The organism is Rahnella ecdela (assembly GCF_019049625.1).
GTDB classification, from domain to species: Bacteria; Pseudomonadota; Gammaproteobacteria; order Enterobacterales; family Enterobacteriaceae; genus Rahnella; species Rahnella ecdela.
On the sequence record NZ_JAFMOY010000123.1, the window covers coordinates 1 to 57,671 of the forward strand.

52 protein-coding genes, 1 tRNA gene, 1 rRNA gene and 1 pseudogene (1 of these 55 running past the window's edge) are annotated in these 57,671 nt (G+C 52.8%); 21 read left to right on the plus strand and 34 right to left on the minus strand.

All coding sequences use genetic code 11. The features are described from left to right. Nucleotides 1-78: ribosomal RNA gene (gene rrf, locus J1784_RS26995) — 5S ribosomal RNA — on the plus strand; the annotation flags it as partial. Between the two features lie 135 nt (nt 79-213). Here the strand turns inward: rrf and J1784_RS10135 are convergent. The 5 genes from J1784_RS10135 to trxC all read right to left on the minus strand — a co-directional run bounded on the left by J1784_RS10135 (nt 214) and on the right by trxC (nt 6,068). Further along, entirely contained in the window at nt 214-561 is a 348-nt protein-coding gene (locus J1784_RS10135) for a YfiM family lipoprotein (protein ID WP_217149098.1), read from the minus strand. 61 nt (nt 562-622) lie between these two features. Beyond that, nucleotides 623-1,978, minus strand: coding sequence for a CDP-diacylglycerol--serine O-phosphatidyltransferase (gene pssA / locus J1784_RS10140; RefSeq protein WP_217149099.1), 1,356 nt, complete (start codon nt 1,976-1,978; stop codon nt 623-625). Nucleotides 1,979-2,122: 144 nt separating this feature from the next. After that, the gene (locus J1784_RS10150; RefSeq protein ID WP_217149100.1) at nt 2,123-4,783 is read right to left on the minus strand and encodes a bifunctional acetate--CoA ligase family protein/GNAT family N-acetyltransferase; all 2,661 of its coding nucleotides are present in this window, start codon (nt 4,781-4,783) and stop codon (nt 2,123-2,125) included. Between the two features lie 31 nt (nt 4,784-4,814). After that, the gene (locus tag J1784_RS10155; protein ID WP_217149101.1) at nt 4,815-5,519 is read right to left on the minus strand and encodes a tRNA-uridine aminocarboxypropyltransferase; all 705 of its coding nucleotides are present in this window, start codon (nt 5,517-5,519) and stop codon (nt 4,815-4,817) included. Nucleotides 5,520-5,648: 129 nt separating this feature from the next. Further along, nucleotides 5,649-6,068 (minus strand): thioredoxin TrxC, encoded by a 420-nt coding sequence (gene trxC / locus J1784_RS10160; RefSeq protein WP_015695963.1) that lies wholly within the window; start codon nt 6,066-6,068, stop codon nt 5,649-5,651. Nucleotides 6,069-6,312: 244 nt separating this feature from the next. Between trxC and J1784_RS10165 the strand changes: the two genes are divergently transcribed. Continuing rightward, the gene (locus J1784_RS10165) at nt 6,313-7,416 is read left to right on the plus strand and encodes a tRNA/rRNA methyltransferase (protein ID WP_217149102.1); all 1,104 of its coding nucleotides are present in this window, start codon (nt 6,313-6,315) and stop codon (nt 7,414-7,416) included. A gap of 75 nt (nt 7,417-7,491) precedes the next feature. Here the strand turns inward: J1784_RS10165 and emrB are convergent, their stop codons facing one another. The 13 genes from emrB to J1784_RS10230 all read right to left on the minus strand — a co-directional run bounded on the left by emrB (nt 7,492) and on the right by J1784_RS10230 (nt 22,535). Further along, the gene (gene emrB / locus J1784_RS10170; RefSeq protein WP_217149103.1) at nt 7,492-9,027 is read right to left on the minus strand and encodes a multidrug efflux MFS transporter permease subunit EmrB; all 1,536 of its coding nucleotides are present in this window, start codon (nt 9,025-9,027) and stop codon (nt 7,492-7,494) included. A gap of 17 nt (nt 9,028-9,044) precedes the next feature. Then, entirely contained in the window at nt 9,045-10,220 is a 1,176-nt protein-coding gene (gene emrA, locus J1784_RS10175; protein WP_217149104.1) for a multidrug efflux MFS transporter periplasmic adaptor subunit EmrA, read from the minus strand. 25 nt (nt 10,221-10,245) lie between these two features. After that, nucleotides 10,246-11,700 (minus strand): efflux transporter outer membrane subunit, encoded by a 1,455-nt coding sequence (locus tag J1784_RS10180; protein ID WP_217149105.1) that lies wholly within the window; start codon nt 11,698-11,700, stop codon nt 10,246-10,248. A gap of 23 nt (nt 11,701-11,723) precedes the next feature. Further along, entirely contained in the window at nt 11,724-12,245 is a 522-nt protein-coding gene (mprA, locus tag J1784_RS10185) for a transcriptional repressor MprA (protein ID WP_104924515.1), read from the minus strand. A gap of 175 nt (nt 12,246-12,420) precedes the next feature. After that, on the minus strand, nt 12,421-12,762 hold the full coding sequence (ygaH, locus tag J1784_RS10190; protein ID WP_217149106.1) for an L-valine transporter subunit YgaH: 342 nt from the start codon (nt 12,760-12,762) through the stop codon (nt 12,421-12,423). Then, nucleotides 12,752-13,513 (minus strand): AzlC family ABC transporter permease, encoded by a 762-nt coding sequence (locus J1784_RS10195; RefSeq protein WP_217149107.1) that lies wholly within the window; start codon nt 13,511-13,513, stop codon nt 12,752-12,754. Before J1784_RS10195 ends, ygaH begins: the two co-directional genes overlap by 11 nt. 174 nt (nt 13,514-13,687) lie before the next feature. After that, complete coding sequence (locus J1784_RS10200) at nt 13,688-14,872, minus strand: MFS transporter (RefSeq protein ID WP_217149108.1); 1,185 nt, start codon at nt 14,870-14,872, stop codon at nt 13,688-13,690. Nucleotides 14,873-15,064: 192 nt separating this feature from the next. Further along, a complete protein-coding gene (proX, locus tag J1784_RS10205; protein WP_217149109.1) occupies nt 15,065-16,060 on the minus strand; it encodes a glycine betaine/L-proline ABC transporter substrate-binding protein ProX in 996 nt (331 codons plus the stop codon). Between the two features lie 27 nt (nt 16,061-16,087). After that, entirely contained in the window at nt 16,088-17,089 is a 1,002-nt protein-coding gene (gene proX, locus J1784_RS10210) for a glycine betaine/L-proline ABC transporter substrate-binding protein ProX (RefSeq protein WP_217149110.1), read from the minus strand. A 117-nt stretch (nt 17,090-17,206) separates the two neighbouring features. Beyond that, nucleotides 17,207-18,394: a glycine betaine/L-proline ABC transporter permease ProW gene (proW, locus tag J1784_RS10215; RefSeq protein ID WP_217149111.1), complete on the minus strand. Its 1,188-nt coding sequence runs from the start codon at nt 18,392-18,394 to the stop codon at nt 17,207-17,209. Next, nucleotides 18,391-19,587: a glycine betaine/L-proline ABC transporter ATP-binding protein ProV gene (gene proV, locus J1784_RS10220; protein ID WP_217149112.1), complete on the minus strand. Its 1,197-nt coding sequence runs from the start codon at nt 19,585-19,587 to the stop codon at nt 18,391-18,393. Before proV ends, proW begins: the two co-directional genes overlap by 4 nt. Nucleotides 19,588-20,176: 589 nt before the next feature. After that, nucleotides 20,177-20,890 (minus strand): response regulator, encoded by a 714-nt coding sequence (locus J1784_RS10225; protein ID WP_217149113.1) that lies wholly within the window; start codon nt 20,888-20,890, stop codon nt 20,177-20,179. Next, nucleotides 20,883-22,535: an ATP-binding protein gene (locus J1784_RS10230; protein ID WP_217149114.1), complete on the minus strand. Its 1,653-nt coding sequence runs from the start codon at nt 22,533-22,535 to the stop codon at nt 20,883-20,885. Before J1784_RS10230 ends, J1784_RS10225 begins: the two co-directional genes overlap by 8 nt. 320 nt (nt 22,536-22,855) lie before the next feature. Here J1784_RS10230 and J1784_RS10235 point away from each other — a divergent pair, with 320 nt between their 5' ends. Both J1784_RS10235 and J1784_RS10240 read left to right on the plus strand, forming a co-directional pair. Further along, nucleotides 22,856-24,211: a 2-hydroxycarboxylate transporter family protein gene (locus J1784_RS10235; RefSeq protein ID WP_217149115.1), complete on the plus strand. Its 1,356-nt coding sequence runs from the start codon at nt 22,856-22,858 to the stop codon at nt 24,209-24,211. Between the two features lie 204 nt (nt 24,212-24,415). Then, entirely contained in the window at nt 24,416-24,976 is a 561-nt protein-coding gene (locus tag J1784_RS10240) for an NlpC/P60 family protein (RefSeq protein ID WP_217149116.1), read from the plus strand. Between the two features lie 72 nt (nt 24,977-25,048). On the opposite strand, the gene mgrA is transcribed toward J1784_RS10240, so the two are convergent. The 6 genes from mgrA to J1784_RS10270 form a co-directional block, all read right to left on the minus strand. Next, the gene (gene mgrA, locus J1784_RS10245) at nt 25,049-26,089 is read right to left on the minus strand and encodes an L-glyceraldehyde 3-phosphate reductase (protein ID WP_217149117.1); all 1,041 of its coding nucleotides are present in this window, start codon (nt 26,087-26,089) and stop codon (nt 25,049-25,051) included. Nucleotides 26,090-26,216: 127 nt separating this feature from the next. Further along, nucleotides 26,217-27,200 carry a class 1b ribonucleoside-diphosphate reductase subunit beta gene (gene nrdF, locus J1784_RS10250; RefSeq protein WP_217149118.1) on the minus strand — a complete coding sequence of 328 codons (984 nt, stop codon included), beginning with the start codon at nt 27,198-27,200 and terminating at the stop codon, nt 26,217-26,219. Nucleotides 27,201-27,221: 21 nt separating this feature from the next. Then, on the minus strand, nt 27,222-29,384 hold the full coding sequence (gene nrdE, locus J1784_RS10255; protein ID WP_217149119.1) for a class 1b ribonucleoside-diphosphate reductase subunit alpha: 2,163 nt from the start codon (nt 29,382-29,384) through the stop codon (nt 27,222-27,224). Beyond that, a complete protein-coding gene (gene nrdI / locus J1784_RS10260) occupies nt 29,366-29,770 on the minus strand; it encodes a class Ib ribonucleoside-diphosphate reductase assembly flavoprotein NrdI (RefSeq protein ID WP_217149120.1) in 405 nt (134 codons plus the stop codon). Before nrdI ends, nrdE begins: the two co-directional genes overlap by 19 nt. A gap of 10 nt (nt 29,771-29,780) precedes the next feature. Continuing rightward, nucleotides 29,781-30,020: a glutaredoxin-like protein NrdH gene (nrdH, locus tag J1784_RS10265; protein WP_013574097.1), complete on the minus strand. Its 240-nt coding sequence runs from the start codon at nt 30,018-30,020 to the stop codon at nt 29,781-29,783. A gap of 257 nt (nt 30,021-30,277) precedes the next feature. Continuing rightward, on the minus strand, nt 30,278-30,709 hold the full coding sequence (locus J1784_RS10270) for a carboxymuconolactone decarboxylase family protein (RefSeq protein WP_217149121.1): 432 nt from the start codon (nt 30,707-30,709) through the stop codon (nt 30,278-30,280). A gap of 123 nt (nt 30,710-30,832) precedes the next feature. On the opposite strand from J1784_RS10270, the gene pdxR reads away from it, so the two are divergent. Beyond that, nucleotides 30,833-32,293 carry a MocR-like pyridoxine biosynthesis transcription factor PdxR gene (gene pdxR / locus J1784_RS10275; RefSeq protein ID WP_217149122.1) on the plus strand — a complete coding sequence of 487 codons (1,461 nt, stop codon included), beginning with the start codon at nt 30,833-30,835 and terminating at the stop codon, nt 32,291-32,293. Nucleotides 32,294-32,422: 129 nt separating this feature from the next. On the opposite strand, the gene J1784_RS10280 is transcribed toward pdxR, so the two are convergent. Further along, nucleotides 32,423-32,728 carry an ElaB/YgaM/YqjD family protein gene (locus tag J1784_RS10280; protein ID WP_217149123.1) on the minus strand — a complete coding sequence of 102 codons (306 nt, stop codon included), beginning with the start codon at nt 32,726-32,728 and terminating at the stop codon, nt 32,423-32,425. A 273-nt stretch (nt 32,729-33,001) separates the two neighbouring features. On the opposite strand from J1784_RS10280, the gene J1784_RS10285 reads away from it, so the two are divergent. Both J1784_RS10285 and J1784_RS10290 read left to right on the plus strand, forming a co-directional pair. Beyond that, a complete protein-coding gene (locus tag J1784_RS10285; RefSeq protein ID WP_217149124.1) occupies nt 33,002-34,198 on the plus strand; it encodes an MFS transporter in 1,197 nt (398 codons plus the stop codon). 126 nt (nt 34,199-34,324) lie between these two features. Beyond that, the gene (locus tag J1784_RS10290) at nt 34,325-34,660 is read left to right on the plus strand and encodes a DUF2002 family protein (RefSeq protein ID WP_217149125.1); all 336 of its coding nucleotides are present in this window, start codon (nt 34,325-34,327) and stop codon (nt 34,658-34,660) included. A 54-nt stretch (nt 34,661-34,714) separates the two neighbouring features. On the opposite strand, the gene J1784_RS10295 is transcribed toward J1784_RS10290, so the two are convergent. Then, nucleotides 34,715-35,155: a DUF1198 domain-containing protein gene (locus tag J1784_RS10295; protein WP_120508960.1), complete on the minus strand. Its 441-nt coding sequence runs from the start codon at nt 35,153-35,155 to the stop codon at nt 34,715-34,717. Between the two features lie 201 nt (nt 35,156-35,356). On the opposite strand from J1784_RS10295, the gene J1784_RS10300 reads away from it, so the two are divergent. Further along, nucleotides 35,357-35,887 carry a class IV adenylate cyclase gene (locus J1784_RS10300; protein WP_217149126.1) on the plus strand — a complete coding sequence of 177 codons (531 nt, stop codon included), beginning with the start codon at nt 35,357-35,359 and terminating at the stop codon, nt 35,885-35,887. A gap of 63 nt (nt 35,888-35,950) precedes the next feature. On the opposite strand, the gene ygfZ is transcribed toward J1784_RS10300, so the two are convergent. After that, nucleotides 35,951-36,943, minus strand: a complete 993-nt coding sequence (gene ygfZ, locus J1784_RS10305; RefSeq protein WP_217149127.1) for a tRNA-modifying protein YgfZ — start codon at nt 36,941-36,943, stop codon at nt 35,951-35,953. 278 nt (nt 36,944-37,221) lie between these two features. On the opposite strand from ygfZ, the gene sdhE reads away from it, so the two are divergent. Then, nucleotides 37,222-37,488, plus strand: coding sequence for an FAD assembly factor SdhE (sdhE, locus tag J1784_RS10310; RefSeq protein ID WP_217149207.1), 267 nt, complete (start codon nt 37,222-37,224; stop codon nt 37,486-37,488). Then, nucleotides 37,469-37,921, plus strand: coding sequence for a protein YgfX (locus J1784_RS10315; RefSeq protein ID WP_217149128.1), 453 nt, complete (start codon nt 37,469-37,471; stop codon nt 37,919-37,921). The genes sdhE and J1784_RS10315 overlap by 20 nt, the downstream gene beginning before the upstream one ends. Nucleotides 37,922-37,970: 49 nt before the next feature. Here J1784_RS10315 and fldB read toward each other — a convergent pair whose 3' ends face one another. Continuing rightward, on the minus strand, nt 37,971-38,489 hold the full coding sequence (gene fldB, locus J1784_RS10320; RefSeq protein WP_112291250.1) for a flavodoxin FldB: 519 nt from the start codon (nt 38,487-38,489) through the stop codon (nt 37,971-37,973). A 110-nt stretch (nt 38,490-38,599) separates the two neighbouring features. Between fldB and xerD the strand changes: the two genes are divergently transcribed. The 6 genes from xerD (at nt 38,600) to J1784_RS10350 (ending at nt 45,033) form a co-directional block, all read left to right on the plus strand. Next, nucleotides 38,600-39,559: a site-specific tyrosine recombinase XerD gene (xerD, locus tag J1784_RS10325; RefSeq protein ID WP_217149129.1), complete on the plus strand. Its 960-nt coding sequence runs from the start codon at nt 38,600-38,602 to the stop codon at nt 39,557-39,559. Between the two features lie 25 nt (nt 39,560-39,584). After that, entirely contained in the window at nt 39,585-40,301 is a 717-nt protein-coding gene (gene dsbC / locus J1784_RS10330; RefSeq protein ID WP_217149130.1) for a bifunctional protein-disulfide isomerase/oxidoreductase DsbC, read from the plus strand. Between the two features lie 6 nt (nt 40,302-40,307). Then, nucleotides 40,308-42,041, plus strand: coding sequence for a single-stranded-DNA-specific exonuclease RecJ (gene recJ, locus J1784_RS10335; protein WP_217149131.1), 1,734 nt, complete (start codon nt 40,308-40,310; stop codon nt 42,039-42,041). A 130-nt stretch (nt 42,042-42,171) separates the two neighbouring features. Beyond that, nucleotides 42,172-43,270 (plus strand): peptide chain release factor 2 gene (gene prfB / locus J1784_RS10340; protein ID WP_101079309.1). Its coding sequence is split into 2 segments (ribosomal slippage): nt 42,172-42,246 and nt 42,248-43,270, totalling 1,098 coding nucleotides; the frame shifts between segments, so codons are not numbered across the junction. 9 nt (nt 43,271-43,279) lie between these two features. Continuing rightward, a complete protein-coding gene (lysS, locus tag J1784_RS10345) occupies nt 43,280-44,809 on the plus strand; it encodes a lysine--tRNA ligase (protein WP_217149132.1) in 1,530 nt (509 codons plus the stop codon). 150 nt (nt 44,810-44,959) lie between these two features. Continuing rightward, nucleotides 44,960-45,033: transfer RNA gene (locus J1784_RS10350), tRNA-Gly, on the plus strand. Between the two features lie 203 nt (nt 45,034-45,236). Here the strand turns inward: J1784_RS10350 and argG are convergent. Continuing rightward, nucleotides 45,237-46,598: an argininosuccinate synthase gene (argG, locus tag J1784_RS10355; RefSeq protein WP_015689414.1), complete on the minus strand. Its 1,362-nt coding sequence runs from the start codon at nt 46,596-46,598 to the stop codon at nt 45,237-45,239. Between the two features lie 278 nt (nt 46,599-46,876). Between argG and J1784_RS10360 the strand changes: the two genes are divergently transcribed. Further along, nucleotides 46,877-47,305, plus strand: coding sequence for a TOBE domain-containing protein (locus tag J1784_RS10360; RefSeq protein WP_217149133.1), 429 nt, complete (start codon nt 46,877-46,879; stop codon nt 47,303-47,305). A gap of 50 nt (nt 47,306-47,355) precedes the next feature. Here J1784_RS10360 and J1784_RS10365 read toward each other — a convergent pair whose 3' ends face one another. Both J1784_RS10365 and J1784_RS10370 read right to left on the minus strand, forming a co-directional pair. Next, nucleotides 47,356-47,649 carry a YicS family protein gene (locus J1784_RS10365; protein WP_217149134.1) on the minus strand — a complete coding sequence of 98 codons (294 nt, stop codon included), beginning with the start codon at nt 47,647-47,649 and terminating at the stop codon, nt 47,356-47,358. 100 nt (nt 47,650-47,749) lie between these two features. Continuing rightward, nucleotides 47,750-48,225 (minus strand): annotated as a pseudogene (locus J1784_RS10370) (Lrp/AsnC family transcriptional regulator). 131 nt (nt 48,226-48,356) lie between these two features. Between J1784_RS10370 and J1784_RS10375 the strand changes: the two are divergent. Further along, the gene (locus J1784_RS10375) at nt 48,357-48,773 is read left to right on the plus strand and encodes a DUF2000 domain-containing protein (protein ID WP_217149135.1); all 417 of its coding nucleotides are present in this window, start codon (nt 48,357-48,359) and stop codon (nt 48,771-48,773) included. A gap of 65 nt (nt 48,774-48,838) precedes the next feature. Here the strand turns inward: J1784_RS10375 and J1784_RS10380 are convergent, their stop codons facing one another. The 3 genes from J1784_RS10380 to J1784_RS10390 all read right to left on the minus strand — a co-directional run bounded on the left by J1784_RS10380 (nt 48,839) and on the right by J1784_RS10390 (nt 51,565). After that, nucleotides 48,839-50,023, minus strand: a complete 1,185-nt coding sequence (locus J1784_RS10380; RefSeq protein WP_217149136.1) for a sugar transporter — start codon at nt 50,021-50,023, stop codon at nt 48,839-48,841. 169 nt (nt 50,024-50,192) lie between these two features. Next, the gene (locus J1784_RS10385) at nt 50,193-50,738 is read right to left on the minus strand and encodes a M15 family metallopeptidase (RefSeq protein WP_217149137.1); all 546 of its coding nucleotides are present in this window, start codon (nt 50,736-50,738) and stop codon (nt 50,193-50,195) included. Next, complete coding sequence (locus J1784_RS10390) at nt 50,735-51,565, minus strand: gamma-glutamyl-gamma-aminobutyrate hydrolase family protein (RefSeq protein ID WP_217149138.1); 831 nt, start codon at nt 51,563-51,565, stop codon at nt 50,735-50,737. The genes J1784_RS10385 and J1784_RS10390 overlap by 4 nt, the downstream gene beginning before the upstream one ends. Nucleotides 51,566-52,035: 470 nt before the next feature. Between J1784_RS10390 and J1784_RS10395 the strand changes: the two genes are divergently transcribed. The 3 genes in view from J1784_RS10395 to J1784_RS10405 are tightly spaced (each overlapping or abutting the next) and all read left to right on the plus strand, a layout consistent with a single transcriptional unit that may run on beyond the window. Next, nucleotides 52,036-53,379, plus strand: a complete 1,344-nt coding sequence (locus J1784_RS10395) for an MdtA/MuxA family multidrug efflux RND transporter periplasmic adaptor subunit (RefSeq protein WP_217149139.1) — start codon at nt 52,036-52,038, stop codon at nt 53,377-53,379. Continuing rightward, nucleotides 53,376-56,567, plus strand: a complete 3,192-nt coding sequence (locus J1784_RS10400) for an efflux RND transporter permease subunit (protein ID WP_217149140.1) — start codon at nt 53,376-53,378, stop codon at nt 56,565-56,567. Before J1784_RS10395 ends, J1784_RS10400 begins: the two co-directional genes overlap by 4 nt. Then, nucleotides 56,568-57,671: the beginning of an efflux RND transporter permease subunit gene (locus J1784_RS10405; protein ID WP_217149141.1), read on the plus strand. Its footprint extends 2,022 nt past the window's final position; 1,104 of the gene's 3,126 nt are visible here — the first part of the coding sequence; the start codon lies at nt 56,568-56,570; its stop codon lies beyond the right edge, outside the window.

Genomic DNA, 57,671 nt, shown 5'->3' on the forward strand with positions numbered 1-57,671 from the left:
GCCGAACTCAGAAGTGAAACGCCGTAGCGCCGATGGTAGTGTGGGGTCTCCCCATGCGAGAGTAGGGAACTGCCAGGCATCAAATAAGTGGAAAGCCCTGTACTGACGTACAGGGCTTTTTGCTATGGGGAATTTGGTGGTTTTTGTTCGATATTCGTCCTGCCATCAGGGACATATTGCCCAATAGCGGTCTGTCTGAGCCTCTGTCATCTGTCAGAAATGCGTCAGATGATAAGCACTGTATCCTGCTGCTGCGCCAGCAATATCCCAGCTAAAATCTTTCCAGCTCCATCCGCTTCCGCCTTCACGACTGTCATAAAGCTCTTTTGCCGCACCAAGCCCGACAGAAAACATCAGCCCGAATGACCGGCTCCGTGCTTCATTCCATCCCTGATGATCGCCATAAGCTGTACCTGCGGCGGCCAATACGGTGGAACCTACAAAGTGTTCAGCCTTATCTTTGCCCGTCCATTGGTCATTCGCGTAATGCGTACATCCGCTGCATCCTGCTATCAGGGCAATGCAAGTAAACCTGAAAGTGAAAGATAACTTCTGGAGCATAAGGAAGAATTCCGGATAAAAAAAAGCCCGATCACGATGATCAGGCTTTCAGTATAGCCAATTACAGAATTCGGCTGATGAGTCTGTCGATTCTTATCCGCCGTAAGCGTCGGATAAGCTTACGAACTTTGACCGGATAATTAGGAATGCTTTCCAGTTCCATATAATGCGAAACCACATGCGTATGCTGGCGAATTACTTCCAGCTCTTTATGACGCTCAACGGCCATTTCTTTATGCGGATCGTGGATCAGAATGGCATTTTCAAGATCCAAACGCCAGGCGCGTGGATTCAGGTTGTTACCGGTGATCAGTTGCCAGCGATCATCCACCCACATGCCTTTCAGGTGATAACTGTTATCACCGTCTTTCCACAGACGGACAATCAGCTGTCCGCTGTCAACGAAGCGCTGTAAACGACTCAGGAAGCGACGAAGGTTAATTTCATAAAGATACGGTAAGGCACCGATGATTTTGAACGGTTGATCCTGCGGAATATAGAAATCGTTGGCGGTCTTATCACCCACGATGATTTCCACCTGCTTTCCACGGCGTAGCAGATGAATAATGTTGCGTGCCAGCATCGCAGGCATATTGAAGTAGGGCGTACACAGTGTCAGTTTATGATCCGTGCTGGCCATAAGATGATGGATAGTCCGGTTCAGTTCATTTTGTTTACCCAGCCCGACGATTGGCGTCACGGCCAGTTCATCGTTACCGGCGCTGTCTTTGAAGTGATAGCCGCTGGTACGCAGGGTCTGGCGGAACTGACGCGTTTCATTTTTAATTTCAATGCTTTTTGGACGATCTTCGCGATCGAGCCGCTGCACTGCAGCCGCTGTCAGGATCGACTTCTTCATAAAATCGATCATTGTGTTAGCCAGCGCGGTATTCGTCAGCAACTGGTAGCGATCGTAACGATATTTTTCATGGCGATGCAGATAAACGTCATTGAGGCTCGCGCCGCTGTAAATGACCTGATCGTCAATAACAAAGCCTTTTAGGTGCAAAACGCCCAAGGCTTCGCGGGTATTTACAGGCACGCCATAGACCGGCACGGAATGCTCGGGATGCTCTTTCGCCATACGACAATACCAGTCAGCATTGGTATTTGCCGCCGCTGCGCCGATACGACCACGCTGAGCGCGGTGCCAGTCAACCAGCACGCAAATCTCCAATTCAGGGCGTCGCTGCTTGGCATCATACAACGCCGACAGTACATCGCGACCGCCATCATCGTTCTCAAGATAGAGAGCGACCAGATAAATCCGTTGGGTGGCGTTAGCAATGGATTCGAGCAGCGTCGTACGGAAATCTGTCGGACAGTAGAGCGTTTTTACAGCATCAACCGTTTGGGGGAGTTTGGGTAGCTGAGCAAGGTGTTGTTGATGTTTATTACGTTTAAATTTTGACAACATCACAGTGCGCTTCTTCTCTCTTCATGTAATGGCTTTAGCGGCACAAACAGACATAGGTAACCGCACAATCGGTCGATAATACCATTAGTCCTGTCTGATGTGCGTATCTTTTGCCTGTTCATCGCGCAGGCTCATGGTTTTCTGCTACAAAATTCGGGCCTTTTCCAGCGTCAGGGAGAGGTTCACGATACCGTCCTGAATCTGAATGTCGACGTCAAACCCCAGCTTTCTGGCCAGCGTAATCATGCCGCGATTGTTGGGCATGGTAATTCCGGTCAGACGTTGCAGCCCGTGCTCTGCAGCGTACTTGATCATCTTATCCAGCAGGCGTCTTCCAAGCCCTAAACCTTTCAGATCAGAGCGAACCAGAACAGAGAATTCGGCGTCAGTATTATCGGGATCTGAAACCGCCCGGGTAACACCAATAATTTCACTTTTTTCATTCACAGTATGAATAGCCACGAACGCCATTTCGCGGTCATAGTCGATTTGGGTCATATTCGCTAAATCTTCATGAGTGAATTCGTTGATCTCACTGAAATAACGATAGTAGAGATCTTCCTTGGTTACTTTGAGGATAAACGCTTTAAGCAACGGTTCATCTTCCGGGAGTATAGGGCGGAACAGCGCCTGCGACCCGTCTTTCAGTATAACGCGTTCTTCCAGTTCTCGCGGATAAGGACGGATTGCCAGTCGTGAAGGGCCGCCGGGTTTGTGCGCCGAAAGCTGCATTGAGACATCAAGCAGGCTGAGTTCACTACCGGAAACCAGCAGAGGATGAATATCCAGCCGTTCTATTTCAGGGCAATCGATAATCAGGTTAGACACATTCACCAGCAGCTGACTCAGCGCCGGGATATCGAGAGGATGTAACGCATTGCGGCCACGAATTTTACCGCTCTTGAGTGCCTGAACCACCTGATATCGTGCCAGCGTCATGTTCAGCGGTGGCAGAGAAATCACCGCCTGTCTTTCCGGAAGCCAGTCAGTGCCCCCCTCGGCCAGCATAATCAACGGTCCGAAGACCGGATCTTGCTCAACCACCACGCGAAGTTCCTGTGAGCCTGGCCTGTTGGCCATAGTTTGTACCAGCAGTCCCTGAATTCTTGCCTGCGGAAATGCCTGTCTGGCGCGGTCAAATATCGCATTCGCCGCCTGTTCCACTTCGCTGGCTGTGCGCAGATATAACATCACGCCCTGCACTTCAGAATTATGCGGGATGTCCGGAGAGCGCAATTTCAGCGCTACCGGATAGCCCACCTGACTGGCGATATTCACCGCCTCAGCGCTGTCGCTGGCTATCCACGTCGGTAACACATTCATCCCGTACGCCTGCAAAATTACGCGCACCTCATGAGTATCGAGCTGAGTAATGCCTTCCGCTAACGTCCGGGCAATCAGCTGATGCGCCTGATCGGTGTTCTGTTCAAGGTCTGCCGGAAGTGCCGGTGTTTCTTTCAGCTGCTTCTGATTACGGCGATATTCCACCATGTGCATAAACGCCGTCACCGTGCCTTCCGGCGTGCGGTATGTCGGGATCCCAGCTTCGGTAAATAGTTTACGGGCTTCCTGTGATGAAAACTCTCCACACCAGTTGGTAAGCAATGTGATGTATTTACCGCGCGGATGCTGACGAACAGCCTCTATCAGGTGGCTCGCTGTCACCGTGCCATGTGCTGCTGCGCTGGGAGCGTGGATCACCAGCAATGCGTCATAATCAGTACTATCGAGCAGAGCGGTCATCACTGCCTGATATAGCTTTGGTGTAGCATCGTCGCGCAAATCTAACGGATTGGCGGTGGCAATCGCTTCTGGCAAAACAGTGCTCAGGGCATGACGGGTTTCATCACTGAGTTTCGCCAGTTTACCGTTGCGCGAAAGCAGCTGATCTAATGCCATTGCCGCAGGCGCGGCGCCGTTGCTGATAATAAGTAAGCGATCACCGCGCAACGGGCGCATATGGCTCAGCGTTTCAACCGCGGAAAATAGTTCATGAGTATCCTGCACGCGTAGCAAACCGGCGCGCTGGATAGCGGCATCGTAGGCGGCGTCCAGGCTCAGCGGGCTGTTGAGCAGATGCTGGGCCTGTCCGCTGCGACCACTTTTAATCACCAGAATGGGTTTATTGCGCGAAGCACTGCGTGAGGCAGAAAGAAAGCGCCGCGCATCACTGATGTGTTCGAGGTAAAGAAGGATGGCACTGGTTTTGCTGTCGCGGGCGAGGAAGTCGAGCAGGTCATCGACATCAATATCGAGGCTGTCACCCAAAGATATGAAATAGGAAAAGCCCACGGCGCGCTGTTGCGCCCAGTCGAGAATGGTATTGGCGACGGCAGCGGATTGCGAAATAAATGCCAGTTTACCGGGCAGGATCGGCACCGGCGAAAAGCTGGCATTCAGCTTTTGCCACGGAGCGAGAATACCCAGACTGTTTGGCCCGAGCAGACGCATCGAAAAGCGCTGGGCGCAGTTTTTGAGTTCAGCGAATTGCTGGGGTTTGGAGGAAAGCACAATCACTGTTTTACAGCCGCGTTCGCCAAGCTGTTCGAGCAAGTCGAGATTGCGGTCAGCGTGGGTGCAAAGAATGGCCAGATCCGGCGACATCGGCAAGCTGGCGACATCCCGCCAGGTCAGGACACCACACACTGCACGATAAGCGGGCGTGACCGGCAGCACCGGGCCATTAAATCCGCTGTCGAGCAGATTGCGCATCATCAGATATCCGGCGCGGCCCGGTTTATTGCTGGCACCAATAACCGCGATAGATTCAGGTCGTAGCAGGGCTTCTAGTCCGCGCTGGCTCATCAGAACTCCAATCAATCATCCTGAACTGATTCTAGAGGTTTTCTTCGTTCTTTGCTGTGAGCTGATGCACCGGATGATGGGGTTTTCCGGCCAGATATTGGGTACGGAAATGGGTGAAGTGCCGCGAAAGTCCCGCAGATGCGTCAATATCACCGGCTTTTTCCAGCAAAGCGGCGGCCACTTCAACGGTGCAATGCAGTTCCGGACGTGAGGCTTCACGCAGGATATAGCCGGAGCTGGCGCTTACATCGAGTGAAAACACCGGCAGATTATCCAGATAAGGGCTTTTGCGAAACATCTTGCGCGCTTCGTTCCAGGTGCCGTCGAGCATAATAAATAAAGGTGGTTTACTGCCTGCCGGAACTTTTGTAAATACCTGACGCGGCGGTGTTGCGAAAGACGCAGGGAAAACTACGTAAGCCTGACGCCCGGGATCGGCAATCGCTTCCAGCAACGCTGGATCAGTTTGTGTGCGTGACCACAGAAACGCTTGGGTATCGGGCAGGACATCGGCAATTAACCGGCCAGTATTGCTGGGTTTCATCGGCTCAGTGTCAAACATCACCAGACAAAAACGGCTGGCGGCCTGATGGATTTCGCGCGTGGCGCAGATGCAGTTACGTATGGGTAACAGGCAGGTCTGACAGCGAATGGCCCGGGATCCGCGCGCAAGGAAAGGGCGGGTTGACTGGGCTAAGCGTTGCTCACGCAGGCGAAGAACGGCGTTGTCTGACATAGGCATTCCGGTTAACGAAAAACGGCTATTCTAATCACCCGGTCAGGACAGGCAAGTGGCAACTGGCGAATAACAGAAAAAGGCCCGTACAGTACGGGCCTTCGGCAGGGCTTTATAGCGGCTTATGCGTTACAATGATTCATTGAGCCAGTTGTTGAACGGCGCCTTAGGCATCGCTCCGCTCAACATATCGACCATTTTGCCTTCATTAAATACCATAATGGTCGGAATACTGCGGATACGGAACCGCGCGCTCAGTTCAGGTTCTGCTTCGGTATTAACCTTAATGAAACGGATTTTACCGGCACGTTCCTGCGCCACATCTTCAAAAATTGGCGCGAAATTAACGCAAGGGCCACACCACGGTGCCCAGAAATCGATGACAACCGGCAAATCATCTTGCAGATATTTGTCCAGGGTGGCAGCGGTCGCGTGAACCACATCGCCTTCAAAAAGTGCATGACCGCAGCGGCCGCATTTTGCGCCGTCGTCGATACGATCCTCAGGCAGGCGGTTGGTGGCCTGACATGATGAACAAACCGTATTCATAAAATAGCCTCTACATTGCTTAACGTGAGAAAGGTATCAACCACAAACTCGTTTTTATCCTTAAAAACGGTTAATAAAACAGCTGATATGTTACTTGTATGTTGTAAGTATGAGGGCGTCACCTTGAGTAAACAACGTGGTTTATTCAATGAATACGATAGTTTTAAGCTTTTGGTCCAAAGCCTGTGGCTTAGCTCACAGACATCAGGTAATCTTCGCGCCCTGCGCGTAGGTGGAGAGAAAAATGAACGATTCATTCAGTGGCAAGAACGGCAAAGTCAAAGTGATGTACGTCCGCAGTGACGACGACGGCGATAACCGCAACAACGATAAACGTCCTTCCAACAACAAAGGACGTCCGGGCGATAAACCTCGCCAGGGTTCCCGTCCAGACGATGCCCGCCGCAATGAGTGTCGTAGCAGCGATTCCCGTGGTGATTCGCGCGGCCCGGCGCCGCGTCGTGGCGACGATCGTCCGCGCCGTCCGGCCCGTGATGACGACGGCCCGTACTCTTCGCCGTGGAAAACTGTTTCCCGTGCACCGGCAGATGAATCTGTTCCTGATCACGGTGGTATCAGCGGCAAAAGCTTTATCGATCCTGAACAGCTGCGTCGTCAGCGTCAGGAAGAAACCCGCGTATACGGTGAAAATGCCTGTCAGGCGCTGTTCGCAAGCCGTCCGGACGCTATCGTCCGCGCCTGGTTTGTTCAGTCGGTCACCCCGCGTTTTCGTGAAGCACTGCGCTGGATGGCGGCAAACCGCAAAGCCTACCATGTGGTTGAAGATGACGAGCTGGCGAAAGCCTCCGGCACTGAACACCACGGCGGTGTGTGTTTCCTGATCAAAAAACGTCAGGGTTTGGACGCAGAAACTTATCTGCAAACAGCTCCGGCAAAAGACTGCGTGCTGGCGCTCGAAAACGTCGGTAACCCGCATAACCTCGGCGGTATCATGCGTTCTTGTGCGCACTTTGGTATCAACGGGATGATGGTGCAGGATCCGGCTCAGCTGGAATCCGGTGCGGCAGTCCGTACCGCTGAAGGCGGCGCGGAACACGTTAAAGCCATCAGTGCGGATAACTTCCTTGAAGTGCTGGAAACCTTCCGTAAAGCGGGATACACCATTGTGACCACGTCCAGCCATAAAGGTACGGCGCTCGGCAAAGCCGTGTTACCGGCCAAAATGGTGCTGGTGTTGGGTGAAGAAAGTGATGGTCTGTCTGACTCCGCATGGCAGCAGGGCGACCTGAGTGTGTCTATCGGCGGTACCGGTAAAGTGGAAAGCCTCAACGTTTCCGTTGCATCCGGTATTTTGCTGGCAGAATGGTGGCGTCAGAACCAGGCATAATCGCTGGTTTCAGCCATAAAAAAACGGACGCTTAATGCGTCCGTTTTGCTTTCTGACATTCAGTAACAGCCTGAATCAGTGCGCGCCACCGGCTCCGCCACCGCTGGTGAACGGCGGTCGGGCGAACCAGATTAAAATAAGCAGCACCAGGAATGCGCCGCCAGATAACCAGAAAATCTCATTGGCAGAGATGATCAATCCCTGATTAGTGATTTCCCGCGCTATCCAGCCCGAAGCCTGCTGATGGCTCATGCCCAACCCTTCCAGCTGCTGATACGTCTGCGTCGCTGCCGGATTATACGGTGTGATGTTTTCCGTTAATTGCGAGTGATGCAGCGATTCACGGTTCGACCACATGGTGGTGGTGATCGACGTACCAATCGAGCCTGCCAGCGTACGGATAAAGTTCGACAAACTGGATGCTGCCGCCATGCGTTCAGGCGGTAAACCTGAAAGAATAATGGTGGTCAGCGGCATGAAGAAGCAACCGACCGCGAAGCCCTGAATAAACTGCGGCCAAGCCGACGCCCCAAAATCCATCCCCGGTTCGAACGTATACGCACGCCAGAAGAAGCAGTAGGCATACATGATAAAGCTGAAGGTCACCAGCTTTCGCATATCCAGCCGATGTGCAAAGCGTCCGATTATGGGTGACATCAGAACTGGCAAAATACCCACTGGCGCGGACGCCAGACCGGCCCAGGTAGCGGTATACCCATAGACCTCTTGCAATAGCTGCGGCAGCAAGACAATTGCGCCGAAGTAGAGCATGTAGGCCAGGCTGATACACAGCACGCCTATGGTAAAGTTTCGTGATTTAAACAGCGACAGATCGACTATCGGGTGATCATCGGTCAGCTCCCACACGACCAGGAAGCACAGCGCGACCACCGCCACGACCGCCAGTACGATAATTTCCGTCGAGTTAAACCAGTCGAGTTCTTTACCCCGGTCGAGCATCACCTGCAATGCGCCAATGCCGAGAACCAGCAGCACCAACCCCACACTGTCGATGGGTCTTATCTGCGTTGCGGTTTCGCGTCCTTTCAGCGTTCTCAGCGTCAGGAATACCACCGCAATACCGATCGGCACATTGATAAAGAAGATCCATCCCCAGTGATAGTTATCACTGATATATCCGCCGAGGATCGGCCCGCAGATCGGGGCGACGATCACCGTCATCGACCAGAGTGCGAGCGCGGTACTTCGCTTGGCCGGCGGATAGTTATTGAGTAACAGACTTTGTGAGAGCGGGATCAGTGGACCTGCCACCACGCCCTGCACCACACGGAAGAAGATCAGCATTTCCAGACTGGTGGACATACCGCACAGCCACGATGCAATCGCAAACAGCACCGTGGACCACAGGAAGAGTTTCACCTCACCAATGCGTTTTGCCAGCCAGCCGGTGATCGGGATCGAAATGGCGTTTGCCACCCCGAACGACGTTATAACCCAGGTGCCCTGAGAGTTCGAGGCACCCAGATTCCCGGCGATGGTCGGGATCGCCACGTTGGCGATCGTCGAGTCCAGCACCTGCATAAAGGTAGCCATAGACAAAGCCACCGTCATCCAGGCCAGCGGGGCGCCTACCAGCGGTTTATTTGCCACGAAGGCCTCCGGAGATTTTAGCCTGCATTGGCATGGATAACGTCAGCAATGATGGCGTTGACCGGTGCCAGATCCAGCGTCAGTGCTGAAGTCTGATACAACGGTTCGGTACGGACTTTATCGGCCAGCACCAGACCATCACGGTTCTGAGTATCAACGGTTACCAGTGTTGATAAACCGATACGCAGCGGATGTTCTGCCACTTCCTGATCGTTAAGTTCGATACGAACCGGCAGACGCTGAACCACTTTAATCCAGTTGCCGGTCGCATTCTGTGCCGGTAGCAGCGAGAACGCGCCGCCGGTACCCATATCCATACCGACGACTTTGCCATGATATTTCACGTCATCGCCATACATATCGCTGACCACGGTCGCCATCTGGCCAATACGCATATTCGCCACCTGGGTTTCTTTAAAGTTGGCATCGACCCAGATGTGGTGAGCCGGAACCACCGCCATCAGAGATGTCGTCGGGCTGATCTGCTGACCGATTTGTACGGCACGGCGTGAAACGAAACCGTCAATCGGGCTGCGCACTTTGGTACGTTGCAGGGCAAGCCATGCGTCACGAACCTGAGCTGCGGCTTGCAAAACCTGCGGCTGTTTATCGACCGGTGTTTCCAGAATCATCGCCTGATTGGCGTTGTATTGCTGAACGGCGACATCGTATTGCGCTTTCGCGGTATCGACGGCGTCACGGGCGTGTTGCAGTTCTTCACGGCCAATCGCATCGACATTACCCAGCACGACGCGGCGCTTGAGGTCTGTCTGTGCCTGTTGCAGCTGAGTCTGTCGCAACGCGATATTGGCCTGATACTGCTTACCGTTGATGATTAACTGATGCGTCTGACGCACGCTGTTGGCCAGCGCCGTTTTAGAGCGCTCGAAAGCCTGCTCTGCATCGGTCGGATCGATAGTGACCAGCACGTCGCCTTTTTTCACAAAGTCAGTGCTGTCGAAATTAACGTCGGTCACGCTGCCCGACACCTGCGCCATAATCTGCACCTGATTACCGGCGACATACGCATCGTCGGTAGACTGGAAATGACGCAGCACCAGCAGCCAGTAGAACAGGTAGGCGATGGCGATAATAATGAAAATCCCGGTTAACAAGAGCATCGCGACTTTGCGCGTTTTTTTCTTATTCTTCGGAGCTTGCGGCGTTGCCTGAGTTTCGGCATTTGCGCTCATGGTCTTCTCCACACTGAGTCTTTTATTATGATTTTTGGTCCGCAGCCGGGGCCTGATAGCCACCCCCAAGCGCACGGATGAGACTGATTTTTGCCTGCATCAACTGACTGCTGGCGTTGAGTTGCGCCTGTTGTTGTTGCAGGAGCGCTGACTGGCTGCTTAACAGCTCATCCCGTCCGATGACGCCAGCGTTGTATCTTGCATCTGAAACGCGATACACCTCTTCGAGCGACTTAGCGGCAGAAGATGCCTGCTGCAATTGTTCCGCGCTGCTTTTCGAGACTGTAATGGCATCCGCAGTTTGCTGAATGGCGTTCAGGATGGTCTGGTTATACGACTCAACAGACTGGTCATATAACGCGGACTCTTCGCCCAGTTTTGAGCGCAGCGCACCCGCGTGGAAAATTGGCAGCGATATGGCTGGCGCGATATTCCAGGCCTCACTGGCGGCTGACAGAATATTTGGGCTGGTGCCTCCGTAGTTAGTGGTCGTCAGCCCCCCAAAGGCACTGATGGAAAGGCTTGGATAGAACTCTTTTTTCGCGGCACTGACCCGCTGGGAATAGGATTCCACCAGATCACGTTGTGCGGCGATGTCAGGGCGTTTACCCAGTAAATCCAGCGTCAGTTCGGCTTTCGGTGCCAGAGCTTCTGCCGGTGGCAACGCCACCGCATGCAGCCCGTTCATGGCATCCGGACCACGACCCGCGAGCGCAGAAAGCTGATGTCTCAGCTGTTCAGTTTGCGATTTCAGGTTAATGATCTGCTGTTTGGCGCTGTCGGCCTGAGCCTGAGTTTGTTGCGGAATTTCAATGCCATAAACGCCTGCCTGATATTGCGCTTTACGCAAATCTGCCAGATGCTGGTTGTTATCCACTTCGTGTTGCAGAACATCCTGCAAAGCAAGGTTGGCCTGCAACTGATAATAGGCTGACGCCACCGAACTGGTCAGCGTCAGAGCGGCTTCTGCCTGTTCAGCACGGGCAGAATCCACCTGTGCTTTCGCGGCATTCACCTGATCGCGGTATTTACCCCACCAGTCAAACTCATAGCTCAGATTCAGCCCGAGGCTGTTGCTGCTGTCGAAGATAGGCGCTTCGGGATAACTTGTCAGGAACGGCGGGATTGTGTTTTTTGCTACACGTTCGCGTCGTGTCGAGGCATTGAGATCCAGATACGGGCCATTGGCGGCATCGGCTTCTCCCATCACGCTCTGTGCTTCGCGTACGCGAGCGGCGGCCTGACGTAATGACGGCGAGTTTTGCAACGTCGTGGTCATCAGGTTATCCAGCTGCGGGTCATTAAGACTACGCCACCACTGAGGGCCGAGGGTCAGAGAACTGACTTTTGCCTGCTGCAGATGAAGCTGTTGCGTATCCAGCAGCGACGACTGAGGAGCAATATTATTACTGGAGGCGCAGCCGGCCAAAATCAAAACGGCAAACAGCGGCGTAAGCCTCCAGCGAGCTTGGAGTGACATGTGTAGTTTACCTGAACAGAAATTTAGAATTGTTGTAGTGCTGTTGCATCCATCTGATCAAGGCGAGTTAACAGTTTGCGGGTCAGGGTTTCTAACTGCTTCTGTTCATCAGCGTCTAAAGTTGACCAGAGAAAATGCAGACTCTTGTGTTGAGGCGGCAGTAACTTCTGGATAAAGGCTTCTCCGTCTGCTGTCAGGTGCAAATGCAGGCAGCGGCGGTCGTTATCGCTCTCACGACGTTCAATCCATCCGCGTTTTTCCAGCTCATCCGCAATGCGGGTGGCGTTAGTACGGGAGGAACCCAGCGCAGAGCTGAGCTCAGAAGGCTGAATGCTGTGACTTTCCTGCGCATCAAGGGTGAGTAACGCCATAAACAGCGTTTCATTAATCCCTTGTGCTTTCAGCATTTTATTGCGGTTTTCAAGCAATTTACTTTGCATGTGCATACACAAGCGGGTCAGCAAAATTTCCTGATAAGGAAAGTCTTTTTGCTTTTTGGCCCGGAAATTTAACATGTTTTCAATTGGCGCGAACGAACTGTCCATATGAGAAGCCTCATTAGTTACAGATGACATAGTAACGATGGTAATTAATAATATCAATGTTATGAATCACCAATTCTTTAGCAATTAGTGTTATTCATAACTCCGGTGAATTATTCGATGTTTAATGTATTCGGCAGAGTTGGCCGTACTGTTACTCTGCGGTAAAAAATGATCTTCAGCCTGCGGCCAACAGCATCACTTTGAACACCAGTCCGTACACCAGCGCGCCGGTCAGTGTGGCAATAATGATGCTTTTGGTTCGCCAGAAAATCAGCGCAAGCAGCACGAATCCGGCCAGTGAAGGCAGCAGTTTTTGCTGATCGCGCAGAATTTCCGGCGTGCTTGAAACCACCAGCAGCGCGCAAATAGATGCGATACCGATGCTGTCTAGCACGCGGGACAGAGGGCCACTTTTCGGCCCGGGTTTCTGCCTTGCGCCTATGCGCAAAGGCAAATACCGGAACAGGTAATTCACGGTGCCGACCAGCAGACAAACCAGAATGACATTAGTGCTCATCTGAGGTTATCTCCGTGGCAGAAGGGGATTGAGAGCGTTGCAGCAAAGCGGCAAGGCAACCTGCGGCGAGGCCGCAGCCGATAGCGGCGGGGATCGACCAGAACAACAGTCCGCCCAGCGCACCGGCCAGTGACGAGACAAATACCATGCTTTGCTGGCGTTTAAATGCTGCGAGCAGAAAACTCAGAAACAGCGCCGGTAACATAAAGCCGAGTGCGGCTTCGATGGCCGGAAAATTTTCCAGTGGCCCGTTACCAAACAGCGCACCCACCGCCGTGCCGAATACCCATGAAAGCCATGAGGAAAGCGCAATGCCGCACATCCAGTTTTCGCTCCAGCTGCGTTTATCGCGGATAAGCTTGGCGGTGGCCGCGGCGAATACTTCATCCGTCAGGCCAAATGCCCACAGCGCGGTTTTTTTGCCCTTGAGTTTTCCCGCCAGACGGTTTCGCAGCGACGGGCCGTACAGCACATGCCGCACATCCATTGCCATAACGGTCAGGGCAGAAATCCACAGAGACATTCCGGCGCTGAGCAGCGCGGTGATGACAAACTGGCTGGCGCCAGCATAGATAAGAACGGAAAAAAGCAGACTTTCAGCTGGAGTGAATCCCAGTTTGACGGCACTAAGGCCAAATGCAAAAGCGATGGGCAGATAGCCAATGACAATAGGCAGACTATCGGTAATACCTTGTGTGAAAGTTGAAACACGGACGGGGTCGGGTGCTTCGAGATCTGGGTTGCTTTGCATGGGTGTTTAAAACATTGTGAAACCGGATGAGTTCCGGCAAATAATTCATGGCGCAAACATTACCAGACTGTAAGTATTGTTAACACCCTTTGGTTCAAATAAATTTCTAATATGATTATTCGCAAGCTAATCAGGAGGGGTGATGGTTCCCTCCTGATGTAATTTCGTACGTTATTACGCCAGTTTGTATTTATATCCCTTCAGCCAGACCAGTAAATTCAGTACACACATGATGGTGCCTGCGGCCGACACCCCATACCAGCCTGCGGTCTGATAGGCTGAAGCAGAGATCAGGGACCCCACCGCGCCACCAATAAAGTAAGTCGTCATGTAACCAGCAGTCAGGCGGTTACGCGCTTCCGGCATCGATTTGTAGATGACACTTTGGTTGGTGATGTGAACGCCCTGAACCGAAAGGTCCAAAACAATAATGCCGATAATCAGCGAAATCACCGAATGCTGACCCCAGGCGATCGCAGCCCAGGAAAGCAGCAGCAGGATCAGTCCCGCCGTGGTGGTCAGATGCGCTTTGCCCTTATCCGCCAGATGTCCTGCGCGGGTCGCCGCCAGCGCCCCAGCGGCACCTACCAGCCCGAATAGCCCGATCACCGCTTCGGAATAGTGATACGCCGGGCCTGCCAGCAGGAACGCCATTGAGGTCCACAAAATGCTGAAGTTAGCGAAACAAAACATGCCGATAAGTGCACGTGTGCGTAAAACCGGCGTGTGGATGAACAGCGTGAAAATGGATTTCAGCAGTTGCGGATAATTAAGGTCGGTATGTTGCTGGTGTTTCGGCAGCTTGCGCCACAAGACCAGCGCCATGACGATCATCAGCGCGCTCGCCACCCAGTAAACAGTGCGCCAGCCACCCAACGACGCCAGAAGACCGGCGACAGTTCGCGCCAGCAGAATGCCCAGTAACAGACCGGACATAATCAGCCCGACCACTTTACCGCGACGTTCCGGTTCCGCCAGCGTGGCGGCCAGCGGCACCAGAATCTGCGCCACGACCGAGAACAGCCCGGTCAGTGCCGTGCCGATCAGCATGATGGTCAGCGTGGGTGCCATAGCGGTGATCAGTAATCCAGCGGCGGAAAGCAACGTCATCAGCACGATTAAACTGCGGCGTTCGAACATATCGCCCAGCGGCACGATAAACATCAGCCCGCAGGCATAACCAAGCTGGGCCACGGTGACGATAAAACCGGCCTGATTGACGGAAAGATCAAACGCGCGCGCGATAGTTTCGAGCAGCGGTTGCGGGTAATAGTTACTGGCGACGGCGAGCCCGGTGGCTACCGCCATCAGAATAATCAGCGCCGGGCTGAGTGCAGAATGTGTGGTCGTTTTTTTCATAATGGGGATAACAGATCTTATTGAAGAAGCAGGGGAATGCGAAAAACGATTATCGTTTTAGTTGAAATATTAAACCAATGAATAGTTTTCATGGCAACTATTTGGTTTTGCAATAGCGTTTTTTTTATACACCCACAATAAAACGGGCGGGGATTTCTCCCCGCCCGCTGATCTTACAACGTTCGTGCTGTGTTATTTCGCAGCAGCCAATGATTCTTTAATCCAGCCATCGAACACTTCCTGGTGGGCTTTGATCCAGCCGTCAGTCTGTGCGTTGATATCGGCTTCTGAATTCTGACCAGCGTGCATAGCAGCGTTCTGCGCATTAATGTCTTTCAAAGGCAGTTTCATGATGGCAAACAGTTTTGCCGCTGCCGGGTTTTTCTCAGTCCAGGCGCGGTTCGCTACGATACGCATGGTGCTGACCGGGAAACCGTAGTTCTTGCCATTTGGCAGCTCAGTGTTGGCGTTTTTCTCGCCAGGCACCACGGAGAATGGCACCTGCAACCACACAACATCTTTGCCCGGCACCATAATGCTGCTCACCCAGTACGGCGTCCAGGTGTAATAAAACACAGGTTTGCCTTCTTTGTAGCGCGTAATGGTATCGGCGATCATCGCAGCATAGTTACCCTGATTGTTGGTCACGGTATCTTCCAGACCAAAAGCTTTCAGCTGTTCATTCAGCACCGCTTCACAACCCCAGCCTGGTGTACAACCGGTCAGATCGGCTTTACCGTCGCCGTTGGTATCAAAAATTTTTGCCAGTTTCGGGTCTTTCAGCTGAGCGACATTGGTAATGTGATACTTATCGGCGGTTTTCTTATCAATAAGCCAGCCTTGTGCCGCGCCCGTGATATATGTGCCTTCGCGGTAAAAGACCTTATCGCCACCGGCTGCTTTGTACATTTCATCATGCAGCGGCGTCCAGTTAACGGCGGTAAAGGTCGCATCACCGGCAGCCAGAGTGGTATAGCCCACGTTGTAATCGACTTCGCGAATTGGCAGAACATCGTAGCCCAGTTTTTCCAGCGCTTTGTTTACCAGCTCAGTCTGGAAGGTTTCTTCGCTGATGCTGCTCTGAATTGGCGTAACCTTAATGCCTTTACCCGGCAGATCGGCGGCGAAGGTGGTAGCTGTGGCAAATGTTGTAAGAGCGGCGAGCGCCCAGAGTCCTGTCTTTTTCATAAATTCCTCAGATTTTATCTTTGATTATTATTTTGCTGCAGCAGCGGCAGCTTCTTTGATCCAGCCATCGAAGGTCGCCTGATGCGCCTTGATCCAGCCGTCGACGTGTTGCTGAATATCCTCGGAAGAAGATTCACCTTCGTGCATCCGCAAGTTCTGCGCATTCACATCAGCCAGTGGCAATTTCATGATGGCGAACAGTTTCGCGGCCGCCGGGTTTTTCTCTGCCCAGGCTTTATTCGCCACGATGTGTTCGTTGTTGACCGGGAAACCGTAGTTCTTGCCGTTCGGCAGCGTGGTGTCCATGTCTTTCAGAGAGCCCGGATTAGCAGAGAACGGCACCGTCAGCCAGACCACGTCTTTGCCCGGTTTCATCTCGTTACTGACCCAGTACGGCGTCCAGGTGTAATAGAGCACCGGTTTGCCGGATTTAAAGCGGGTGAGGGTGTCAGCAATAATGGCCGAATAGTTGCCCTCATTTTGCGTCACGGTATCGTTCAGGCCATAAGCTTTGAGTTGTGTACTGATCACCTGACCGCAGACCCAGCCCGGATTACAGCCTGCCATATCGGCTTTACCGTCACCGTCGGCGTCAAACAATTTGGCGATTTTCGGGTCTTTCAGCTGCGACAAATCGTGGATGTGATATTTGTCCGCGGTTTTCTTGTCGATCAGATAACCCTGCGCTGCGCCGCCGATGTACGTGCCCTGACGGTAGAATTTCTGGTCGCCACCGGCTGAGGCATACATATCTTTTTGCAGCGGATCCCAGTTCACCGCCATATAAGTGGAATCGCCACTGGCAATCGCGGTATAGGCGACGTTGTAATCCACTTCACCGGTTTGCTGAACGTCGTAGCCCAGTTCTTGCAGTGCGCGGTTAACCAGTTCGGTCTGGAAAGTTTCTTCTGCGATGGTGCTTTGCAACGGTTTGACGATCACGCCTTTGCCCGGTAAATCAGCAGCGAAAGCGGCGGGTGTCGCAATAGATAATGCGAGGATGAGTGCTTTTTTCTGAGTTGTGCGCATGGTGAACCCTTATTCTTTTTAAGTTTGTGGCTTATGAATACGTAAGAGTGGACTGCGATGTTTTAGCTTTTTGAAAGTTCCCGGCAGCGAACTGCCGGGAAAAGTGCAGCGGGTGAATCAGGCTTTCTTAGTGAAAGGTTTCATCACCAGACCGACAGGACCGCGGGTGAACCAGCGGTGACCGCCTTTACTGCGACTGTCGCGACCCATCGACTGGGTGAGACGGTCAAGGATAATGGCGAGGATAACAATACCCGCACCACCGACTGATGCCAGACCCATGTCCAGACGGCCGATACCACGCAGTACCATCTGACCCAGACCACCGACCGCGATCATCGAGGCGATAACCACCATCGACAGCGCCAGCATCAGCGTCTGGTTAATGCCGGCCATGATGGTCGGCATCGCCAGCGGCAGCTGAACTTTAAACAGCATCTGGCTCGGGCTGGAACCGAAAGATTTCGCGGCTTCGATCAGGTCTTCCGGTACCTGATTGATACCCAGAATAGTCAGACGCACCACCGGCGGCAGGGCGAAGATAATCGTCACCACCACACCCGGCACGTTCCCGATACCAAACAGCATGACGATTGGCACCAGATAGACGAATGCAGGCGTAGTCTGCATGGCATCAAGCAATGGCCTGATAATTTTGGCGGCCCTCTGACTGCGGGCCAGCCATATGCCGAGCGGCAAGCCTATCAAAATACAGAAGAACAGCGAGGTCAGCACCAGCGCCAGCGTCACCATGGCCTGTGACCAGGCACCGATTGCGCCGATCAGCACCAGTGACACCAGCGTGGCAGCACCCATACCGAAACCGGCCATTTGCCAGGCGAGCAGCGCGAAGACCAGGATCGCAATCGGTGCTGGCAGAGATTCCAGACCGTGCTGGAAACCGCTCAGTACGAAATCGACCGGCACACGGATCCCCTGGAATACCGGGCGGAAGTTGGTCACAAGCCAGTCGATCCCGTGGGTGACCCAATGGTCTAGCGGGATCAGCGTGTTGTGAAACGGATCGAGAATATTAAAATGCTGATGATGTTCAGGCGCGACGGTCAGCCAGTCATTGGCCTGAGCTGCGGCGTGGTGCGTGGTGTCCGGAGTGCTGGTCGCGGCATCGCTGGCGCCCCCCCACGGATCGCTGCTGGCCGCGGCGTTCGCGGCAGCATCGGGCTGAGCCGCAACGCTGCTACTGGCGTTATCGGCACCCCACGGATCGACGGACGCGTCGGGAACCTGTGCCTGAGCGGCCTGTGCGTGCTGAACAATAGTGTTATGTATGCTTGAAAGACTCATTCGTTACCCCCTTCTTTATCCAGAGCCTGAAGCAACATGGCTTTGGAAATAATGCCGATATAGTTATTGTCCTCATTGACCACCGGCACGGCGCAAGGCGCGGCGGCGACATAGGAAATCAGTTCGCTGAGCGGCATATCTGCCTGCACGGATGCCGGAGATTCCAGCAGTGCGCTTTCCAGCGTCAGATTGGCTTTCAGCGCAGTTTTCAGGGATTCAATCGACACTACGCCGATGAATTTCTGTCCACGTTCAAGCACATAACCATATTCGCGGTCTTCGTCTTCGAGCAGCTTGAGAGCGGCACGCGGACCAAAACCGGGGGTTTTACGAATAAGCGCGCCACGACGGCGGGCAATGTCTTTGGCACTAAATACCTGACTGATATCGACGCCACGGAAAAACGTGCGCACATAGTCGTTGGCCGGATTGTTGAGAATATCTTCCGGTGTGCCGACCTGCACTACTTCGCCGCCCTGCATAATGGCGATGCGGTCGCCAATGCGCATGGCTTCGTCTAGATCATGGGAAATGAACACGATGGTGCGCTGATGCTGCGCCTGAAGCTTCACCAGCTCATCCTGCATTTCGGTACGAATTAACGGATCAAGCGCCGAGAAGGCTTCATCCATCAGCAGAATGTCAGGGTTATTGGCCATCGCGCGAGCTAAACCGACACGCTGGCGCATACCGCCCGACAATTCATCAGGATAAGAATTGGCATAGTTTTCCAGCCCGACCTGACGCAACGCGTCAATCGCTTTGGCATTGCGCTCTTCGACCGGGACACCGGCCAGTTCCATACCAAACGCGGTGTTATTCAACACGGTCAGGTGTGGCATCAGCGCAAACGACTGAAACACCATACTGATTTTACTGCGGCGCACCTGGCGCAATTTTGATTCTGAGATTTTGGCGATGTCTTCGCCGTCGATCAGGACTTCGCCACGGGTGGGCTCTATCAGACGATTGAGAAGGCGTACCATGGTGGATTTACCGGAACCGGATAACCCCATGATGACGAAAATCTCGCCTTCTTCAATGGCCAGACTGGCATTTTTAACGCCAAGTGAAAGACCGGTTTTCTCAAAAATTTCTTCTTTACCCTTGCCTGCGTCAATCATCTTGAAAGCGCGATCCGGGTTTTCGCCAAAGACCTTATAAAGATTCTTTACTTCGATTTTAATTGCCATGCAATGTGCATTCCTTGGATATAAATAGCCGTATCGGCTCGATATCTAGTTTTTGTGTTGGACCGTATAGGATTTTGCCTGTAACAAAATAGTGAACGGCATATACCCTAACACATCGAAATTCTGAGACAAGTCTCAATGTTTCCGGGGAATATTCATGATTGTGTTTGTGATGGCGTATTTATCTGTATTTTCAGTGTTTAATTTAGGTAAGTTAGGGCTGACAATAAATGACAAATTATCCCGCGCTAAATTCTGAGTGGACTTCTCTAATTAACTGACTGATATACCTGTCGGAAATATAATTAACTTATTGTTTTTATTGGCAATAATATCTTTTGTTTTTGTGGGGTTTTAGGAAGCGGTAATTGCGTGATTTATAGGGAGTTAATGCGTGTGGCTCCGTGTGTTTTTACAGGTGTAAATAGAGATTTCAGATTTGAGTGAACGCCGCAAATTTACCAGTTGTCTGAAAGATGCATGTGCTGAGAAATATTGACCAGAACCGGCGGTGTCTGCCGGAAATTCGCCGGTGAGAACACCGGCAGAGAGAGCGAAATTCGTCATGGGAAAAGGCCAAAATTCAGACTCAGGATACGGATTTTTCCTGGTCTGCTATTTTGCGATATAATCGTCTCGGATGGCCGATATTTCCGTACTGCATCTCGACCCCGATAAAGCCAATTTCCACGCAATATTCCAGATAACGACGGCCTGTCGTTTTACTGATCCCAACTTCCTCAACAACCTCTTCTACAGACCAGCTGACGTTCGGTTTCGCGTTGAAAACGCGCTGAACCAGTTCGAGCGTATTCGGCTCGATGCCTTTAGCAGAAGGGGCTGCCGGCGTATCGCTGGCGGGCAGATTGAACAACTTATCCAGCGCCCGCTGATCGACCACTTTCACATTGCGCAGCGTTTGCACCAGCTGCATAAAACGTTCCAGCGAACTTTGCAGCCGGTGGAAAGACACCGGTTTAATAATGTAATCGAACGCGCCGCTGCGCATCGCATGGCTACAGGTTTGCATGTCGCTGGCGGCGGTAATGAAAATTACTGTGCAATCGAAGCTTTTCAACAGCGCGCTGTCGATAAGATCCACACCCTGGCCGTCTGGTAAATAATTATCGAGCAAAATCAGTCGTGGCTCATGCAGACGCAGCAACGAGCGCGCCTGTTCCAGCGTCGCGGCGATGCCCACGACACGCAGATTGAAATTTTGCTCGATGAAATCGCGGTGCAGTCCGGCCAGATGCGGCTCGTCTTCCACAATCACCACATCAAGAGCGCTGCTGTTATTCATGATTCGTTCCTGTTAAAGCATCCGCCGAAGTCGGGATAAAGACTGAAAATATCGTACCTTGCGGCGTATTGTCTGAGATTTCGATGCTGCCACCGGCCTGACGGACATATCCGGCTACCAGATAAAGCCCGATACCGTGTTCTGCGCCGGTCGCCTCATGGCCGCTTGAGGGCTTGCTCGTCACGCCCTGTTCAAACAGATGTGGCTTCAGGGCATCGTCCACGCCGCTGCCCTGATCGGCAACTTCAATCAGCAACTCCTGATTCCTGTCGGAAATATACAGTTCTACCGGCGCAGAAGGCGTAAGCGCTTTCAGCGTCGCATCCACAGCGTTATCCAGCAAATTACCGACTACCGACATCAGCTCGGTTTCAGTGATCGCCGCCGGAATGCGGGTTAGCTGACAAGCGGGATCGAAACGCAACTCGACGCCTTTTTCCCGCGCACTGACGTATTTCCCCAGCAGCAAGCCGCACAGCGCCGGTGAGGTGAAGCGTGCCGAAACAAAATCCAGTACCGCCTGCGCACCTTCAGACTGCGCCTGAATATAGTGCATTGCATCATCGTAACGCTGCATCTGCAGCAAACCCGCCAGGGTCGCGGTCCAGTTCAGCTGTTCGTGGCGCATGATGCGCAGATTGTCCGCGTAACGTTTCACCTGACTCAGTTGACTACTCAGCGTATTAATGTCGTTTTTATCGCGGAAACTGAACACCCAGCCGCTTTCCTTGCCCGGTTCGAGTTCTATCGGTACGCGGTTGACGATCACCTGTCTCTGGTTCAGCACCGTAATCTGATCATGCTGACTGTTATTTTCACTGATACCGCTTTGCGTGAAGAAGGTGGGCGGCGTCTCAAGCACTTCATTGAGCGGTTTCCCCAGCAGTTCGTTTTCGGGCTGATGGATATCGAGCAGCTCGCGTGCAGCGCGGTTGATGGAGATCAGCTGTTTCTCAGCGTTAATCGCAAACACACCTTCATACATCGCTTCCAGCAAGGCTTTTTGCTGGCGAACCAGCAGCGCTATATCTTTAGGTTCCAGCCAGAACATCTGTTTTTTAACGTTGCGGGTAAACATCCACGAAAAAATAAACAGCAGTAATAGAAGAAGCAAACCGTATAAAGCGGCCTGCGCCAGACGGTGACCGTTAATATTATCTATATAAGAGGTGAGATAACCGACGGAGACAATACCGATGACATGATTATTTTGATCCAGAATAGGCGCTTTACTGCGCAACGAAACGCCGATGCCGCCTTGTCTGACGGAAATAATGGTTTTGCCCGCCAGCACTTCGGCGTTATCACCACCAATCATTGGCAGATCGATACGCTCCGGCGATTCGGAATGATAAAGATGCAGCTCGCGGGTATCCCCGATCACGATATAACTGGCATCGCTTTTATCGCGCAGTGGCTGAATAAGTCTGGCGATGCCTGCAATGTCCCTTGCCTGAACTTTTTGCGCCAGTCCCGGCATCAGCGCGATTTCACTGGCTTGAACACGTGCACGCTGGCCGAGGTCATGATGCAACTGACGGTCGATAATATGAAATAAAATAGCGCCCAGCAGCACCAGCAACAGGCAGGAAAATACCACCAGAGATAAAAAGAGTTTTACCTGAAAAGGCATTCGGAGTTTCATACGGCCTGCGGCAACATCAACGTAAAGACACACATTGAATAAGCGTACCACGGGCCAGTTAAGGCAGTAATCGGATAAAGACAGAGTTGTGAACAGGCAATCTAAATAGCGATGAATTCACTCAGTGATTACAAGGGTAATAGGGCGTTTTACTACAAATCTGATAATCCTTATAAATCAAATAACATTAACGCCATAAACACCATAACAACCTTAATCCCTGCGGTTTTAATTTGAACAAACTCACATCCGGCTGACCTGCTGTTTTCTTATGCTCAGAACATCAATAAGAAAAGTATTTATAAGAAAGAGGCAATGTCATGAGCACAACCGACGATTCCTACATCGCAGTCAAAGAGGCGAAAGCTTCCGGTATTTCAGCCAGGCAAAAATGGTGGCACATTCTCGATAACTACAAGATAGGCATTATCCCGCTGCCGTTCTTCCTGCTGGCGGGCGTATTGATCCTGCTCGACTGCCTGAACGGTAAACTGCCGAGTGACATTGTGGTGATGGTCGCGACGCTGGCTTTCTTCGGATTTGCCTGCGGAGAATTCGGCAAGCGCTTACCGGTGGTCGGCAAGCTCGGTGCGGCAGCGATTTGCGCCACTTTTATTCCATCTGCGATGGTGCATTACGGTTTGCTGCCTGATGTCGTCGTGGATTCCACGGTTAAATTCTATAAATCCACTAACATTTTGTATCTCTACATCTGTTGCATTATCGTCGGCAGCATCATGAGCATGAACCGGCAGGTTCTGATCCAAGGCTTTATGCGTATTTTCGTGCCGATGTTGTGTGGCGAAGTCGTCGGGATGATCGCCGGTATGGCGATGGGCACCGTGTTAGGTTTACCGCCGATGCAAACCTTCTTCTTCCTGATCTTGCCGATCATGGCCGGTGGCGTAGGTGAAGGCGCGATCCCGCTGTCGATGGGCTATGCGACCATTTTGCATATGGAGCAGGGTGTAGTGCTGGGACGTATTCTGCCGATCGTCATGCTCGGTGGCCTGACGGCGATTGTGCTGGCGGGTGTGCTCAATCAGCTCGGTAAACGCTACCCGCATCTGACCGGCGAAGGGCAGCTGATGCCATCGAAAAAAGGGGCGCTGGGCAGCGGGACTGACGAATTCGAAGGCAATCCTGGCGTGAATGCACTGGCCTGTGGCGCTCTGCTGGCGATCCTGTTGTACATGGTCGGGATGCTAGGACAAAAATGGATCGGCCTGCCCGCGCCGGTCGGCATGTTGTTTACGGCGGTGCTGGTGAAATTGGCGAACGGCGTTTCACCGACGATTCAGCACGGTTCGATGACGGTGTACAAATTCTTCCGTACCGCAGTGACCTATCCGGTGCTGTTCGCGGTGGGCGTGGCGATTACGCCGTGGCAGGAACTGATTAATGCTTTCACAATTCAGAACCTGCTGGTGATCGTCACCACGGTGCTGGCGCTGGTGGGCACCGGTTTTTACGTCGGCAAGAAAATCGGTATGCATCCGATTGATGTGGCGATCGTTTCCTGTTGTCAGAGCGGGCAGGGTGGCACCGGCGACGTGGCGATTCTGACTTCCGGCAACCGCATGACCCTGATGCCTTTTGCGCAAATCGCCACCCGCATCGGCGGTGCTATCAATGTTTCTGTCGGACTGTTTGTACTGGCGAAATTCTTCTCCTGAGTAGCCCTTACGTTTCAACCAACCCCTTTTACTAAAGGGGTTGGTTTCACAGACAAAATTGTTTTGGGTCTAATTTTGGACACATTACCGGCTGGTTATTTATTATTCTGCGGTTATTATTTGCGCACTCAAAGAGGAGTCACCCGCACCGTCACCGGGTTCTCAGGTAAGGATTAATGGTATTTTCGTTAAAAGAAGTCGCGCATGTTTCGTATTAAAACGTTTGTCTCGGCATTACTGATTTTTGCCCCGGTATTATTTAGCACACATTCCTTTGCCTTTGATATGCCAAAGGAATTTGCGTCTATAAATAATCATAATTTCTCCCATAAAGAGCTTTTTAATTTAAAAGAATCCCCGGTATATGAAGTGGGAAACGGCAACTCAAAAACGATTAAAGCTTCATTACTGTCTGAATATTCCAACTGGAAGGGAACGCATTATCGTCTGGGCGGCACCACCCATAAAGGCGTGGATTGTTCAGCGCTGATGCAGCATCTCTTCAATGCTTCCCTGCATCAGCAGTTGCCGAGAACGACGTTCCAGCAAATAAAAGATGGGAAGAAGATCAGCAAAAACGACCTCAAGCCCGGAGACCTGGTTTTTTTCAAAACATCGTCGCGCGATCGTCATGTCGGCGTTTATGTTGGTGATAATCAGTTTATTCACGCATCAAAAATTGAAGGCGTGACAATATCATCACTGGATAATCAGTACTGGGTTGATCATTACGAAACGGCGCGGCGCCTGGAAATAATGAGTTAGAAATAAAGTATGCAATAACGGGCGGATTAATTTTTATAATCCGCCCGTAATGATTTATGGATAATGTATCGCTTATTTATCCGAAGATGCCTGCCACAGATTTAATTCACCATCTGCAACATGCTTATCAATCGCCGTCAGTTCTTCTGCGGTAAAACGCAGATTTTCCAGAGCCTTGACGTTTTCGTCCAATTGTTCCGGACGGCTGGCACCAATCAGCACTGACGTCACACGGTCATCCTTCAGCAGCCAGCTCAGCGCCATCTGCGCCATCGTCTGCCCGCGCTGTTGCGCCATTTCATTGAGCAACCGCAGACTGTTCAGATTCTCTTCTGACAGCATTTTGGCGTTCAGCCCGCGCACTTTATTGCCTTCCACCTGCATGCGCGAACCGTCCGGAATACCGTTAAGGTATTTGCCAGTCAGCAAACCTTGCGCCAGCGGCGTGAACGCAATACATCCTGCGCCATTTTGCTCCAGTGTATCCAGCAGGCCGCTCTTATCCACCCAGCGGTTCAGCAAATTATAAGAAGGTTGATGGATAAGCAGCGGCACTTGCAGCTCGCGCAGCAGTTCAGCCATTTTCTGTGTACGTTCCGGCGAATAAGACGAAATCCCGACATACAACGCTTTACCACTTTGCACCGCATAAGCCAGCGCCGCTGCGGTTTCTTCCATCGGCGTTTCTTCATCCACGCGGTGCGAATAAAAGATATCGACGTAATCCAGTCCCATGCGCTGCAGGCTTTGATCCAGGCTCGCCAGCAGGTATTTGCGCGAACCGCCGGAACCGTACGGACCCGGCCACATGTCGTAACCGGCTTTGGTGGAGATAATCAGCTCATCGCGGTATGGGCCAAAATCCTGCTTCAGCAACCGGCCAAAGTTCTCTTCGGCAGAGCCCGGAGGCGGGCCGTAGTTATTGGCCAGATCAAAATGGGCGATGCCTAAATCAAAGGCTTTTTGCAGCAATCCTCGCTGTGATTCCAGCTGACAGACATGACCGAAGCTGTGCCAGAGACCGAGGGACAGTGCAGGGAGTTTTAAGCCGCTCTGACCGCAGCGGCGAAATTGCATGGTTTCATAGCGGGAGGGTGAGGCCTGATACGGCATGATGTTTCCTTTTTCTGATAGCGTAGGGTTTTGAAACACTGTTTCTATACTAACGCTGAGAAAAATAACGGCAACATCAGAAAGTGGCATTTATTTAACTCCCTCCCTTGCGAAGGGGAGGGAGTTTTTAGAAATCCCAGTCCTCGTCTTCGGTGTTGACGGCTTTACCGATCACATACGACGATCCGGATCCGGAGAAGAAGTCGTGGTTTTCGTCGGCGTTTGGCGATAATGCGGAAAGGATCGCCGGATTGACATCTGCCATGCTGGCCGGGAACAGAGCTTCGTAGCCGAGATTCATCAGCGCTTTGTTGGCGTTGTAATGCAGGAATTTCTTCACGTCTTCGCTCCAGCCCACACCGTCGTACAATTCTTCGGTGTAGCGGATCTCGTTGTCGTACAAATCCTGAATCAGATCAAACGCCTGCTCTTTGATCTGCCGCTGACGCTCTACGCTTTCCAGCGCCAGTGCTTTCTGGAATTTATAACCGATGTAGTAGCCATGAACCGCCTCATCGCGGATGATCAGACGGATCAGGTCCGCAGTGTTGGTTAGCTTGGCGCGACTCGACCAGTACATCGGCAAATAGAAACCGGAATAAAACAGGAACGATTCGAGGAATACGCTGGCGACTTTTTTCATCAGCGGATCTTCGCCGTCGTAATACGACAAAATGATCGCCGCTTTATTCTGCAGCGCGACGTTTTCTTCACTCCAGCGGTAAGCCTCATCCACGTCCACGGTGGCGCACAGCGTCGAGAAAATCGAGCTGTAAGAACGCGCATGCACCGCTTCCATAAAGCAGATATTCGAGTAAACCGCTTCTTCGTGCGGTGTCACCGCGTCTTTCATCAGCGTCGGTGCGCCGACCACGTTTTGCACGGTATCGAGCAGCGTCAGGCCGGTAAACACGCGGATCGTCAGCTGTTTCTCTTGCGCACTCAGCGTCGCCCAGGACGGAATATCATTCGACAGCGGTACCTTTTCCGGCAGCCAGAAATTCGACGTCAGTCGGTTCCATACTTCGAGATCTTTATCATCCTGGATTTTGTTCCAGTTGATGGCTTTGCTGACCGGTTGTGGCACTAACAATTGTTTTACTGCGCTCATCTTTTAAGTCCTTTCAATCGGTTACAGCGTGCAGGAAACGCAGCCCTGAACTTCGGTGCCTTCCAGCGCCATCTGGCGCAGACGGATGTAATAAATGGTTTTGATGCCTTTGCGCCAGGCGTAAATCTGCGCTTTATTGATGTCGCGCGTGGTGGCGGTATCACGGAAGAACAGCGTCAGTGACAACCCCTGATCGACGTGCTGCGTGGCTTCGGCGTAGGTATCAATGATTTTTTCCGGGCCGATTTCGTAAGCATCCTGGTAGTAATCCAGATTGTCGTTGGTCATAAACGCCGCCGGATAATACACACGGCCAATCTTGCCCTCTTTGCGGATTTCTACGCGGGAAACAATCGGGTGAATACTCGACGTCGAATTATTGATGTAAGAAATAGAACCGGTCGGCGGCACCGCCTGTAAATTCTGGTTATACAGGCCATGCTGCATCACGGAGTCTTTCAGCGCCGCCCAGTCTGCGGGGGCAGGAAGAGTAATTCCGGCATCAGAAAACAGTTCTCGCACGCGGTCGGTTTTCGGCTGCCATTTCGCGGCCTGTGCATCATCGACATATTTGTCGAAATAGGTGCCGCTGGCATAAGTGGAATCTTTGAAACCTTTAAACGACTGCTGGCGCTCGATGGCGATCTGGTTTGAGGCGCGGATCGCATGGAAAGCCACGGTGCAGAAATAGATATTGGTGAAATCCAGCCCTTCTTCCGAGCCGTAATAAATACGCTCACGGCATAAATAACCGTGCAGATTCATCTGGCCGAGGCCGATGGCGTGCGAATCCTGATTCCCCTGATCAATAGACGGCACGGAGCGGATGTTACTCATGTCTGACACCGCCGTCAGCGCACGAACCGCCATTTCTACAGTATTACCAAAGTCCGGCGAATCCATCGCTGAGGCGATATTCAGCGAGCCGAGATTGCAGGAAATGTCTTTGCCAATTTCCTGATAAGACAGGTCTTCGCCGTAGATCGTCGGCGAATTGACCTGCAAAATCTCCGAACACAGATTGCTCATGTTGATGCGACCTTTGATCGGATTGGCGCGGTTAACCGTGTCTTCAAACATCATGTACGGATAGCCGGATTCGAACTGAATTTCCGCCAGCACCTGGAAGAATTCACGCGCGTTGATTTTGCTTTTGTGAATGCGCTTGTCATTCACCATCTCGCGGTATTTTTCGCTGATGCTGATTTCAGACATCGGCACACCGTAGACTTTCTCGACGTGATACGGCGAGAACAGGTACATATCCTCGTTATTCTTCGCCAGCTCGAAAGTGATATCCGGAATAACTACGCCCAGCGACAGCGTTTTTATACGGATTTTTTCGTCGGCGTTTTCGCGTTTGGTATCGAGGAAGCGCAGAATATCCGGATGGTGGGCGTTCAGATAGACCGCGCCAGCGCCCTGACGCGCACCCAGCTGATTGGCATAAGAGAATGCATCTTCCAGCATTTTCATGATCGGAATAACGCCGGAAGACTGGTTTTCGATGCGCTTAATCGGCGCGCCCACTTCGCGGATGTTGGTCAGCATAAAGGCCACGCCGCCACCGCGTTTGGAAAGCTGCAACGCCGAGTTGACCGAGCGTCCGATGGATTCCATGTTGTCTTCAATGCGCAACAGGAAGCAGGAGACCAGTTCGCCTCGCTGTTTTTTGCCGCAGTTAAGGAACGTCGGAGTGGCTGGCTGAAAGCGGCCGGAAATAATCTCATCAACAAAATGGCTGGCAAGTTTGATGTCGCCGCGTGCCAGCGTCATCGCCACCATACATACGCGGTCTTCGTAACGCTCGAGATAGCGCTTGCCGTCGAAGGTTTTCAGCGTGTAACTGGTGTAATACTTGAACGCGCCCAGAAAGGTCTGGAAGCGGAATTTTTTGGCGTAAGCCTGTTTGAATAACGCTTTAATATCGTCGAAAGCGTACTGATCCAGTACGGCGGCTTCGTAATAGCCTTCTTCCACCAGATAACGCAGCTTTTCCGCCAGATTATGGAAGAACACCGTGTTCTGATTGACGTGTTGCAGAAAGTATTGGCGCGCAGCCAGGCGGTCTTTATCAAACTGGATCTGGCCGTTAGCGTCGAACAGATTCAGCATCGCGTTAAGCGCGTGATAGTCCGGACTGCGGGTGCCGGGGTCGGTGATTGCTAGTTCTGTCGCTGCCAAAATTCTGTTACTCCCTGTCTGACCTTTGCAACGTCTTCCGGCGTTCCCAGCAATTCAAAGCGATACAGGTAAGGCACCTGACACTTCTGGGAAATAATATCGCCGGCAATACAATACGCTGCGCCGAAGTTGGTGTTACCGGCGGCGATAACGCCGCGGATGAGTGAACGGTTATGTTCATCGTTGAGAAAACGGATCACTTGTGTCGGCACCGCGCCTTTGGCCGATCCGCCCCCGTAGCTCGGCACCACCAAAATGTAGGGTGTGTCGACGCGCAATTTTTCAGGCTGACGATCTATCGGGATGCGGATCGCCGGCAATCCTGTTCTGCCGACGAAGCGATGGGTGTTTTCTGAACTGCTGGAAAAATAGACCAACGGATTCATCCGCCGGGCCTCAGAACGCGTTCTGAAGCTGGCGCAGGGCGCTGATTTTGTCCGGGCGGAAACCAGACCAGTGGTCGTCACCAGCCACAATTACCGGAACCTGCTGATATCCCATCGCACGAACCTGCCCGAGAGCCTGCTCATCCTGAGTCAAATCGACAACTTCGTAAGCGATACCTTGTTTATCTAATGCACGGTAAGTCGCGTTGCACTGGACACAGTCTGGTTTGCTGTAAATAATAATGCTCATGATTCGTATTTCCATCTAGTAAGAAATCAGAGACAATTTTTGCCTGCCCGCTGTGCGGCTGTTTCAGCCGGGGGAAAGGCGCGAGAGTCGGTGCCGTCGTGGCGCCCCGATGCATTGAATACTAGATGTGGTGATTTAAATTTTCAACCACACAATATGTAGATTTTATAAATTTGCTTATTGCAAAAACGGCAAAGCCCGCAGGAAGCGGGCTGGAGAGCGAAAACTTTTTTCAGTTCATTTTTTAAGCGGTGAAATTACTGGCGCATACCTACCGCAAGACGGTTAAATGCATTCATCAGGCCAATGGCAAAGGTCAGTTCTGAGATTTCCACGTCGCTGAATTGCGCTTTCAGGGGTTCAAACGCATTGTCCGGCGCACCGGTTGCAGCTACCAGCGTAAGGGATTCTGCCCAGGCCAGCGCCGCGCGCTCACGTTCAGAATACGCGTGGCTGACCTGCCAGCCCGCCAGCTGATCCAATTTGGTCTGCGCGACATCCATTTTACGCAGCGCCTTGGAATGCATATCCAGACAGTAGGCGCAGCCGTTGATTTGTGACACACGCAGGAATGCCAGTTCGATAATCACGTTATCCAGCGGACCGTTTTCCAACGCGCCGAGCGCCGCTTTCATCGGCTCCATCACGGAAGCAGACAGGGAATAGTAAGGCAGGCGAAGTGCAGTCATGATGATTTCCTCTGGGATTTTTGGGATTTAATAGCGACGCACGGTGCGCCTCAATGACCGCTACTTTACGCTTCACATGGTCTATACTACAGGGCCATAAAATACATATTTAAACAGGTCATGATGCGCGGCTTCAGTCTTTCCTTTCAGCTCGATACCCGGCACAAAGAACCGCTTTACCGCCAGATTTATCAGCGGGTAAAACAGGCGATCATGGCCGGTCAGCTTAAACGCGACAGCCGCGTGCCGTCGGTGCGGGCGCTGGCCAGTGAACTCGGTGTGGCACGCGCAACGGTGGAAAATGCCTATGGTCTGCTGATGGCGGAAGGGTTTTTGCAAAGCCGCGGACAGGCCGGAACAGTGGTCAGCGCCCCGGAAAGTTTATCCGCTCCCGCACCCAGGCCGGTCAGGAAAGACGCCGTGCGTAAACCCATCAACCCGATGCTGCCTTCTGTTTCTTCTTTACCTTTCCAGCTCGGGCTTCCGGCGCTGGATGAATTCCCCCGCGCTATCTGGTCGCGTATTGTCTCGCGGCAAATCCGTCACACCAGCATGAACGATCTCGGCCATCCACCGCTGGCAGGCACCGACGGATTGCGCAATGCGGTGGCGCGCTATCTGCAACTTTCCCGGGGATTTACCTGCCGTCCGGAGCAGGTCTTTATCTGTGGCGGCTACGCGCCCGTTCTGGATTTGATTATCGGCAGTCTGCTCCAGCCCGGCGACGGCGTATGGCTGGAAGACCCCGGTTATCCGGTGACGCAGGCGTTTTTTCGCGCGGCAGGTGCGGTTGCCATGGCGGTGAACGTTGATGCTGAAGGCATGAATGTCCCGCAGGCGGTGAAGCAGTTTCCTGACGCGCGATTCGCCGTTGTGACCCCCGCGCACCAAAGCCCGACCGGTGTGACGATGAGTTTATCGCGGCGCATGGCGCTGCTCGACTGGGCGGCGAAACAGCAGGCCTGGATTATCGAAGATGACTATGACAGCGAATTCCGTTATCACGGTCAGCCTCTCCCTTCACTGAAAAGCCTGGATACACAGGGAAGGGTTATTTACGCAGGGACATTCAGCAAAGTGATGTTTCCGGCGCTGCGCTGCGGCTATGTGGTGGTGCCTGAAAGTCTGGTGGATAAAATCGAGGCATATTGCCCGCTGCGGATTTGCGGCACGCCGCCTCTGGTGCAAAGCAGCATTGCGGAATTTATCGAACAGGGGCATTTCTACCGGCATCTTAAAAGAATGCGTCAGCTCTATGCACAGCGGCGTGGCTTTCTCGAACAGGCGCTGACGGCGCAGTTTCCGGCCGACATATTGCAGGTCAATCAGCAAGTCGGCGGGATCCAGTTATCTGCCAGTCTGAATAGAAATCTGGATGATGCGCTAATCGCCAAAAATGCCCGCGAACAGAGGCTGGCGGTACAGGCGCTTTCAGACTGGCAGGTTGAACGCACTGAGCGTGGCGATGCGTTGCGCCCGAACGGGCTGCTGATGGGATTTCCGAATATCATTTCGCAAGAACAGGCCGGTGAGCTGACCGGGCAACTGGCAGAAGTTCTGGCGGCGACCCGGCGCCAGAAATAGAAAACGGAGCCCGAAGGCTCCGTCGTCTTTTTAGCAATTGCACGGCAATGAGGGAGCCACGCGGATGTCTCAGCTTTTTAAGCTATATTCCCGACACAGGAGTGAGACATCACAAATTGCCTTTTTAAGTTAACGACGTCCCAGCAGGACACCGATAACAATTCCGATTGCCGCACCGGCACCGACGCCGTACCACGGATTATCTTTCACATAATCGTTAGAACTGGCCGCCGCATCACGTGCCTGCTGGCTGATTTTGTCAGTGTTAAAACGCGCACGTGTATCACGCAGAACACCCTGAGCTTTGCTGCGGAGTTTATCTAATTCATCCTTAGATTTATCTCCTGCAGACTGGAGCACTTCATCCAACGTGTCCGCCAGCAGGGTTACGTCCTGATTAATATTTTTTTCTACTTTATCTGTTTTCTTAAACATTCCGTCTCTCCTTGTGTGACTGTTGAATTAAGCATAGACCATAATGTTGTACCGGATGGTTCTTTAAGAACAAAGGGCTGTGAATATCGGGCTTTTCAGGCCATGACGCTGTGATAACAAGTCAGGCTGGACGCGGCATGGCGTGATGCGGCTCGGATTTCTCTGCAAAACAAAATTCACGTTACAGCCAATAACATTTTTAGCCCGTTTTGACGCTGAAACCTGTTTATACTGTTGATTCCACTCTCAGTGATCTCATTTTCGGGTCCGCCCATGTCTTTAAGTACGCTTCGTTCTAACGCTCTGCTCAATAAACGCATTTTGTCGTTCATGCTGTTTACCTTCGTTGTCTATCTGACCATCGGCCTACCGCTTGCCGTTTTGCCGGGCTTCGTGCATAACACGCTGGGCTATAACTCTGTGCTGGCCGGACTGGTGATCAGCGTCCAGTATTTCTCAACCCTGATAAGCCGTCCGCACGCAGGGCGCTACGCCGATCTACTGGGTCCTAAACGGGTGGTGATTTTTGGTCTGATTTGCTGCGGGATGAGCGGCGTGTTTTACGCCATCGCTTTCTGGTTTGCTGCTTATCCGCTGGCGAGCCTGCTGCTGCTTTGTCTGGCGCGAGTTTTCTTAGGCGTGGGCGAAAGCTTCGGCAGCACCGGAACTACCTTGTGGGGCATTGGTGCAGTCGGTGCGAAACATACGGCGAGGGTCATTTCCTGGAACGGTGTGGCGACGTATGGCGCAATGGCCGTCGGTGCGCCGCTCGGGGTATTGCTCAACCACACTTACGGGCTGATGGGCGTCGCGGTTCTGATTATCGTGGCTGCGGCGTTTGCCGCCATTCTGGCCTGCATGAAAGCGGCGATTTCCGTCACTGCCGGTAAACGTATTGCTTTTAAAGCAGTGGTCGGACGCATCTGGCTTTACGGACTGGGACTGGGTTTTGGCACTATCGGGTTCGGCGTTATCGCCACCTTCATCACGCTGTATTACGCGGACAAAGGCTGGAGCGGGGCGGCGTTCACGCTCACCTTATTCAGCCTCGGATTCGTAGGCGCGCGACTGGTCTTCGGCAATATGATCAACCGGTTTGGCGGCCTGCGGGTCTCGCTGGTGTCATTCGTATTTGAGGTCGCGGGGCTGCTGATGATCTGGCTGGGGCACGATCCGCTGTCAGTACAATTTGGCGCGTTCCTTACCGGCTCCGGTTTTTCCCTTATTTTCCCTGCGCTGGGCGTGGAGGCTGTGAAACAGGTGCCGCCGCAAAATCAGGGCACGGCGCTGGGTTTGTATTCTGCCTTTTTAGATCTCGGGCTGGGTATCACCGGACCGGTCGCCGGGTTGATTATTTCGCATCTGGGCACGCCGTCTATTTATCTTGCGGCGGCGTTTATGGTCGTGATCGCTTGGTTGCTGACGCTGAGATTGTGGGTGAACACTTCGCGCCAATCGCCGGTGGAATAACCCTTTTCGATTCAGGGTTAAGGTGTTTAGATAAATCCTAAATACGCCAAAATTCGGGATAAACACATTGTCTGGCAGAGTTATTGCGGTAAGGTCGCCTTGCGGTTAAAGAAGCGAGGAGCAACCATGTATTTACGGCCAGATGAAGTGGCGCGCGTTTTAGAAACATCAGGGTTTGAACGCGATTTTGTTGATGATAAAGCCTACGGTTACCGCCGGGGCGAGCATTATGTGTATGTAAACCGGGAAGCGCGGTTTGGCCGGACTGCCCTGGTAATACACCCGGCGCTGAAAGAGCGCAGTGAACGATTTGCCGAACCGACGGCATCTTTTCGCAGTAGTGATGCGTACAAGAATTTCCCGCTGGATGTTTCCAGCGACAACGAAACCTATTATGGAATTTGCCACGGTTTCAGTTCACGTCAGATTCTGGCGAGCTATCTGGATAACGTATTCAGATAATCGCGCACTTATCTCTGATGAAAGAAAGCCGCTGATCCAGCGGCTTTTTTGCGTCTATACCAGATGGATCTGGTTATAAGTCTGGTTGTAGTCGCGGCGAAATTGCGCCAGTTCGAAAGGTTCGATATCCAGTTCCGCGAAATAAAACAGTGCCAGTTCGGCGTGTTCACTGCTTAGCTGTGGCGGCAAATGCGCGCGCACCAGAATATTACGCCAGCGGACGATGTTTTCCTCTGAGGCATCTTTTATAAAAGTCTGATAAATAAACACAACATAAGCTGCTTTGCGGATCTCTTCAGCGTAGCCACCGCTTATAGAGCGGATAAACATCTGGCTCTGTCGTTTGCCCATTTCCAGCAGCATTGAATCAATATAAACCGGCTTAATTTTCAACAGACTGGCGAGAGATGCGTTCGCTTTGCGGGTGTCTGCCGTCATAAACCAATAACCCACAATAAAAACCACAACAATTGCAGCAAGCATAATCCATATCATTCTGGACTCTGGCCTCCGGCCTTTTCTGGCGTGATGTGAAAGGTGCATGCAACACCCGATGTGGGGAGTTTATCTGCTAATGACAGGAAATACGTGAAGGAGTGACAAAGAATTTGCGCCTGCTTCGCAGAATGTCATTGTAAGGTCATGGGATATTGATTAAATCAGATAAAAAAGCGTGAACCTTTAAAGGAGTGACGGATGGCCAGAAACATTGAAATCAAAGCCAGAATCGATGATTTTTCAGCAATGTATGAGAAACTGGCGCTGCTTGCCGACGGATTGCCGGACATCATTGATCAGGACGACACCTTTTTTGTTTGTCCGCACGGGCGTCTGAAGTTACGCACTTTTTCGCCCGATCGTGGTGAACTGATTTTCTATCAGCGCCCGGATCAGGCAGGCCCGAAAACCAGTTTCTGCCAGCTGACTGAAACCCAGGATCCCGACAGCCTGCGTGAAACGCTCACGCTTGCTTACGGCGCCGCGGGGCGAGTCATCAAACAGCGAACGTTATTCCTGACCGGTCAGACCCGTTTGCATCTCGACCGGGTAAAACATCTGGGAGATTATCTCGAGTTTGAAGTGGTGTTAAATGAGGAGGAAATGCCGGAGCAGGGTATTGCGATTGCTGAGAATTTACTGGAAAAGCTAGGTATCGAGCGGCAGGAGCTTGTCGATCAGGCTTATGTCGATTTGCTCAATGCCAAAGGAAAACACCATCACGATTAAGTGAATATTCACCGCCTTGCGGATCGAAGGCGGTGATGTCAGTTATTGTTACTTAATTTATTTCTACTTCGTTTCTTCCAGCGAATACGGTAATGGCTGAATGCTCAGCTGACTGGTGGCGTCTTCGCGTACACGCAGATTAGCGTCGGCTTCCAGGTCATTATTCAGCACGGCCTGAACCCAAACCGTGCCGTCGCTGAGCTGAACAGCAGCCAGAACAGTACCGGTTCGACGCCAGTTTTCCCCGAGCTGCAATTCAAGATCGTCTGCCGGAGCGGGCACTTTGCTCGCCTTGCCGGACAACCAGTAAAGCGCGCGTTTATTGGCACCACGGTATTTTGCCCGCGCCACCATTTCCTGACCGGCGTAGCAGCCCTTGGTAAAGCTGATGCCGTCGAGCGCCTGAATGTTGGTCGCCTGAGGAATAAACTGCACGGCGTTTGGCGTATCAATCACCGGGAAACCGGCTTCGATATCCAGTGCCAGCCACTGCTGGCTGTCATTGCGCTGCGCTTGCTCGCCTAATTCCTCTACTACCTGACGGGCTTTTTCCGGGCTGGTCACAATCAGATAACGCTCTGCTGGCAGGGAGAAATGCAGCAGGGTGGTTTCATCCTGTTGCACGACTTGTTGTTCAGCGGTTGGCAACGTCGAAAAGAGACCGGTCAGTGCGGCACTCGCCTGAAAACCTGCCACTCCGAGCAAAACGACGTCGTCGTCAGCGGTGAACGTCACTTTGGAAAACACCGCGTATTTCTTCATTTCGGTTAACTGAGTGTCGCGCAAATTACGACGCTCAATAAACGCCATGCCATCTCCGCGTTTGAACAGACGAAGGTTGCTCCACATTTTTCCTTTCGCGTCACAATGCGCGCAAAGAACGTGGCTGTCGGCGGCCAGCGCATCAACATCCACAGTGACCTGACCTTGCAGGTACTTCATGGTGTCTGCGCCGGTCATGGTCACCAGCGCCCAGTCTTCCAGAGAGATCAACGTCAGTGGCAGATGAGAGGACGCTGAAGGTTTTTGCGGTGGAAAGGGAAATTCGTTAGCCATTTTCTAATCCCGGTCAATGAAATGTGACTGATACCTCATGGTAAAAGAGCCCATCCGCTTTGGAAACAGTTATTGGTGCCTTTTACGGGATGCCTTCCAGAGAATGTAAAACATACGACAGGTTTTCAGCAGGTTTTACGGCACATCACGTAGATTGACAAAACAGGGCACTGAAAAGTTACGTCGCATGACGCGCCGCTGTTAGAATCATCGCAGACATAAAGAAACTCACGTTCTGTATCCCAACAAAGAGCCTTGTTATGGAAAGCAAAAATACACTGGATATTAATAACCGTTCCCGGGTCCACTGGGCCTGCCGCCGTGGTATGCGCGAGCTGGATATCTCTATCATGCCGTTTTTCGAGCATGAATATGATTCGCTGAGCGTGGCCGATAAAGAGGTGTTTGTCCGCCTGTTGACTTGTGATGACCCTGATCTGTTTAACTGGCTGATGAATCACGGCGAGCCGGACGACACCGAATTGCAACGCATGGTCGCGCTTATCCAGACGCGAAACAAAGCCCGTGGCCCTGTGGCGATGTGATCTGAGGGTGTCCTGGCGCAGTCAGCTGTTCTCACTGGGATGTTACGGTGCGGTGATGCTGCTGATTTTGCTGGCACCCTGGCCTGCGGGTTACTGGCCTGTATGGATGACGCTGTTGTTGCTGGTGCTGTTTGAATGCATCCGCAGCCAGCGTCGTATCACGGCACGTACAGGAGAAATTGTTCTGACGGATGACCACCGTCTTTTGTGGCGTGGTCATGAATGGCAGATTAAACAACCGGTGTGGATGATAAGCCACGGCGCGTTGCTTTCACTGCGTCGGGAAAAGCTCAAAGGCGGTCTGGCGCAGGCCATGCGCAGCAGAAGGCAGCGTTTGTGGCTGGCGTCGGACAGCATGAGTCAGGAAGAGTGGCGGCATTTGCGCCAGATACTGCTGAACACACATCCGCGTAGCCCGGCAGAACCGGGCTGAAGTTTGCGGCGTATGCTTTTTATGGTGTACGCATCACAATGGCGAAGCGTTACAGCAGGGCGTCCATTTCCAGCAGGATTTGCTCGCACCACTGTTGCAGGCGTTCTTCGGTGAGATCAAACTGATTCACATCGTCGAGAGCCAGCCCGACGAAATGTTTGCCATCGGCGCTCAGCGGTTTCGGGCTGGTAAATTCGAAGCCTTCCGTCGGCCAGAAACCGATAAAGCGCACACCCAGCGGCACCAGCTGATGGTAAAGCATACCGAGCGCGTCGAGGAACCATTCGCCGTAGCCGAGCTGGTCGCCCATACCGTACATGGCAACAATTTTGCCGCGCAATTTAAGCGTAGGGAGTTGATTCCAGACGGCTTCCCAGTCTTCCTGAATTTCGCCGAAATCCCATGTCGGGATGCCGAGGATCAGGATGCTGTAGTCTTCCATCACATCAGGATCAACATCTTTAATGTTGTGCAAATCAACCAGTTCTTCCCCCAGAATGTCGCGAATTTTTTCCGCAGCCATTTCGGTGTAACAGGTGCTGGAACCGTAAAAAAGTCCGATTTTCATGCTTGTTGCCATAACGTCATAAGAATACGAATGGCAAGGAGTGTAGCAGATTTGGATGCATGAAAGGCATAATGGCTGGCGCAGTATGTGCTCAGGAAGCAGGAGTCGGAATGCCAAAACAAGATCATGAGAACGCTCAGGATGTTACCTCTGAGCAGGCTCAGCAGGAAGTAAATCAGGCCGATCAGGGTCTGACAGAGCAGTTTCTGGATATGCTGTGGATTGAGCGAAATCTCGCTGAAAATACGCTCTCGTCTTACCGGCAGGATCTCAAAACGCTGCTGGGCTGGCTGCATCACAATAAGACTGATTTACTGCACGTCAGCGCGGAGGATTTGCAATCTTTCCTCTCCGAGCGGATCGAAGGCGGATATAAAGCCACCAGTTCAGCGCGTCTGCTCAGTGCGATGCGCCGTCTGTTCCAGTATATGAACCGCGAATCAGTGCGTCAGGATGATCCGACAGCATTACTGTCTTCACCAAAATTACCGCAGCGGCTGCCGAAGGATCTCAGTGAAGCCCAGGTCGATGCGCTGCTGGCTTCGCCAAGCGTGGATGTTCCCCTGGAACTGCGCGATAAAGCGATGCTCGAACTGCTGTATGCCACGGGTTTGCGTGTTTCCGAGCTGGTCGGGCTGACGCTCAGTGACCTGAGTCTGCGACAGGGCGTGGTGCGTGTGATCGGTAAAGGGAACAAAGAACGTCTGGTGCCGATGGGTGAAGAAGCGGTGTACTGGATCGAGAATTATTTCGAGCACGGCAGGCCGTGGCTGCTTAACGGTCAGTCGCTGGATATCGTCTTTCCCAGCAACCGCGCGCAGCAAATGACGCGTCAGACGTTCTGGCATCGTATCAAACACTATGCGATCCTTGCGGGCATTGATGCGGAACGTTTGTCACCCCACGTTCTGCGCCACGCTTTCGCCACCCACTTACTTAACCACGGTGCGGATCTGCGCGTGGTGCAAATGTTGTTAGGTCACAGTGACTTATCAACCACACAAATTTATACCCATGTAGCGACTGAACGACTCAAACAGCTACATCAACAACATCATCCCCGCGCATAACAGGCCGGAGAGAAAGGACGACATGATGAAAAAAGGTTTACTGCTGCTGACATTCCTGACTGCGTGTATGAGCTCCGCGGTTCATGCAGATGATGCAGCAATCAAAGCCACGCTGGGCAAACTGGGTATGAACAATGCCGAGGTACAGTCTACGGCGGTGAAAGGGCTGAGCGCCGTTTCCACCGACAGCGGTACGATTTATATCACCGAGGATGGCAAGCATGTTTTGCAGGGTCCTATGTATGACGTCAGTGGCACCCATCCGGTCAATGTGACTAATAAAGCGCTGGTGAAAAAGCTCGATGCGCTGCAAAGCGAAATGATCATCTACAAAGCCAAAAACGAAAAGCATGTGATTACGGTATTCACTGACATCACTTGCGGCTATTGCCACAAACTGCACCAGCAGATGCAGGATTACAACGATCTGGGTATCACCGTGCGCTATCTGGCATTCCCGCGTCAGGGGCTGAATTCCCAGACTGAGAAAGATATGCAATCAATCTGGTGTACCGGCAACCGTAAAACCAATTTTGATGCGGCGATGCGCGGCGATGCAATTACACCGGCGACCTGTGCCACCAGCATTGCAAAACACTTTGAACTGGGCGTTCAGTTCGGCGTTACTGGCACTCCGGCTGTAGTGCTGGAAGACGGTACTTTGATCCCGGGCTATCAGCCGCCAAAAGAAATGGCTGCCATGCTCGATCAGCAGGATCCTTCACATAAAACGGGTGGTTGATTTTTCGTGACCTTGCAGACTCAACTTCGCCGCCGTGAGGCAGCGACTGGCGTGGAACTTCCCGCCGATCTTTCCCCTTTGTTGCGCCGTTTGTATCTCTCTCGCGGGGTGAAGGAAAGTCAGGAACTTGAGCGCAGCGTGCGCGGAATGCTGCCTTATCAGCAACTTGATGGCATTGATACCGCAGTCGCGCTGTTGCAAAAAGCGCTGGCTGAACGTCTGCGCATAATTATCGTTGGCGATTTTGATGCCGATGGCGCAACCAGCACCGCGCTGACGCTGTTGTCTCTGCGCAGCATGGGCTGTGGCAATCTGGATTATCTGGTACCGAACCGTTTTGAAGATGGTTACGGCCTCAGCCCGGAAGTGGTGGAACAGGCTGCATCCCGCGGTGCGGAGCTGATCCTGACCGTCGACAACGGCATTTCCTCTCACGCTGGCGTGACGCTCGCCCATGAAAAAGGCATTCAGGTGCTGGTCACTGACCACCACTTGCCGGGCGAAACGTTACCGGATGCCGAAGCGATTATTAACCCGAATCTGGTCGGCTGTGAGTTCCCGTCTAAATCGCTCGCAGGTGTCGGCGTGGCATTTTATCTGATGCTGGCGCTGCGCAGTGCATTACGTGACAGCGGTTGGTTTGAGCAAAACGGCCTGGCTATTCCTAATCTGGCGGAACATCTGGATCTGGTCGCGCTGGGCACGGTCGCGGACGTCGTCCCGCTTGATGCCAACAACCGAATCATGGTGTATCAGGGGTTGAACCGCATCCGTGCCGGTAAATGTCGGGCGGGGATACGCGCGCTGCTTGAAGTGGCGGGGCGCGAAGCCCGTACATTGTGCGCCAGTGATTTAGGTTTTGCGCTGGGGCCACGGCTTAATGCTGCCGGTCGTCTTGATGATATGTCGGTTGGCGTGGCGCTGTTACTCAGCGAAGACATCGGCCAGGCTCGTGCGCTGGCCAGTGATCTGGATGCGCTGAACCAGACCCGCCGCGAGATAGAGCAGGGAATGCAGGTTGAAGCGCTGGCGCTGTGCGACAAACTCGAGCGTAGCACTGATGCACTGCCGTTCGGGCTGGCGATGTACCACCCTGAATGGCATCAGGGCGTGGTTGGCATTTTGGCATCACGTCTGAAAGAACGCTTTAACAGACCGGTGATTGCGTTTGCTCCCGCTGGCACTGGTATTCTGAAGGGCTCTGGCCGTTCGATTGCTGGTTTGCATATGCGCGATGCGCTGGAACGTCTGGATACGCTTAATCCGGGTCTGATGATGAAATTTGGCGGACATGCGATGGCAGCCGGGTTGTCGCTGGAAGAAAGCAAGTTCGACGAGTTTCGTGACAAGTTCGCCGAACTGGTGGGCGAATGGCTGGATCCTTCTCATCTGGAAGGCGTTGTCTGGTCAGATGGCGAGCTTTCTGCCCGTGAGCTGACCATCGATACGGCTGAAATGCTGCGCGACGGTGGTCCGTGGGGGCAGGCGTTCCCTGAACCGACATTTGATGGTACGTTCCGCATCCTGCAACAGAAACTGCTCAAAGAGCGTCATCTCAAGCTGATGATAGAACCGGTCGGCGGAGGCCCGCTGCTCGACGGTATTGCATTTAACATTGATCCGACGTTCTGGCCGGACAGCAGTATCCGCGAAGTGCAGCTGGCATACCGGTTGGATATCAATGAATTTCGGGGAAATCGCAGCGTTCAGTTGATCATTGAGCATTTATGGCCGAAATAAGCGATTTTCACCCGCAATAAACCCTGCAAAAAAACGGCTCGTTGCTATAAAAAGACCGCTAATTCCGTTAGAATCTGCGGTTCGAATGGCATTGGGCCAACTCCGAATCTAACGTAAGACGCGAAAAATCATGTTTGAAATTAATCCGGTTAAAAACCGCATTCAGGACCTGTCCGAGCGGACAGTCGTTCTTCGGGGGTATCTTTGACTATGATGCCAAGAAAGAACGCCTCGAAGAAGTAAACGCCGAGCTGGAACAGCCGGACGTGTGGAACGAGCCAGAACGCGCACAGGCGCTGGGCAAAGAACGTTCCTCGCTGGAAGCTATTGTTGAAACCATCGATGAGTTATTGCAGGGCGCGGAAGATGTGACCGGCCTGCTGGAACTGGCTGTGGAAGCCGACGATGAAGATACTTTCAACGAAACAGTTGCAGAACTTGATGCACTGACCGTCAAGCTGGAACAGCTGGAATTCCGCCGCATGTTCTCCGGTGAATACGACAGTGCGAGTTGCTACCTCGATATCCAGGCCGGTTCCGGTGGTACGGAAGCGCAGGACTGGGCGAGCATGCTGCTGCGTATGTATTTGCGCTGGGCAGAAGCCAAGGGTTTCAAAACAGAAGTTATCGAAGAATCTGACGGTGAAGTTGCCGGGCTTAAATCTGCGACCATCAAGATCATCGGTGATTATGCGTTCGGCTGGCTGCGCACGGAAACCGGCGTTCATCGCCTGGTGCGTAAAAGCCCGTTCGACTCCGGTGGCCGTCGCCATACGTCTTTCAGTTCCGCGTTTGTGTATCCGGAAGTGGATGACGATATCGAAATCGAAATTAACCCTGCCGACCTGCGAATCGACGTATACCGCGCGTCCGGTGCGGGTGGCCAGCACGTCAACAAAACGGAATCTGCGGTACGTATTACCCACCTTCCGACCAACATTGTGACTCAGTGTCAGAACGACCGCTCCCAGCATAAAAACAAAGATCAGGCCATGAAGCAGATGCGTGCGAAGCTTTATGAGTATGAGATGCAAAAGAAAAATGCGGACAAACAGCAGCTGGAAGACAACAAGTCTGACATCGGCTGGGGCAGCCAGATTCGTTCTTACGTGCTGGACGATTCCCGTATCAAAGATTTACGCACGGGCGTCGAAACGCGAAATACGCAGGCCGTACTGGATGGCGACCTGGATAAATTCATTGAGGCAAGTTTGAAGGCCGGGTTATGAGGAACCAAAATGTCTGAGCAACAACCAGCAGCGCAAAGTGCAGAAAACGTACCAGATCTTAACAACGAGCTGAAATCTCGTCGTGAGAAGCTGGCTTTACTGCGCGAATCCGGTATCGCTTTCCCTAACGATTTCCGTCGTGACAGCATCTCTGATGAATTGCATGCGAAATACGGCGAAAAGACCAACGAAGAACTGGAAGCATTAAACATCGAAGTCACCGTCGGTGGCCGTATGATGACCCGCCGTATTATGGGCAAGGCGTCTTTCGTGACGCTGCAAGATGTCGGTGGCCGTATCCAGCTTTACGTTGCGCGTGATGATCTCGCTGAAGGCATCTACAATGAGCAATTCAAGAAATGGGATCTGGGCGATATCCTGGGTGCGACCGGTAAGCTGTTCAAAACTAAGACCGGTGAACTGTCGATCCATTGTTCTGAACTGCGTCTGCTGACTAAAGCACTGCGTCCGTTGCCGGATAAATTTCACGGCTTGCAGGATCAGGAAGCGCGTTATCGTCAGCGTTACCTTGACCTGATCGCTAATGAAGATTCCCGTAAAACCTTCATGATCCGTTCTCAGATCATGTCTGGTATCCGCAGCTTCATGGTGGAAAACGGCTTCATGGAAGTCGAAACCCCAATGATGCAGGTGATCCCTGGCGGTGCAGCGGCACGTCCGTTCATCACTCACCACAATGCACTCGACATCGACATGTACCTGCGTATCGCGCCGGAACTGTATCTGAAACGTCTGGTTGTCGGTGGTTTTGATCGCGTGTTCGAAATCAACCGTAACTTCCGTAACGAAGGCGTTTCTCCGCGTCACAACCCAGAGTTCACCATGATGGAACTCTACATGGCGTACGCGGATTACAAAGACCTGATCGTTCTGACCGAAACTCTGTTCCGAACTCTGACTGAATCCGTTCTGGGTAGCAGCGTTGTGCAGTACGGCGACCAGACTTTCGATTTCGGTAAGCCTTTCGCCAAGCTGACTATGCGTGAAGCGATTTGCAAATACCGTCCTGAAACTAACGTTGCGGATCTCGACGATCTGGCTAAAGCGACCGCTATCGCAGAATCTATCGGTATCAAAATCGAGAAGAGCTGGGGTCTGGGCCGTATCGTGACTGAAATCTTCGAAGAAACAGCAGAAGCGCAGCTGATCCAGCCAACCTTCATTACCGAGTACCCGGCAGAAGTTTCTCCGCTGGCGCGCCGTAATGACGAGAACCCTGAAATCACTGACCGTTTCGAATTCTTCATCGGTGGTCGTGAAATCGGAAACGGTTTCTCTGAGCTCAACGATGCAGAAGACCAGGCACAGCGCTTTGCTGACCAGGTTTCAGCAAAAGATGCAGGCGATGACGAAGCGATGTTCTTTGATGAAGATTACGTGACAGCGCTGGAACACGGCCTGCCACCGACTGCTGGCCTGGGCATTGGTATCGACCGTATGGTTATGCTGTTCACCAACAGCCACACCATCCGCGACGTTATCTTGTTCCCGGCGATGCGTCCGCAGACACAGAAATAAGTTTCTTCAGAAACAACAAAAGGGCGCTCCGGCGCCCTTTTTCATGCCGCAGATCACGCCATACGCTAACTGCTTAAAACTCCAGCGCTTATCCGCAATCACGCCTTGCTACGTTGTCGTAACCGGTTATAATGCCACTCGCACACCGATGCGGGTGTAGTTCAATGGTAGAACGGCAGCTTCCCAAGCTGCATACGAGGGTTCGATTCCCTTCACCCGCTCCAAAACTTTCTTCTCTGCACTTATTCAACATCCTACAAAAATCATTCCCGATGCCTGCTGATCCGTATTTCCCTGTACGGTATTTTTGCATGTCTGAAATTTGGTCTCAGAGCAAAAAATCAATACAAATCAGCCCTCTCACCTGCGAAGGGGGGAGGGCTGATTCACGTAACGCTTTGCAAACTCGTTTTAAAGCAAGCCGCAGTTACTTGTTTTTCACCTGCAAGCCACGCGGCAGATTGTTGTTATCCACCTGCGGTAAACCGGTAGAGGCAGAAGAGGTGAGCAAGCCGGTCTCAACGTAGTTCTGCAGTTTCTCGCGGGTATCGGTGATGTCCAGATTACGCATGGTCAGCTGGCCAATACGATCATCAGGTGAGAACACGGAATCGCCTTTTTCCATAGTCAGGCGCTCTGGTTTGTAGGTCAGATTCTCAGAGACCGTATTCATGATGGTGTAGTCGTTGCCGCGACGCAGTTCCAGAGTCACTTCACCGGTGATTTCGCTGGCGACCCAACGCTGAGCGGAGTCACGCAGCATCAGAGCCTGTGGATCAAACCAACGGCCCTGATACAGCAGACGGCCCAGCACGCGGCCATTCGCATGATATTGCTCGATGGTGTCTTCGTTATGAATACCTGTCAGCAGACGCTCGTAAGCGATGTGCAGCAGCGCCATTCCCGGAGCTTCGTAAATACCACGGCTTTTGGCTTCAATAATACGGTTTTCAATCTGGTCGCTCATGCCCAAACCGTGACGGCCACCGATGCGGTTGGCTTCCATCATCAGCTCAACGCTGTCGTCAAAGGTTACGCCATTCAGCGCAACCGGATAACCGCGCTCAAATCGGATAGAGACTTCTTCCGCTTTCACGACGACATTTTCGTCCCAGAATTTCACGCCCATAATCGGGTTAACGATTTTGACGCCGGAATCGAGGAATTCCAGATCTTTGGCTTCGTGAGTTGCACCCAGCATATTGGAGTCAGTGGAGTAGGCTTTCTCGGTCGACATTTTGTAGTCGAAACCAGACTGAATCATGAATTCAGACATCTCATGACGGCCACCCAATTCATCAATAAAGTCGGTATCCAGCCACGGTTTGTAAATCTTCAGTTCAGCATTGGTCAGCAAACCGTAACGATAGAAACGCTCGATATCGTTACCTTTGTAAGTGCTGCCGTCACCCCAGATATTCACGCCATCTTCTTTCATCGCGGCAACCAGCATAGTACCGGTCACGGCACGGCCCAGCGGCGTAGTGTTGAAATAAGTCACACCGGCGGTGGTGTTATGGAACGCGCCACACTGAATGGCAGCGATGCCTTCGGCAACCAGCTGTTTGCGGCAATCAATCAGGCGAGCTTTCTCTGCACCGTATTCCATCGCTTTACGTGGAATAGCATCGTAATCTTCTTCATCAGGCTGACCCAGGTTGGCCGTGTAAGCATAAGGGATCGCGCCTTTTTTCTGCATCCACAGCAGCGCTGCGCTGGTGTCCAGACCGCCGGAGAACGCGATACCCACACGCTGATTGATAGGAAGGTGCTTGAGAATAGTTGTCATCGATAAAATCCTGTATGAATTAGGGCTGTCTGCTAAAGGTTTCAATGCCTATATTGATAACGCAAAACCGGGGTCAGGTAAAAGACATTTTGCATATTCATGTGCATTTTATTGCATAATTATACAAAAGTCATGCTCGCGCAGTCGTGTTTCATTCAAAATATCTTCGCGTTTTAATGTGGCATCTGTCGCCGCCAAAATCCACTCCTGACTTGCCATTCTCAAAGCCGCAAAGCCATAATGACTCTTCCGCTTACAGAAGTTATCAAGGAGTGAGAATGAAAGTTTCAGCGCGTAATCAGCTATCCGGCACGGTTTCAGAAATTGTGGAAGGTGCGGTAAACGACGAAGTGGTGTTAGCACTCGATACGGGCGAAAGCCTGGTGACAGTCGTCACGAAGAGCAGCGTGAAAACTCTGGGTCTGGTGGTGGGTAAAAAGGCCATCGCTATTATCAAAGCGCCGTGGGTGGTGCTGGCCTCGCCCGACTGCGGTCTGAATTTCTCTGCCCGTAATCAGTTCATCGGCAAAATTGACGATGTGAGTCTTGGCGCGGTGAACTCCTCGGTGAGCATTACCTCCGATAAAGGTCTGGCGCTGACCGCCATGGTCACTAACGACAGTGTGAATGAACTTAGCCTGAAACCGGGCGATGCCATTCTGGCGCTTGTCAAAGCCTCCAGTGTGATTTTAGCGACACAAAAATAATGAAAGCACGGCCAGAATTAATATCCATGAATAGAGTCTGGCCGGGTTTATTAAAGCTGCGGGCATTTAATCTGACCAATGGCCTTCTGATAATCTCTATTATTGTTTTTCTCGAGCGCCGTTTTCGCTTTATTTATTAGATATTTATTATCTCCTGATGCCAAAATTTTATTTGTCCAGTCATCATCAGATACTTTAATTTCAGGCTGGCATTTTTCTTTGGTATCCCGGACGAGCTGCTGTTTATTCTTCCCAAATTCCAGACTCTGGAAAGCGGAATCTGCGAGAGCAATCCCCGGCATAGACATAATAGTAATAAGAGGTAGTGCGCGAACAATATTCATTGTGATACCACCTGCATCCGATTGTTAATAAAGAGGATATAACGACTATATGTTCAATGCCGGTATTACGCAAACCTGAACCGGCAGCATCGGACCCACTTCACATCCCCTCCAGCGGCAACACATTCAGCGGTTTCACTTCCCTGAGCACAAACGACGTTTGCATCTCTTTAATGCCTGGCAGGCGACGTACCACCTCCATTGCGAAGCTGGAAAACTGTCGAGATCTTTGGCTACCACCTGCAACAAAAAATCGGCATCACCGGCAATCGCATAACAGGCGATCACAGCAGGCAATGCGCCAACTTCCTGTTCGAAACGTTGCGCATCTTCCTCGCTGTGGCTGTCGATTTTGACCCGGATAAAAGCCAGCAACCCCAGACCGATTTTTTTCCGGTCAATAATCGCCTGATAGCCGGTGATCACGCCGCTGTCTTCCAGTTGTTTGGTACGCCGCCAGCAGGGAGAAGCTGCCATACCGACCTTATCTGCGAGCTCCTGATTGGTCATGCGCCCCGAGGTCTGAAGCTGCTTCAGAATGCGAAGATCTGCCGCTGAAATTCTGGATGTGGACATAATCTGCCTTTTTGAAGTGATTTGGAGAAAGGGATAACCAGATTAGTGCATTTTACACCGTTAAAAGAAAGCACCTTTCAGCCGCCGCTCATTATCATGGTTCTCTTACTGATGAACGAAAGGGCACACAAATGGCAGACATACTCCGGGTGGCAATTATCCTCAATCCTGAGCTTCCGCCGGGATTACTGGCAAATACGGCGGGCGTGATTGGTATCGGATTAGCGGCAAAATTCCCGATGCTGGCAGGCATTTCGCTGAGTGATGCGAAGGGCGTCACGACAGATTCTATATCGAAATTCCCGCTACCCATTCTTCAGGCAACGCCGGATCACATTAAGGCACTGATGTTTAAAGCGCTGGATGCAGCAGGCGAGCGCAGCGTGGTGCCGTTCCCGTCATTTGCGCGCACGATGCATCAATTTGAGCAATATGAAATGACGTTTCCGTTGCGGGATTTATATGATGAAGTGCTGGATGGCGTGGGGCTGGTCGGGCCGGAAAAATGGATAAAATCACTGACCGGAAACCTGAAGTTATTGCGCTAGTGAGCTGAATCCTCAGGTATAAAAAAACCGGCAAAAGCCGGTTTTTCTTTATCATCAACCCGATATCAGTTCGTTACTTTCAGCTGCGGATAGCGTTTGAAAATCGTCAGACACCAGACAAACGCGACGCAGCCGATCAGGCCACCGGCATAGCCCACATTGCTCATTTCCAGATGCAGGCTGACCTGATTGCCGAGAAGCGCGCCCGCGCCGATACCGATGTTGTAGATGCCGGAAAGCAGCGCCATCGAGACATCGGTGGCATCCGTCGCCAGTGCCAGTACGCGCACCTGCATCGCCAGGCCGATAATCATCATCGCCAGTCCCCAGATTACACAAAGGATGGAAATGCTGACCGGGTTCATGACCGCGACAAACAGCAGCAACATGCTGAGCGTCACCATCAGGATCGGGCCGCTGAGCATGGCCGCCGGGAAACGGTTGCCCAGCACACTGAATGCAATACTGCCGAGAATCCCCGCGCCGCCAAAAATCAGCAGCAGGAAGGTAGTGAAGTTTTCACCCATATTGGCGACAGTCTGAATAAACGGCTCGATGTAGCTGTACGCCGTATAGTGAGCAGTCACTATCAGTGCGGTCAGCACATACATGCCGACCAGCGCCGGACGACGGAACAGCATCGGCACGCTTTTCAGCGAACCGGTATGCTCGCTCGGTAATGGCGGCAACAATCTGATGAGGCAAATCAGCGTCAGCAGCGCGACAACGCCGATACTCATAAACGTAGTGCGCCAGCCGAGGTACTGACCAATCAGGCGACCGAGCGGCAGACCGAGAACCATCGCCAGCGCCGTGCCGGTGGCCAGCATACTGAGCGCCTGCGTTTTCTTACCGGCAGGTGCCACACGGATGGCCAGCGAGGCAGTAATCGACCAGAAAATCGCATGAGCCAGCGCGATACCGACGCGTGAGGCGACCAGACTCCAGAAATCCCAGGCCACAACCGAAAGGATATGGCTGGCGATGAATATCACAAAGATGACGATCAGTAAGCGCTTTCGCTCGACATTACGGGTCAGCAGCATCAGCGGCAATGACATCAGCGCCACCACCCACGCGTAGATAGTCAGCATCAGCCCGACCTGCGCAGTCTGCATATTGAAACTGGCGGCGATGTCAGAAAGTAATCCGACAGGCACGAATTCAGTGGTGTTGAAGATGAATGCGGCAATAGCCATCATCACAACGCGGAGCCAGGCTGTCCTGCGCGAAACGGTATCTGATTGCATTGAAATTTATGACTTATAAGAAGAGGTGGAAATCAGGCATCTGTCTGGCAGACGCCTGTTGAGCGCATAGTGTGTTTTATTTGTTCTAAAAATGAAACAGAAAATTGGCCTAACAGATAAATGTTTAGACGACAATTTTAGTTATGGAAACTGCGAGGCGGATCACTTACTACTTTGCATCATGCCAGCACCAGTGCCACGGCTCATAAATAAAGCCCCACGGGTTATTCAGGGGGAAGGACATCACAAAGCCGAAGCGGGCGGCGTGAATTTGCAGCCACTGAAAAGCCTCCGTTTCGCCAAAAACGCCGGTCACTTCGTCACAACCGGGGGTATTGATATCTACGGCGCGACCGGTGTGATGTTCGCTGCAACCGGGCGGAGCCAGCGAGGTGAAAAACTCTTGCGGCGTGATGCCTGCTTCCTGTTTAGCGCGGATCAGTCCGGCCTGATAATCCAGACTGCGAAAAGCGGAAACCAGATAAATGCCCACCCCGTCGGCGGCAGCCTGTTGTTTCATCTGATGCCAGGCGACGGCGGCGGGGGAGATCAGCCGGTAAACTTTGCCGGTTTCAGCATCGGTTTCCGCATCCTCCAGTAAGTGCTCACTTACCTCTTCAAAACAGGGCAGCGTACAGTGGGCAATGACCTGCGGGTCGATGCCCAGATCGCGCAATATCCGGTCAGTTCTGGTTTTCAGTGCGGCCTGATTCATGCCTGTTCTTTTCCCGGACGGGCAATCACGTCGTTCATGACTTCCGTCATGGCTTTACCCGCCGTGCGCATCGACTGCTGATAGCGTGCGGATGCTGCAACAAAGGCATTCAGCAGCTGCGTATCCTGCGGATGTTGCTGATATTCCGGATGCCACTGCACGCCAAGGCAGAAATCATAGTCTTCACACTCAATGCCTTCGATCACGCCGTCAGGCGCATAAGCATTCACGATGCAACCGGGGCCTACTGATTTCACCGCCTGATGGTGCGAGCTGTTAACCTCATAATGGTCGCGATCGACACAGCGGCTGAGGAGCGTACCTTCCAAAATTTCTACCGGATGACGGGCGCGCTTTTTGCCCCCCGCGTTTTCAGTATCGACGGTCGTGCTGTGCTCGAGGGCGTCGGGGAGCGCATCGGGAATGTGCTGATGCAACGTGCCACCGGTTAAAACGGCAAGCAGCTGCTGACCGCCGCAGATCCCCAGCAGCGGCATATTGCGCTGCATGGCACCTTTAACGATGGCTTTTTCGAATTCGGTGCGAGCGGGTTTCAGGCGAACCTGATCGCTGGTCTGTTGCTCATTAAAGAGTTCAGGCGGCACATCAAACGCGCCGCCGGTGACCACAATGCCGTCACACATAGAAAGATATTCATCCGCCAGTTCAGCGTGATGAGGTAAAGCCAGCGGCACCGCACCGAGCTCTGCCAGACTGTTCATATAGTTCTGACGCAGGGCATACCAGGGAAAATCGGCGTAGCCACCGGCTTCCTCGCTGTCCAGTGTTACCCCAATCACTGGTCTGGATTGAAATTTTGTCTGCATTCGACTGAGTTCCTGCATGAAGATGAAAAACAATCAGAAAATGCACCATATCAAGCTGTGGTCGGAGCAAACAATATAAATTATCAATACTTTTAATTTTCAGGATTTAGCTCTGAATTTCTCACCGGTTAAGCTGACCGGACAGGGTGTTTTTCACGCTAAGTCTGCGTTTTCCTGACAAAATTCCGGGAAAGACTGACACTTCCTGATGCTTTTCTGTCGTCGTCTTCAATATTCATTCTCATTTAGTTCTTAACATTAGCAGGCCGGAAAGGATAAATTAGCGGGTATCATTCATCCTGCTGAACGAAATATAAATTCTTAATTGCTAACAAAATCTTTACGTTGTCCTAAAAACAGCCATCGAAGCTTTTAGGGATAATGTATTTTTGACTGATATTGAAAATCTCTGGTTGAAGGTCATTTTTCAGCTGTTTTCTCCTCATTAATACTGCGAAACCAAGAAATTTATGCTGCCGACTGCCTCGTCTCGTTCCAAAAAACGCACTTTCGTGTGGATTATCGTCGCCATTATCGTTGCTGCGATCCTGGTCTGGTTCTTTGCTTTCCACCAGAGTGCCTCTGATCCTGCTGCTCATAAGAAGCCGGGACGTGGCGGCATGCGCGCGATGCGCGGGCAGATGATGGCCGGAATGGCAACGCCGGTGCAGGCCGGAAAAGCCACGCAGGCCGATGTGCCGGTGTATCTGCGCGCGCTGGGTACCGTTGTCGCTAATGCGACAGTCACTGTGACCAGTCGGGTGGATGGCCAGCTGATGAAGGTGTATTTCACCGAAGGGAAGAAAGTCGAGCAGGGACAGTTGCTGGCGCAGATTGATCCGCGCAGCTATCAGGCGACGTTGGAACAATATCAGGGCGATTTGGCGCAGAATCAGGCGCTGGCGAAAAGCGCTGAACTGACGCTGGCTCGTTACCGCAAACTGTATGCGCAGGATTCCCTGGCGCGTCAGGATCTGGAAAGCCAGATCGCCACCGCCGGTCAGTATGCCGGTGCAGTGAAAGCCGATCAGGCGCAAATCGCTGCCGCCAAACTCAACCTCGAGTTTGCCAAAATCACCGCACCGGTCAGCGGCCATGTCGGGCTGCGTCTGGTGGATCCGGGTAATATGGTGACCAGCAGTTCTACCACCGGCATTGTGACCATCACGCAGACCCAGCCGATTGCCGTGACGTTCAGCGTGCCGCAAAGCAATCTGCAAACCCTGCTCAAAGCGCTGCGTGGCGGCGATCAGTTGCCGACGACCGCTTTCGATCAGGGCGGCAGCGAAGTGCTCGGACAGGGCAAACTGCAATTTATCAGCAACGAAATTGATACCAGCACCGGCAGCATCAAGCTGAAAGCGTTGTTCGATAACGCCGATGAAAAACTCTATCCGAACCAGTTTGTGAACGCCCGTTTACAGGTCGCGACGCTGAAAGACGCCACGGTGATCCCGGCGGCGGCATTGCAGCTGAGCAGCGATGGCGATTTTGTCTATGTGGTGAAAGCCGACAGCACCATCGAGCGCCGCAGTGTGAAATCCGGCCCGGACTTTGGTGACGCTCAGGTGGCGATCCTGTCAGGGGTGAAACCGGGTGAGCAGGTGGTAACCACCGGTATCGACCGCCTGAACAACGGCACGAAAGTGGAGATTGTGATGCCGAATTCTGGCGAAGCTTCGGCAGCGGGCGGTTCTTCCAAAGAGCGCCAGCAGAGCGGCGGTGTGGATAAAGCCACCACCGGCTCCGACAAAACTGTTGCCGCGCCTGATACAGCCCCAAACACAGCCGGTAAAGACAGCGGGTCTAAATGAATCCTTCACGCCTCTTTATACTCCGGCCGGTCGCGACCATTCTGCTGATGGTCGCTGTGCTGTTGTCAGGGATTTTCGCCTACAACATGCTTTCTACCTCGGCGCTGCCGCAGGTCGATTATCCGACCATTCAGGTGACCACGCTGTATCCTGGGGCGAGCCCGGATGTCATGGCGTCGGGCATTACCGCGCCGCTGGAGCGTCAGCTCGGGCAGATGGCTGGGCTGAGCCAGATGTATTCCACCAGCGCCAGCGGATCCTCCATTATCACGCTGAAATTCTCGCTGGATTTGTCTCTCGACGTTGCCGAGCAGGAAGTGCAGGCGGCAATCAATGCTGCCGACAGCCTGCTGCCGAGTGATTTACCCAATCCGCCGACGTACAAAAAGGTGAACCCGGCAGATGCCGCGGTACTGACGCTGGCCGCGACGTCTGAATCCCTGCCACTGACTAAAGTGCAGGATCTGGTGAATACCCGCGTGGCGCTGAAACTGTCGCAGATTTCCGGCGTCGGTATGGTGACACTGGCGGGCGGTCATCAGCCTGCGGTTCGCGTGCAGGTCGATCCGCGTAAACTGGCGGCGCACAACCTCAGCATGGAAACCATCAATACGCTGATCGGAAACAGCAACGTCAACGGTTCGAAAGGGGGCTTCGACGGCCCGAATCATTCGATAACCATCGATGCCAACGATCAGCTACGCACCGCCGATGAATACGGCAACCTGATCGTCAATTACGAAAACGGAGCGGCATTGCGCCTGCGCGATGTGGCGACGCTTTCCGAAGCGCCGGAAAACCAGTACCTGTCTGCCTGGGCGAACAAGCAACCGGCGATCATCATCAGCGTGCAGCGTCAGCCGGGCGCCAACGTGATCCAGGTGGTGGATGCGATTAAAGCGCAGCTGCCGAAATTGCAGGAGGCGCTGCCGGAATCGGTCAAAATCAGCGTGATTTCTGACCGTACGCAAACCATCCGTGCCTCGATCAGCGACGTTCAGTTCGAACTGCTTCTCTCTATTGCGCTGGTGGTCATGGTCACTTTTCTGTTCCTGCGCAACGTTGCTGCGACGCTTATCCCAAGCGTTGCCGTGCCGCTCTCGCTGGTCGGCACCTTTGGCGTGATGTACCTGTGCGGTTTCAGTCTTAACAACCTCTCGCTGATGGCGCTGACTATCGCCACCGGTTTTGTTATCGATGACGCCATCGTGGTGGTCGAGAATATTTCGCGACGGCTGGAAGAGGGCGAAACCCCGATGCAGGCGGCGCTGAAAGGCTCCCAGCAAATCGGTTTCACCATTATTTCCCTGACCTTCTCGCTGATTGCCGTACTGATCCCGCTGCTGTTTATGGGCGATGTGGTCGGGCGTCTGTTCCGTGAGTTCGCCATTACGCTGGCGGTGTCGATTCTGGTGTCGATGGTGGTTTCGCTGACGCTCACGCCGATGCTGTGCGCCTATTTGCTGCGCCATACGCCGGAAGAAAAGCAGAGCAAGTTTTACCGTAAAGGCGGCGAGTTCTTTGACAAAATGATTGCTGGTTACGACCGCATGCTGATCGTGGTGCTCAATCACCAGAAACTCACTTTGCTGGTCGCCGCCGCCACCTTAGTATTCACTGCGCTGCTGTATGTGATTGTGCCGAAAGGCTTCTTCCCGTCGCAGGATACCGGCATGATCCAGGGGATCACGCAGGCGTCGCAGGACGTATCATTCAGTGAAATGGGGCGTCGCCAGCAGTTGCTGACCGCAGCCATTCTCAACGATCCGGATGTGGAAAGTGTGTCTTCCACCATCGGCGTGGACGGTAATAACACCAGCCTTAATAGCGGTCGTTTGCAGATCAGCCTGAAATCCTTCGATGAGCGCAGCGAGCGCGCACCGGCGATCATCGCGCGTCTGCAACAGGAGACGGCGAATGTGCCGGGCATCGAACTGTACATGCAGGCTTCGCAGGACCTGACCGTTGACGATCAGGTCACGCCGAGCCAGTACCAGTTCACGCTCGATGATTCCGACAGCGAAAATCTGGTGGAATGGACGCCAAAGCTGATTGAAAAACTCAGCGCGCAGCCTGAATTCAGCGAAGTGGTCAGCAACCTGCAAAATCAGGGTCAGATTGCTTATGTGGAACTGGACAGGGATGCCGCCGCCCGTTACGGCATTACGGCTTCTGACGTCGATACCGCGCTGTACAATGCGTTTGGCCAGCGGCTGGTTTCTACCATCTTTACGCAGGCGAACCAGTACCGCGTGGTGCTGGAAGTCGCGCCGCAGTTCCAGCAGTCCCCGGCCTCTTTTGATGACGTCTATCTGGCGACCAACAACAGTTCGTCTACCAGTGGCACGGTAGCGACGACCACGACGACCACGTCCACGACGTCGGACAGCGGTAACCCGACCACCAATTCCGGTGCGACCAACGGCATGATCAAACTGACGTCGATCGCCAAAATCCACATGCGGACTGGCGCACTGTTACAGGCGCGCCTGAATCAGTTCCCGGCGGTGACCGTCTCCTTTAACCTCAAAGACGGGTATTCGCTGGAACAGGCGCAGCAGGCCATTAAAACCACCGTAGCCGATATCGCCATGCCGGACAGTATCACCCTGCGTTATCAGGGCGCGGCGGCGTCGTTTGAAAGCGCCACCGGCAACACGCTGTGGCTGATCCTCGCCGCGCTGCTGACCATGTATGTGGTGCTCGGTATTCTCTACGAAAGCTTTATTCACCCGGTGACAATTCTTTCCACACTGCCGTCGGCGGCGGTGGGCGCTTTACTGTCGCTGATCTTCGCCGGAACCGAGTTCAGCCTGATCGCGCTGATCGGGGTGATCCTGCTGATCGGGATCGTCAAAAAGAACGCCATCATGATGATCGACTTTGCGCTGGATGCGGAAAACAAACAGGGGCTTTCGCCGCGCGAAGCCATTCATCAGGCTTGTTTACTGCGTTTCCGCCCGATCATGATGACGACAATGGCTGCGCTGCTGGGCGCACTGCCACTGATGTTGGCCAGCGGATCCGGCGCGGAACTGCGCCAGCCGCTGGGGCTGGTAATCGTCGGCGGTCTGATCTTCAGTCAGATCCTGACGCTGTTCTCCACACCGGTGATCTACCTGATGTTTGACCGGCTTTCTCACCGGCTTAATCCGCGTCATCGCCGTGCCGCGAAGCAGGCGGAATAAATGAATATTTCGCGTTTCTTCATCTTCCGTCCGGTCGCCACGATGCTGCTGACGCTGGCGATACTCCTGCTCGGTTTGCTCGGGTATCGCCTGCTGCCGGTCGCGCCGCTGCCGCAGGTGGATTTCCCGACTATTCTGGTCAGCGCCAGTCTGCCCGGTGCCAGCCCTGAAACCATGGCGGCAACGGTAGCGACGCCGCTGGAAAGGGCGCTCGGGCAAATCGCCGGTGTGTCGGAAATGACCTCGCGCAGTTCGCAGAGTTCGACCAGCGTCATTTTGCAGTTCGATCTGGATCGCGACATCAACGGCGCGGCGCGTGACGTGCAGGCGGCGATCAACGCCTCCCGCGCGTTACTGCCGAGCAGCATGCCGTCGCTGCCGACGTACCGTAAAGCTAACCCGTCGGATGCGCCGATCATCATGCTGGCGCTGACCTCGGCCACGCGCAGCAAAGGTGAGCTGTACGATATCGCCTCGAGCCAGCTGCAACAGAAAATTGCCCAGGTGAACGGCGTCGGGCAGGTTTCTCTGGTGGGCTCCGCGTTGCCGGGCGTGCGGATTGATTTGCGCCCGGAGGCGATCACCTCTTACGGGATTTCTCTCGACACCATTCGCACCGCGATTGCCGACAGCACCAGTAACCTGCCAAAAGGGCTGCTGCAAGGCTCGGATCAGTCGTGGATGATTGAAGGCAACGGCCAGCAAAGCACCGCCGCACAGTACAAAACGCTGATCGTCACTTACATCAACGGCTCCGCAATCCGTCTCAGTGACATCGCCAATGTGTACGATTCGGTCGAAGACAAATACAACGTCGGGTATTACAACAGTACGCCGTCGGTGATGATCGGCGTGACGCGTCAGGCTGGCGCAAACATGCTGGAAACTATCGAAGCGATCAAAGCTGCGCTGCCGCTGATGAAAGAAAGTCTGCCCGGCGACGTGCAGCTGAATCTGGCGCTGGACCGCTCGCCGAACGTTTCCGCTTCGCTGCGTGACACTGAAATGACCCTGCTGGAAGCCACGCTGTTAGTCATCGCAGTGGTGTTTGTGTTCCTGCGTAACTGGAACGCGGTGCTGATCCCCGCCGTGGCGCTGCCGGTT

What these genes read in the sequence shown, in the direction of transcription:
- J1784_RS10135 (WP_217149098.1), bottom strand. Translation starts at nt 561, where the DNA reads ATGCTCCAGAAGTTATCTTTCACTTTCAGGTTTACTTGCATTGCCCTG.
- pssA (WP_217149099.1), bottom strand. Translation starts at nt 1,978, where the DNA reads ATGTTGTCAAAATTTAAACGTAATAAACATCAACAACACCTTGCTCAG.
- J1784_RS10150 (WP_217149100.1), bottom strand. Translation starts at nt 4,783, where the DNA reads ATGAGCCAGCGCGGACTAGAAGCCCTGCTACGACCTGAATCTATCGCG.
- J1784_RS10155 (WP_217149101.1), bottom strand. Translation starts at nt 5,519, where the DNA reads ATGTCAGACAACGCCGTTCTTCGCCTGCGTGAGCAACGCTTAGCCCAG.
- trxC (WP_015695963.1), bottom strand. Translation starts at nt 6,068, where the DNA reads ATGAATACGGTTTGTTCATCATGTCAGGCCACCAACCGCCTGCCTGAG.
- J1784_RS10165 (WP_217149102.1), top strand. Translation starts at nt 6,313, where the DNA reads ATGAACGATTCATTCAGTGGCAAGAACGGCAAAGTCAAAGTGATGTAC.
- emrA (WP_217149104.1), bottom strand. Translation starts at nt 10,220, where the DNA reads ATGAGCGCAAATGCCGAAACTCAGGCAACGCCGCAAGCTCCGAAGAAT.
- J1784_RS10180 (WP_217149105.1), bottom strand. Translation starts at nt 11,700, where the DNA reads ATGTCACTCCAAGCTCGCTGGAGGCTTACGCCGCTGTTTGCCGTTTTG.
- mprA (WP_104924515.1), bottom strand. Translation starts at nt 12,245, where the DNA reads ATGGACAGTTCGTTCGCGCCAATTGAAAACATGTTAAATTTCCGGGCC.
- ygaH (WP_217149106.1), bottom strand. Translation starts at nt 12,762, where the DNA reads ATGAGCACTAATGTCATTCTGGTTTGTCTGCTGGTCGGCACCGTGAAT.
- J1784_RS10195 (WP_217149107.1), bottom strand. Translation starts at nt 13,513, where the DNA reads ATGCAAAGCAACCCAGATCTCGAAGCACCCGACCCCGTCCGTGTTTCA.
- J1784_RS10200 (WP_217149108.1), bottom strand. Translation starts at nt 14,872, where the DNA reads ATGAAAAAAACGACCACACATTCTGCACTCAGCCCGGCGCTGATTATT.
- proX (WP_217149109.1), bottom strand. Translation starts at nt 16,060, where the DNA reads ATGAAAAAGACAGGACTCTGGGCGCTCGCCGCTCTTACAACATTTGCC.
- proX (WP_217149110.1), bottom strand. Translation starts at nt 17,089, where the DNA reads ATGCGCACAACTCAGAAAAAAGCACTCATCCTCGCATTATCTATTGCG.
- proW (WP_217149111.1), bottom strand. Translation starts at nt 18,394, where the DNA reads ATGAGTCTTTCAAGCATACATAACACTATTGTTCAGCACGCACAGGCC.
- proV (WP_217149112.1), bottom strand. Translation starts at nt 19,587, where the DNA reads ATGGCAATTAAAATCGAAGTAAAGAATCTTTATAAGGTCTTTGGCGAA.
- J1784_RS10225 (WP_217149113.1), bottom strand. Translation starts at nt 20,890, where the DNA reads ATGAATAACAGCAGCGCTCTTGATGTGGTGATTGTGGAAGACGAGCCG.
- J1784_RS10230 (WP_217149114.1), bottom strand. Translation starts at nt 22,535, where the DNA reads ATGAAACTCCGAATGCCTTTTCAGGTAAAACTCTTTTTATCTCTGGTG.
- J1784_RS10235 (WP_217149115.1), top strand. Translation starts at nt 22,856, where the DNA reads ATGAGCACAACCGACGATTCCTACATCGCAGTCAAAGAGGCGAAAGCT.
- J1784_RS10240 (WP_217149116.1), top strand. Translation starts at nt 24,416, where the DNA reads ATGTTTCGTATTAAAACGTTTGTCTCGGCATTACTGATTTTTGCCCCG.
- mgrA (WP_217149117.1), bottom strand. Translation starts at nt 26,089, where the DNA reads ATGCCGTATCAGGCCTCACCCTCCCGCTATGAAACCATGCAATTTCGC.
- nrdF (WP_217149118.1), bottom strand. Translation starts at nt 27,200, where the DNA reads ATGAGCGCAGTAAAACAATTGTTAGTGCCACAACCGGTCAGCAAAGCC.
- nrdI (WP_217149120.1), bottom strand. Translation starts at nt 29,770, where the DNA reads ATGAATCCGTTGGTCTATTTTTCCAGCAGTTCAGAAAACACCCATCGC.
- nrdH (WP_013574097.1), bottom strand. Translation starts at nt 30,020, where the DNA reads ATGAGCATTATTATTTACAGCAAACCAGACTGTGTCCAGTGCAACGCG.
- J1784_RS10270 (WP_217149121.1), bottom strand. Translation starts at nt 30,709, where the DNA reads ATGACTGCACTTCGCCTGCCTTACTATTCCCTGTCTGCTTCCGTGATG.
- pdxR (WP_217149122.1), top strand. Translation starts at nt 30,833, where the DNA reads ATGCGCGGCTTCAGTCTTTCCTTTCAGCTCGATACCCGGCACAAAGAA.
- J1784_RS10280 (WP_217149123.1), bottom strand. Translation starts at nt 32,728, where the DNA reads ATGTTTAAGAAAACAGATAAAGTAGAAAAAAATATTAATCAGGACGTA.
- J1784_RS10285 (WP_217149124.1), top strand. Translation starts at nt 33,002, where the DNA reads ATGTCTTTAAGTACGCTTCGTTCTAACGCTCTGCTCAATAAACGCATT.
- J1784_RS10290 (WP_217149125.1), top strand. Translation starts at nt 34,325, where the DNA reads ATGTATTTACGGCCAGATGAAGTGGCGCGCGTTTTAGAAACATCAGGG.
- J1784_RS10295 (WP_120508960.1), bottom strand. Translation starts at nt 35,155, where the DNA reads ATGATATGGATTATGCTTGCTGCAATTGTTGTGGTTTTTATTGTGGGT.
- J1784_RS10300 (WP_217149126.1), top strand. Translation starts at nt 35,357, where the DNA reads ATGGCCAGAAACATTGAAATCAAAGCCAGAATCGATGATTTTTCAGCA.
- ygfZ (WP_217149127.1), bottom strand. Translation starts at nt 36,943, where the DNA reads ATGGCTAACGAATTTCCCTTTCCACCGCAAAAACCTTCAGCGTCCTCT.
- fldB (WP_112291250.1), bottom strand. Translation starts at nt 38,489, where the DNA reads ATGAAAATCGGACTTTTTTACGGTTCCAGCACCTGTTACACCGAAATG.
- xerD (WP_217149129.1), top strand. Translation starts at nt 38,600, where the DNA reads ATGCCAAAACAAGATCATGAGAACGCTCAGGATGTTACCTCTGAGCAG.
- dsbC (WP_217149130.1), top strand. Translation starts at nt 39,585, where the DNA reads ATGAAAAAAGGTTTACTGCTGCTGACATTCCTGACTGCGTGTATGAGC.
- lysS (WP_217149132.1), top strand. Translation starts at nt 43,280, where the DNA reads ATGTCTGAGCAACAACCAGCAGCGCAAAGTGCAGAAAACGTACCAGAT.
- argG (WP_015689414.1), bottom strand. Translation starts at nt 46,598, where the DNA reads ATGACAACTATTCTCAAGCACCTTCCTATCAATCAGCGTGTGGGTATC.
- J1784_RS10360 (WP_217149133.1), top strand. Translation starts at nt 46,877, where the DNA reads ATGAAAGTTTCAGCGCGTAATCAGCTATCCGGCACGGTTTCAGAAATT.
- J1784_RS10365 (WP_217149134.1), bottom strand. Translation starts at nt 47,649, where the DNA reads ATGAATATTGTTCGCGCACTACCTCTTATTACTATTATGTCTATGCCG.
- J1784_RS10375 (WP_217149135.1), top strand. Translation starts at nt 48,357, where the DNA reads ATGGCAGACATACTCCGGGTGGCAATTATCCTCAATCCTGAGCTTCCG.
- J1784_RS10380 (WP_217149136.1), bottom strand. Translation starts at nt 50,023, where the DNA reads ATGCAATCAGATACCGTTTCGCGCAGGACAGCCTGGCTCCGCGTTGTG.
- J1784_RS10385 (WP_217149137.1), bottom strand. Translation starts at nt 50,738, where the DNA reads ATGAATCAGGCCGCACTGAAAACCAGAACTGACCGGATATTGCGCGAT.
- J1784_RS10390 (WP_217149138.1), bottom strand. Translation starts at nt 51,565, where the DNA reads ATGCAGACAAAATTTCAATCCAGACCAGTGATTGGGGTAACACTGGAC.
- J1784_RS10395 (WP_217149139.1), top strand. Translation starts at nt 52,036, where the DNA reads ATGCTGCCGACTGCCTCGTCTCGTTCCAAAAAACGCACTTTCGTGTGG.
- J1784_RS10400 (WP_217149140.1), top strand. Translation starts at nt 53,376, where the DNA reads ATGAATCCTTCACGCCTCTTTATACTCCGGCCGGTCGCGACCATTCTG.